General features: G+C 70.1%; 44 protein-coding genes. 32 read left to right on the top strand and 12 right to left on the bottom strand.

Going from position 1 to position 42,656, the window contains the following annotated elements:
* Nucleotides 1–397: 397 nt before the first annotated feature.
* The 3 genes from ACIBHY_RS53850 to ACIBHY_RS53860 all read right to left on the bottom strand — a co-directional run bounded on the left by ACIBHY_RS53850 (nt 398) and on the right by ACIBHY_RS53860 (nt 2,151).
* Nucleotides 398–748 carry a hypothetical protein gene (locus tag ACIBHY_RS53850; protein WP_397310961.1) on the bottom strand — a complete coding sequence of 117 codons (351 nt, stop codon included), beginning with the start codon at nt 746–748 and terminating at the stop codon, nt 398–400.
* A 207-nt stretch (nt 749–955) separates the two neighbouring features.
* Nucleotides 956–1,741 (bottom strand): pentapeptide repeat-containing protein, encoded by a 786-nt coding sequence (locus ACIBHY_RS53855; RefSeq protein ID WP_397310963.1) that lies wholly within the window; start codon nt 1,739–1,741, stop codon nt 956–958.
* Complete coding sequence (locus ACIBHY_RS53860) at nt 1,738–2,151, bottom strand: hypothetical protein (protein ID WP_397310964.1); 414 nt, start codon at nt 2,149–2,151, stop codon at nt 1,738–1,740. The genes ACIBHY_RS53855 and ACIBHY_RS53860 overlap by 4 nt, the downstream gene beginning before the upstream one ends.
* Before the next feature lie 480 nt (nt 2,152–2,631).
* Here ACIBHY_RS53860 and ACIBHY_RS53865 point away from each other — a divergent pair, with 480 nt between their 5' ends.
* The 3 genes from ACIBHY_RS53865 to ACIBHY_RS53875 all read left to right on the top strand — a co-directional run bounded on the left by ACIBHY_RS53865 (nt 2,632) and on the right by ACIBHY_RS53875 (nt 4,266).
* Nucleotides 2,632–2,865 carry a hypothetical protein gene (locus ACIBHY_RS53865; RefSeq protein ID WP_397310965.1) on the top strand — a complete coding sequence of 78 codons (234 nt, stop codon included), beginning with the start codon at nt 2,632–2,634 and terminating at the stop codon, nt 2,863–2,865.
* A gap of 145 nt (nt 2,866–3,010) precedes the next feature.
* Nucleotides 3,011–3,397, top strand: coding sequence for a single-stranded DNA-binding protein (ssb, locus tag ACIBHY_RS53870; protein WP_397310966.1), 387 nt, complete (start codon nt 3,011–3,013; stop codon nt 3,395–3,397).
* Between the two features lie 98 nt (nt 3,398–3,495).
* Entirely contained in the window at nt 3,496–4,266 is a 771-nt protein-coding gene (locus ACIBHY_RS53875; protein WP_397310967.1) for a hypothetical protein, read from the top strand.
* A 44-nt stretch (nt 4,267–4,310) separates the two neighbouring features.
* On the opposite strand, the gene ACIBHY_RS53880 is transcribed toward ACIBHY_RS53875, so the two are convergent.
* Nucleotides 4,311–5,351 carry a hypothetical protein gene (locus tag ACIBHY_RS53880; protein WP_397310968.1) on the bottom strand — a complete coding sequence of 347 codons (1,041 nt, stop codon included), beginning with the start codon at nt 5,349–5,351 and terminating at the stop codon, nt 4,311–4,313.
* A gap of 1,013 nt (nt 5,352–6,364) precedes the next feature.
* On the opposite strand from ACIBHY_RS53880, the gene ACIBHY_RS53885 reads away from it, so the two are divergent.
* The 7 genes from ACIBHY_RS53885 to ACIBHY_RS53915 all read left to right on the top strand — a co-directional run bounded on the left by ACIBHY_RS53885 (nt 6,365) and on the right by ACIBHY_RS53915 (nt 11,691).
* Nucleotides 6,365–6,550 carry a hypothetical protein gene (locus ACIBHY_RS53885; RefSeq protein WP_397310970.1) on the top strand — a complete coding sequence of 62 codons (186 nt, stop codon included), beginning with the start codon at nt 6,365–6,367 and terminating at the stop codon, nt 6,548–6,550.
* A gap of 493 nt (nt 6,551–7,043) precedes the next feature.
* Complete coding sequence (locus ACIBHY_RS53890; RefSeq protein WP_397310971.1) at nt 7,044–9,020, top strand: hypothetical protein; 1,977 nt, start codon at nt 7,044–7,046, stop codon at nt 9,018–9,020.
* Nucleotides 9,021–9,154: 134 nt separating this feature from the next.
* Nucleotides 9,155–9,307, top strand: coding sequence for a hypothetical protein (locus ACIBHY_RS53895; protein WP_397310972.1), 153 nt, complete (start codon nt 9,155–9,157; stop codon nt 9,305–9,307).
* A 63-nt stretch (nt 9,308–9,370) separates the two neighbouring features.
* Nucleotides 9,371–9,652, top strand: a complete 282-nt coding sequence (locus tag ACIBHY_RS53900; protein ID WP_397310973.1) for a hypothetical protein — start codon at nt 9,371–9,373, stop codon at nt 9,650–9,652.
* Nucleotides 9,649–10,803 (top strand): hypothetical protein, encoded by a 1,155-nt coding sequence (locus ACIBHY_RS53905; protein ID WP_397310974.1) that lies wholly within the window; start codon nt 9,649–9,651, stop codon nt 10,801–10,803. The genes ACIBHY_RS53900 and ACIBHY_RS53905 overlap by 4 nt, the downstream gene beginning before the upstream one ends.
* Nucleotides 10,790–11,035 carry a hypothetical protein gene (locus ACIBHY_RS53910; RefSeq protein WP_397310975.1) on the top strand — a complete coding sequence of 82 codons (246 nt, stop codon included), beginning with the start codon at nt 10,790–10,792 and terminating at the stop codon, nt 11,033–11,035. Before ACIBHY_RS53905 ends, ACIBHY_RS53910 begins: the two co-directional genes overlap by 14 nt.
* A 26-nt stretch (nt 11,036–11,061) precedes the next feature.
* On the top strand, nt 11,062–11,691 hold the full coding sequence (locus ACIBHY_RS53915; RefSeq protein WP_397310977.1) for a hypothetical protein: 630 nt from the start codon (nt 11,062–11,064) through the stop codon (nt 11,689–11,691).
* Nucleotides 11,692–11,772: 81 nt separating this feature from the next.
* Here the strand turns inward: ACIBHY_RS53915 and ACIBHY_RS53920 are convergent, their stop codons facing one another.
* A complete protein-coding gene (locus ACIBHY_RS53920; RefSeq protein WP_397310978.1) occupies nt 11,773–12,546 on the bottom strand; it encodes a nuclease-related domain-containing protein in 774 nt (257 codons plus the stop codon).
* A 489-nt stretch (nt 12,547–13,035) separates the two neighbouring features.
* Here ACIBHY_RS53920 and mobF point away from each other — a divergent pair, with 489 nt between their 5' ends.
* Nucleotides 13,036–17,631 (top strand): MobF family relaxase, encoded by a 4,596-nt coding sequence (gene mobF, locus ACIBHY_RS53925; protein ID WP_397310979.1) that lies wholly within the window; start codon nt 13,036–13,038, stop codon nt 17,629–17,631.
* A gap of 613 nt (nt 17,632–18,244) precedes the next feature.
* Here mobF and ACIBHY_RS53930 read toward each other — a convergent pair.
* Genes ACIBHY_RS53930 through ACIBHY_RS53940 form a run of 3 tightly spaced genes read right to left on the bottom strand, consistent with a single transcriptional unit; the run spans nt 18,245 to nt 22,412 of the window.
* A complete protein-coding gene (locus tag ACIBHY_RS53930; protein WP_397310980.1) occupies nt 18,245–19,153 on the bottom strand; it encodes a hypothetical protein in 909 nt (302 codons plus the stop codon).
* Nucleotides 19,150–21,105: a type IV secretory system conjugative DNA transfer family protein gene (locus tag ACIBHY_RS53935; protein WP_397310982.1), complete on the bottom strand. Its 1,956-nt coding sequence runs from the start codon at nt 21,103–21,105 to the stop codon at nt 19,150–19,152. Before ACIBHY_RS53935 ends, ACIBHY_RS53930 begins: the two co-directional genes overlap by 4 nt.
* Nucleotides 21,102–22,412 (bottom strand): DUF2637 domain-containing protein, encoded by a 1,311-nt coding sequence (locus ACIBHY_RS53940; protein ID WP_397310983.1) that lies wholly within the window; start codon nt 22,410–22,412, stop codon nt 21,102–21,104. The genes ACIBHY_RS53935 and ACIBHY_RS53940 overlap by 4 nt, the downstream gene beginning before the upstream one ends.
* A 658-nt stretch (nt 22,413–23,070) precedes the next feature.
* Here ACIBHY_RS53940 and ACIBHY_RS53945 point away from each other — a divergent pair.
* The 12 genes from ACIBHY_RS53945 (at nt 23,071) to ACIBHY_RS54000 (ending at nt 33,259) form a co-directional block, all read left to right on the top strand.
* Complete coding sequence (locus ACIBHY_RS53945; protein WP_397310984.1) at nt 23,071–23,205, top strand: hypothetical protein; 135 nt, start codon at nt 23,071–23,073, stop codon at nt 23,203–23,205.
* A 177-nt stretch (nt 23,206–23,382) separates the two neighbouring features.
* Nucleotides 23,383–23,610, top strand: a complete 228-nt coding sequence (locus ACIBHY_RS53950) for a hypothetical protein (protein WP_397310985.1) — start codon at nt 23,383–23,385, stop codon at nt 23,608–23,610.
* A gap of 361 nt (nt 23,611–23,971) precedes the next feature.
* On the top strand, nt 23,972–24,328 hold the full coding sequence (locus ACIBHY_RS53955; protein WP_397310986.1) for a hypothetical protein: 357 nt from the start codon (nt 23,972–23,974) through the stop codon (nt 24,326–24,328).
* Between the two features lie 73 nt (nt 24,329–24,401).
* Nucleotides 24,402–24,527 carry a hypothetical protein gene (locus ACIBHY_RS53960; RefSeq protein ID WP_397310988.1) on the top strand — a complete coding sequence of 42 codons (126 nt, stop codon included), beginning with the start codon at nt 24,402–24,404 and terminating at the stop codon, nt 24,525–24,527.
* Between the two features lie 320 nt (nt 24,528–24,847).
* Complete coding sequence (locus tag ACIBHY_RS53965; protein WP_397310989.1) at nt 24,848–25,549, top strand: ParA family protein; 702 nt, start codon at nt 24,848–24,850, stop codon at nt 25,547–25,549.
* A 19-nt stretch (nt 25,550–25,568) separates the two neighbouring features.
* The gene (locus ACIBHY_RS53970) at nt 25,569–26,408 is read left to right on the top strand and encodes a hypothetical protein (RefSeq protein WP_397310990.1); all 840 of its coding nucleotides are present in this window, start codon (nt 25,569–25,571) and stop codon (nt 26,406–26,408) included.
* Between the two features lie 117 nt (nt 26,409–26,525).
* Nucleotides 26,526–27,161, top strand: coding sequence for a hypothetical protein (locus tag ACIBHY_RS53975; RefSeq protein ID WP_397310992.1), 636 nt, complete (start codon nt 26,526–26,528; stop codon nt 27,159–27,161).
* Between the two features lie 489 nt (nt 27,162–27,650).
* Entirely contained in the window at nt 27,651–28,316 is a 666-nt protein-coding gene (locus ACIBHY_RS53980) for a hypothetical protein (RefSeq protein WP_397310993.1), read from the top strand.
* Nucleotides 28,317–28,452: 136 nt separating this feature from the next.
* Nucleotides 28,453–30,198, top strand: a complete 1,746-nt coding sequence (locus ACIBHY_RS53985) for a DNA cytosine methyltransferase (protein ID WP_397310994.1) — start codon at nt 28,453–28,455, stop codon at nt 30,196–30,198.
* Nucleotides 30,199–30,677: 479 nt separating this feature from the next.
* Nucleotides 30,678–30,839 (top strand): hypothetical protein, encoded by a 162-nt coding sequence (locus tag ACIBHY_RS53990; RefSeq protein WP_397310995.1) that lies wholly within the window; start codon nt 30,678–30,680, stop codon nt 30,837–30,839.
* A gap of 198 nt (nt 30,840–31,037) precedes the next feature.
* Entirely contained in the window at nt 31,038–31,598 is a 561-nt protein-coding gene (locus ACIBHY_RS53995; RefSeq protein ID WP_397310996.1) for a DUF6349 family protein, read from the top strand.
* 17 nt (nt 31,599–31,615) lie between these two features.
* Nucleotides 31,616–33,259, top strand: a complete 1,644-nt coding sequence (locus ACIBHY_RS54000; protein WP_397310997.1) for a DUF4326 domain-containing protein — start codon at nt 31,616–31,618, stop codon at nt 33,257–33,259.
* Nucleotide 33,260: 1 nt separating this feature from the next.
* Here ACIBHY_RS54000 and ACIBHY_RS54005 read toward each other — a convergent pair whose 3' ends face one another.
* Nucleotides 33,261–34,556 (bottom strand): tetratricopeptide repeat protein, encoded by a 1,296-nt coding sequence (locus tag ACIBHY_RS54005; protein ID WP_397310998.1) that lies wholly within the window; start codon nt 34,554–34,556, stop codon nt 33,261–33,263.
* Nucleotides 34,557–34,810: 254 nt separating this feature from the next.
* Here ACIBHY_RS54005 and ACIBHY_RS54010 point away from each other — a divergent pair, with 254 nt between their 5' ends.
* The 6 genes from ACIBHY_RS54010 (at nt 34,811) to ACIBHY_RS54035 (ending at nt 38,894) form a co-directional block, all read left to right on the top strand.
* A complete protein-coding gene (locus ACIBHY_RS54010) occupies nt 34,811–35,641 on the top strand; it encodes a hypothetical protein (RefSeq protein WP_397310999.1) in 831 nt (276 codons plus the stop codon).
* Nucleotides 35,642–35,794: 153 nt separating this feature from the next.
* On the top strand, nt 35,795–36,379 hold the full coding sequence (locus ACIBHY_RS54015; protein ID WP_397311000.1) for a hypothetical protein: 585 nt from the start codon (nt 35,795–35,797) through the stop codon (nt 36,377–36,379).
* 145 nt (nt 36,380–36,524) lie between these two features.
* Complete coding sequence (locus ACIBHY_RS54020) at nt 36,525–37,715, top strand: hypothetical protein (RefSeq protein WP_397311001.1); 1,191 nt, start codon at nt 36,525–36,527, stop codon at nt 37,713–37,715.
* Entirely contained in the window at nt 37,715–37,987 is a 273-nt protein-coding gene (locus ACIBHY_RS54025; protein WP_397311002.1) for a hypothetical protein, read from the top strand. Before ACIBHY_RS54020 ends, ACIBHY_RS54025 begins: the two co-directional genes overlap by 1 nt.
* A 320-nt stretch (nt 37,988–38,307) precedes the next feature.
* Entirely contained in the window at nt 38,308–38,649 is a 342-nt protein-coding gene (locus tag ACIBHY_RS54030) for a DUF6247 family protein (protein WP_397311003.1), read from the top strand.
* Complete coding sequence (locus ACIBHY_RS54035; RefSeq protein WP_397311004.1) at nt 38,646–38,894, top strand: hypothetical protein; 249 nt, start codon at nt 38,646–38,648, stop codon at nt 38,892–38,894. The genes ACIBHY_RS54030 and ACIBHY_RS54035 overlap by 4 nt, the downstream gene beginning before the upstream one ends.
* Here the strand turns inward: ACIBHY_RS54035 and ACIBHY_RS54040 are convergent.
* Nucleotides 38,891–39,496 (bottom strand): hypothetical protein, encoded by a 606-nt coding sequence (locus ACIBHY_RS54040; protein WP_397311005.1) that lies wholly within the window; start codon nt 39,494–39,496, stop codon nt 38,891–38,893. The genes ACIBHY_RS54035 and ACIBHY_RS54040 overlap by 4 nt on opposite strands.
* 8 nt (nt 39,497–39,504) lie before the next feature.
* Entirely contained in the window at nt 39,505–39,981 is a 477-nt protein-coding gene (locus ACIBHY_RS54045) for a hypothetical protein (RefSeq protein WP_397311006.1), read from the bottom strand.
* Nucleotides 39,982–40,221: 240 nt separating this feature from the next.
* On the opposite strand from ACIBHY_RS54045, the gene ACIBHY_RS54050 reads away from it, so the two are divergent.
* Nucleotides 40,222–41,469, top strand: a complete 1,248-nt coding sequence (locus ACIBHY_RS54050; protein ID WP_397311007.1) for a DNA-binding protein — start codon at nt 40,222–40,224, stop codon at nt 41,467–41,469.
* A 177-nt stretch (nt 41,470–41,646) separates the two neighbouring features.
* On the opposite strand, the gene ACIBHY_RS54055 is transcribed toward ACIBHY_RS54050, so the two are convergent.
* Complete coding sequence (locus tag ACIBHY_RS54055) at nt 41,647–41,799, bottom strand: hypothetical protein (RefSeq protein WP_397311009.1); 153 nt, start codon at nt 41,797–41,799, stop codon at nt 41,647–41,649.
* Between the two features lie 171 nt (nt 41,800–41,970).
* On the opposite strand from ACIBHY_RS54055, the gene ACIBHY_RS54060 reads away from it, so the two are divergent.
* Both ACIBHY_RS54060 and ACIBHY_RS54065 read left to right on the top strand, forming a co-directional pair.
* Nucleotides 41,971–42,258, top strand: coding sequence for a hypothetical protein (locus ACIBHY_RS54060; RefSeq protein ID WP_397311010.1), 288 nt, complete (start codon nt 41,971–41,973; stop codon nt 42,256–42,258).
* Nucleotides 42,236–42,656: hypothetical protein (locus tag ACIBHY_RS54065; protein WP_397311011.1), on the top strand; the 421-nt coding region annotated here is incomplete at its 3' end. The genes ACIBHY_RS54060 and ACIBHY_RS54065, both read left to right, overlap by 23 nt.

Consider the following 42,656-nt stretch of genomic DNA (forward strand, 5'->3'; position numbering starts at 1 on the left):
CGGCGACCCGATGCCCTGGGACATCGCGCTGTCCACGGCCTGCCCGGCCTGCCTGGAGGTTGCCCTCATCGCCGAGCATGGCGAGGCGGCCGCCCGCGCGGGCGGCGCCGGAACGCACCGATAGGCCACGGGACCACGGTGAGTCCGTGGTCCCGTGTGTCAATAGCGGAGCCACCGCTTGCGCTTGTACCTGCGTGAGTCTGACCAGGAGTGACGGGTTACACCACGGCGTACGTGAAGGCCTCGCCGGCGACGTCTTCGGCGCCGGGCCACCTCTGTTGACCTGGGGTTGCGCTTATTGACACGGACAACTGTCCGACAAGATCGCGGCCTTCCTCACGCCACGTGGCCCGCGAGCACGGCGGCGAGAGCCGTACGCCGGGCCGGACGTTGGAGGTCAGCCGCGGAAGCGGTCGAGGGAGTCGGCGTGGCCGAGCATGCGGGTACTCGCGCTGTGCATGGCGTCAGCGTGGTCGGTCAGCGCCGCCGCGTGCGCGGTCAGCGCTCCGGTCTGCGCCGTCATCTGGTCGTGGCCGTGGCGGAGTTCGTGATAGATCGCCTGCAGCAGCGTGAACTGCGCGTCGGCCAGCCGCTCGGCCGGAGTCAGGGCGGCCAGTTCCGCCCCGCTCATGTGGTCGTAGCCGAGCCCACGGTAGGTGGTCTCGGCGAACTGGTAGAGCTCTTCGGCCGCGGCCCGGTCGCTGCGCGGCGTGTCCTCGGGGGCGGGGGTAGCGGAGGAGGTGTCCACGAGCACGACGGTAACCCGGTCGCCGGGAGGGTGAGGAGATCGGTCCGTCGATGCGGGCCGAAGACGCCGACCGGCTACTTGGGGTGGTGCCAAAACTCATCGATACTAGTGAACGGAGATCGCCCTTTAGAGCGTCGCTCTACTGATTGGTAACTTGGGGGAATCTTTCCTTCCCGCAAGCAATCCGCAACCCCCGGAAAACCGCCCTCAGACCAGCACCGGAGCACTCTCCGAGACACCCTCCGCGCGCACCCGCCACCGGCCATCCGGCAGCTGCTCCGACGCCACCCGCAGACGCTCCGCCCACTCAGCATCCGGCCAGGTGGTTCCCTCATCCCACACCGCTTCGGCCAGGACCGCGCCGGTGAGGTCCGCGCCGGTGAGGTCCGCGCCACGCAGGTCCACGTCGATCATGAGCGCGTCGGTCAGATCCGCGTAGGTCAGATACGCGCGAGTTAAGTCCGCGCCGGTGAGGTCCGCGCCCTCCAGGTGCGCGCCCTCCAGGTGCGCGTCGATCAGGTGCGCGTCGGCGAGGTCCGCGCCCTCCAGGTGCGTGCCACGCAGGTCTGCCTCGACCAGGATCGCCTCCATCAGGTGCGCGTCGCTCAGGTCCGCGGCGCGCAGATCCGCGCCGTACAGGTGCGCTTCGTACAGCTCTGCGCCGCGCAGATCCGCGCGCTGCAGGTTCGCGTTGCTTAGGCCCGCGCCGGCAAGCTTCGCGTTGCGTAAGTCCTGGTCGGGGCCTATCTGGAGGCCGCTACGAGCGAAAGCGGGCAGCGTGGTTTCGCTGACATCGACATCGCCCGAATCGCGGCCGGGTGGCACGGGAAAGACAACGGCCATCGTGTCCGGGGCGGCGGGCCGGGCACCAGCGGCGAGAAGGACCTGGGCCCAGAAGGGCGAGAGGGTCACCCGCAGCCACGGCCAGCGCGGCTGAGCCGCGCGGGCCAGCTGGCCCAGCACGCTGTCGGGACGTGCCCGCACTCTGTTCACCCCGTCCCCTTCTCGACTGCTGTGGCATCCTCGGCGACCGCTGGCACTCCGGGGGCCGCAGCTTCTTCCGGTTTGCGAACGCTCACCTCAACCCCGGCCAGAAGGCCGCGCACGCTGGCCTCGGCGCCCACCCCCAGCAGAAAGGCTGGCCAGGGCCCGGTCATCTGTCCGTGGGCGGCGGCGGCCACCCCGGCACCCAGCAGCAGCGACGTGGCCAGCACGAACAGCCGCGCCCAGAAGCGCTCGCGTACCTCCTCGGCGCGAAGCTGTCCGGCACCGCCCCTGCGGCGCCAGGGCCAGCGATAGCCCGCAGCCTTGACCGCCGCCGACAACGACACCAGCGCGGCGGCGCCGCCACCGGCCAGGCCCCACAACGCGGCCTGCCACACCCCGAGGATTTCGGCCTGCATGGCCCTGACCGTAGACCCCCGGACGGCGGATTGCCTGCCTCGTGGAGATAGGCGTGGAAAGTCACCTTTCCGCCCGGGTGTCAGCGCAGGACCAGAAGGCGAAGAGCTGAAGAGCATCAACGGAGCCCGCTTCGCGGGCACGCTTCCCCCATTTCCCCTCCCGGCGACGCCGGACTGTACCCGCCACTCGTCACCCGGCAAGGGGCCGGAAGATCGTTTGCAGAGTGCGCAAACCATCTTCGGCTTGATCCCTTGCCGGCCTCCTCGCTGGCGGGCCCATTCCGTCTTTTGTCGCCGGGAGGGGAAATGGGGGAGGCCCGAAGGGCAAACCCCCAGGTCAACCCTCACTGTGCGGCGTGCCGGACTCAGACCAAACCAGCGAGGCAACCCCTTTGGGGGCGGGAACGCCACCCTGCAGGCCGCCTGCCCACTGATCACGGCACCTGACCCTTTGCCGATCAGGAAGAACGAGGGCGCGAGATGGCTCGACGGCGTACCCGCACCAGCGCAAGCAAGGCCAGGAGCACCGACAACGGGCTCGACTGGTCGGGCGATGACGGCATCAGCCACTGGGGAGGCGGTGAGCGCCGGCCCTGCCGCATCTGCCGGAAGCCCGCCTTCCTGGTCGACGACGACGGCCGCCCGTGCCACAAGGTGTGCGCCGAGACCGAGGCCCGCACCACCGCGGCGGCCGCCGCATCCATCCCCGCCTGACCTGGAGGAACCCTGTCATGGATGCCCTGTGGTGCCCCGAGTGCGCCTCGGCCAACGTCGAGCCCACCATCGAGCCCGGCGTGCTGGTGTGCCTGGACTGCAGCGAGACCATCACCCACTGACCTGCCCTGCGAGGAAACCTGTCATGACCACGATCACCTTCTCCGGCAACCTCACCCGCGACGCCGAGTACACCATCACCCCGTCCGGCACGAGCCGGCTGTGCGTGCGCCTGGCCGATACCCCCCGCCACCATGACCCCGCCTCGGGCGAGTGGAAGGACGGTGCCACGGTCTACCTGAACTGCACCGCCTGGCGTACCGTCGCCGACGACATCGCCGAGGCCGAGCTCAAGCGCGGCGCGCGCGTCATCGTCACCGGCAAGCTCATCTACCGCGAGTGGGAGAGCGCCGGCGGCGAGAAGCGCGAGGGCCACGAACTCGTCATCCAGGAGCTGGCCCGATCGGTGCGCGGCCTGGCCAAGCGCAAGAGCCCCGCCTCGGCTGACACGGCCGACGAGCCGCCCTTCTGACCAGCATCGTTCACCGGGCCCGTTGAGGATCGACAAGATCCCCGGCGGGCCCTAGTCTTGACGTGTACACGACAACTGTTTGCGAAGGAGACCGCGGCATGACCGTCACCGACCACGGCTCCCACATCATCACCGCCCTGGAGAGCGCATGGGCCGACATCCAGCAGCACCACCCCCAGGTGCCAGCCGTGGTGATGATCACCGGGACGAGCGCGCAACGCGGCGGCGAGCGGTGGGGCCACCACTGGCCCGAGCGCTGGCAGCTGGCCGAGACGCGCGGCGGCGGCCGCGCCCCCGAGCTGTTCATCGCCGGGGAGCTGCTGGCCAAGGGCGGGCGAAGGGTGATGGAGACCCTCCTGCACGAGGCCACCCACGCCCTGGCCGCAGTGCAGGGCATCAAAGACACCAGCCGCGGCGGCCGCTACCACAACCGACGCTTCGTCGAGCTCGCCGTCGAGCTCGGCCTCACCGGCCCCGCCGAGCCCTCCGCTGGCCGGGGATGGTCGGATTGCGTTCTGGGCGAGACCAGCGCCGCTGTCTACGCCTCCACCATCTCCGCCCTCGACCAAGCCGCCCTCGCCCACCTGGTCGACCTCTGGACCCTCATCGACGGGCAGGAAGGCGACCCGCTACCCGGCGACCTCAACGACCTCGGTGGCGACGAGCAGCCCGAAGACGGCACTACCACCACCCCGGGCAAGGGCACCTCGACGACGAAGAAACGGCGAGCCGGCCAGCGCCTGGCCATGGACTGCACGTGTGAGCCGCCGCGGCGCATCCAGCTCACCCCCCGCGTCGTCGACGACGGGCCGGTGCTGTGTGGGCTGTGTGGCGAGCCGTTCACTGCAGCGCTGGCCGAGGAAGAGTAATAGGAGGCGAGGCGCCAGACGTGTCAGCGTGGCTACCGGCGACGTCAGTTTTGTGCATATAAGTCCGATAAGTCGCCCGGAGGGCGATCCCTTGCCCGCGGTCGCCGGCGGCCCTGCGCCTCGATTATATACCAGTAGTCCTGAATTTTTGAATGGACCAAAACTGGCGGAAGCATGTCCGGTTTTATTGGATGGTCGATATATGTGGGTGCAAGGAATTGTTGTTCGGTGGGCGGGATGTTTTCATAGTCGATATGTGCAGGCGCATGGAAATCTTTTGGTTCCTCGGTGGCTTCGGCTAACTGAGACGAAACGTCGTCACCGTCGCATGTAGAGGGCGCGGGCGGGTTACCGCGAGTCTTCCAGCAGGCCTTAACAAGGAAGTCAAGTTCGGCACGGGGAAAGTGGACCGACTCACGTTTCCCCGGCGGACCGCCGAATCGCTGCAGCCATGCGAAGTCGGGCGTCCCCTCCCTTGGCACAGGAACGGGGAGAGCTGTGGCCGGTGATGGTTGAGGGAGCCTTGGCGCGGTGGGGGAGGGCGAAGGGGCGGCAAGAGCCGGAGCCGGCACGGTCTCTTCAAGAGAGGGGAGACGCTCAACCAACGTCCGCTTCGCGGCCAACTCCTCGCGGGCATCCAGCAAACCGACTGGCAAGCGGTCTGTAGCGGCATCCTCCAGCTTGTCGGCTGGTTCGGCCTGAGCCAGCTTCCCCTGGGGCGATCTCCAGTACTCATCCATGGCCGCCTTGTGGAGCAGCTCAAGGTGATCAAAGGAGCCCAGGCGCTCTACTGGGTTGTCGACGCCGCTCTCTTCCAGGGCCTCGACCCAGACCGCGTTGACCGCCCAGTAGTGCAACAGCGGGGCCGGGCTGACTCGTTCCTTACCGGTGAGCATCGCGTGGATCTTTGGACGAGACCGGGGAACGGGGTTCTTCTTCCCTTCATTCGAGCGTTTGAGGCCCTCGCTGATGCGCTGGAGAGACAGCTCAGCAACTCTGCGGCGTCTTTGGACCTCTGCGTAAAAGAGCTCGGCTGCGGGGCGCCCGAGACAACCTTGTCTCGGGCTACTTTCGATCTTGTTCATAAAGGGCGTCCTAGGGGGAGGAGCACGCTCCATTGAGTGCAACCGTCAAGCATCGATGGTGTTACTCAAACCATAGTGTTCCCTATCGCCTCACCAGAAACGCCTCAACTCGCCGTGGAGCTGCCAAACGAGGCGAGTTGGACGGTGTGCTCGCGCGCCGGGCGCCCTGGTCTGTTAGATGGCAGCGCTATAGGCACATCAAATGCAAGTGCAAGTCACTGGCGGGCAGGTTCGATGAGAGCGCAGGTCATCCAGGCGTGCGGCACGATCCGGAACAACCCGGAACAAGGCGAAACGGTACAGAACGCCTAGTAAAGATTCTTTCCTGAATGGCCGGTGACTTTCAATTTGAACGCCGCATTTCGCTGGATTTCCGTGATGGTAAGGATGCTTTCCGGCTCGCTTTGCGGCAGGTTTAGACAAGAAGCCTTTCTGGCGTGTACACGTCAAAGAGTGGATGGGACTGTTCCGGAAGTGTCCGTTTCGGTTCGTTTCTTACAGGGTCGATCCGGCCTCTATACATGCGCTGAGCTGCGGTGATGGGATGAGGACGGCTCTCTGCCCTGCGCCTCGCGCGCGGGTGCGTGAGGGGGGATTTCAGTCCTAAATGGAGGCCCGAATGGACACGTCGCTGTGGCTCATGGTGGTGCTGATCATCATTGCTCCGGCCGTCGGCGTGGGCATGATCGCGGTTTGGCTCGCGCTGCGCTCCGGTCGATCGCTGCCGGCGGCTTTTCTCATTGCTATGACCATCGCCGCTCCGACGATGGGTGCCCTGGCCGCCACGGTGGCCGCGTTGGGCGGGTTCACCTCGCTGAGGGAAAGCCGGGTACCAGTACCGGCCGAGGCGGTGCCCACCACGAGTGCGACGAGTAGAGCTGAGGCACGCGCTGGGCAACTTTTCGGCGACACGCCGACTGTGTGCATGCAGAAGCCCTCGCCGATGCGCAATGATCTCCGGCATGCCAACGGTACGAGGACGATCGGTCAGGAGGAACGGGGGCGGTGGCAATGTGCCGCTGCAGACTCGCGTTCCCGAGGAGCTGCGCAAGCGCTTCGACCTGGCCGCCGAGCGGCGTGGGATCTCGCTGTCGCTCTACATGGAGTTGCTGATCAACTTCGACCCCGAGGCGCCTACCCAGGCTGAGGCCGCGCAGGCCTTGGCGGCGGACAAGAGCCGCTCGCTACTGACTGCATAAACACGTAGGCCCCGGCAGCCGGCCGGGGCGTTCTACGGCGTCGGGAGAGGTATCTGCCCTCGGCAGCCAACCGAGGGTGTCTCTCGCGGCATCGGCCTCACGTGGGTGAGGCCCGTAGGACCAGTCCGCTACCAACGGGCTGGAATCAATTTCTGTGAGTACCAAACCCTCCAGGTGGAGGCGGCCTTACCAACCGTCCTCACCTGGAAAGAGAGGAGGTCGCGTATCGAGTAGGCCATTTCCCTGCCGGTCTGGCTGACCGGTCAGTTCATCCCGATTTCTCTGGGCTGAGGTCGGGCGGCTTTGTGCTGCCCGGAGGCCCAGTGTCTCCGAGGACGTCTTGATGGTATCTGATCGTCGCTCGGCTGATCCAGCACGCCCAAAACCGGGCGTGTCGGTGATCCCGCCCACTGAGGGCGATTCCGAGCACCTTTCGCGCGCGTTGTACGGCGCGCTTCGAGCGCTTGCCCCGCGGGGCAGAGCGCGTTTTGACGTGTACACGCCAACAGGGTGGGCGCACTCCTACCGGCGCACCGCCAAGCTGGGCGAGCAGGTACCGGCCGGGCCGTACGCCTGGTATCTGACCAACCGCCGCCTTGAGTACGTCTTCGTCGTCTTCGATCTGGACGCCGGCCGCTTCGGCCGCCAGGCCGTCGAGCGCGACGCCGATGAGTTGCTCGTCGAGCTGGACGCGGCCGACGTGCGGTATCTGGTGTGTGAGAGCGGGCCGGGCGGCGGGGTGCACGTGTGGGTGCCGGTGGTGCCGACCGCCGCGGCGGTGGTGCGCCAGATTGCCTACGCCGCGGCGCGGCGCTGGCCGACGCTGGACAAGAGCCCGCTGACCAACCCGGCCACGGGCTGTGTGCGCCCGCCGGGGGCCCCGCATCGGGCGGGGGGTTACTCGGTGCCGGTGTGGGAGTGGATGCCCGTCACCGCGGCGGCTGCGGCGGCGGCGCTGTCGGTGCCCAACGACGGCGAGGCCGTCGAGCGGCTGGCGGTGGTGCTGGGGGCCGAGGAGGTCGACGCCGGGCAGGTGGAGGCCGAGCGGGTGCGGCCGGTGGAGTCGACGGCCCGCGGGGCGCGTCTGGCCGGGCGGCGGCGGCCGTGCGATGTGGCGGGGCTGCTGGCCGCCACCCCCCCGCCGGAGCGGGGGCACGCGCATCTGGCGCGCATTTTGGTACGGCTGGCGCTGGCGCGCTGGAGCCTGCCGGAGGTGGCCGAGCTGGTGGCCGCCCATCGGGCGGCGCCGGGGCTGGTGCATCTGCGCCGCCAAGACAGCGCCAGTGGGCCACGCGAGCGCAGCCGCGCCGAGCAGGTCGAGGTGTTGGCGCGTCAGTGGGATCGGACGGTGGCCTACGCCTCGACGTTGCGCCGCGAGCAGCCCGCCGGCGACGACGTCCACGCGGAGGAGGAGTGGGTGCGCCGGGTGGCGGCGGTGGTGGAGGTGGTGGCCAGCGTCGAGCAGGCGATCGAGGCCGAGACGGCGAGCGGTCGGTGGGCGCGCCAGTCGGGCCCCTCCGACCGTAAGGCGCTGGAGTATGTGATGGAGGTGGCGCTGGTGGCGGTCAGCGCGCTGGTGGAGGTCGATTGCCGCCGCCTGGCGCTGGAGACGGGCATGGGCAAGAGCACCGCCGCGCGCGCGCTCATGCGGTTGTGTCTGGACGGCTGGCTGAAGCTGGAGCAGGCCGGGGAGGGCCAGCGCGCCCACGGCTACCGCCTGCTGCCTCAGGTCGTCGATGAGCAGCCTGCCCAGCCCGCAGCCCATGGCCGGGTTCCACACCGGCCCGCAGTGCTCGGTGACGCAGCCGGTCACCCTGTGACGCAAGAGATTTCAGGGGGGGATGGGACACAAGCGACCCCGCGCCCCGCCCTAGACCTCCGACCTGCCCTCACCGAGCGTGCGCGGCGTATCCAGGCGCTGCAGCACCGCAGATCGATCTGCGCCCACGACGCGTTCGCCCACCCCAACCAGGCACTTGGGCACGCCGGCCTGGGACGACATGCCGCCGCGACGGCGGCCGCCGTGCACAGCCACGACCTGTACAAAGTAAAGGACCTGGCCGCGCACACCGGCTACAGCCGCGCCGCCACCCGCCGCCACCTGACCGTCCTCACCCGCCACCAGCTCGACCCCCGCCCCGGCACCAGCGCACGCTCGGCGGCCGCCCGCGAGCGGCTACACCGCCGCCTGGACCGAGCCGCACGCCAGATCGGGTCCAGCGGCCGCCGCGAGCGCCGTCACCGCCGCTACGCCATCGAGCGCGAGGCATGGCGCTGGTGGCTGGAGGAGCTGGAGTGGATGAAGACCACCGGCAAACGACGGCCCACCGCGCCCGGACAGCGCCGCCTGGTGCTCGCCGGCGCCCCCCGCTACGCCAACCGCGACGCCTACCCCCGCGACCACCGCGGCCGCGCCGACCACCGCGCCGCGCGCGCCCGCCTGGTCGCCACGCGCGCCGCCGCGGCGTGACCGAGCCGACCGCCAAGATCGACGAGTGAGTTAAATTCGTTTCGTTTCATTTCATTGATTCATTGCGATCAACGAAATGAATGAAATAGAATGAGGGTGTTCGGAGATCGACGCGACAAGGAAGGGACAAGACGATGAGGCCTCGACAGACTGATGTGGACCTGGAAGCGCACCGGGAGGCGTGTGGGGACGAGCAGGACTTCGCCAACGCCCTGGTTGACGCGCTGCGGAAGTACGAGCCCGAGCAGGACTGCTTTGGGGTGGCCTGGCAGCGCAAGGAATCCTGACCTCGACAGTGGGGCCCGGCATCCGGGCCCCTGCCTGGTTTCGACCTCGGAGGGAGAGGCGTGATGCGCGAGGCGGACGACATCGAAGCCGCGGCCGCTGGCCTGGCTGTGGCCTTGCAGGAACTGTGTGAGACCTACCCGACTGACGACGGGCCGGCGGTGGCATCGCTGATCGTGCAGCTCCACGACGGGCCTCGTCACGTGGTTGCCGTGCAACCCGGTCAGCTGTCGTGGCTGTTGAGGCTGGTCATGGACGAGACGGCGACGTGCAGCAATGCGCACGCGGACGGCAACAGGATGTGTGCCCACTGCGAGGGCACCGGGCGAGTGGGATGGGACCGATGATGACCGAGAACGACGTCGAGCGGACGCTGTGCCGTTTCCCCGGGTGTCAGGACGAGCGCGAGGCCAGCACCGGGCCGGGCCGTCCGCCGGAGTACTGCGAGGACCCGGGGCACACCGCGCTGACTGCCTTTCGCGAGCGCAAGCGGCTGGAGCGGGCGGCGCGGGGCGAGGCGGCCGAGCAGGCGCACGAGGACTTCGACCGGCCGGTGAGCATGAGCCAGGCCCGCGGTGCCGAGCTCGCGCGTAACCTCGAAGGGCTGCTCACCCAGTTCAGTGGCACCGTGGAGCGTGCGCTGTCGGAGCTGCGGACCGCCGGCGACCCGGAGGCGGCCGAGGCCGAGGTGACCGCCGCGCATGCCAGCGCGGCCGAGGCCGTGGCGGCCGCCGAGGCCCGCGCGGTCAAGGCCGAGCAGTCCGAGCGGGTGGCGGCCGGGTCGGTACGGCAGGCCGCGGCCGAACGCGCCCAGGCCGACGCCGTCGCGGAGGAGGCCCTACAGCAGGCGGCCGAGGCCGAGGCCCGCGCCGAGCAGGCCGTCGACGAGCTCGCGCGGCTCCGGGTCGAGCTGGAGGCCGAGACACGGACCGTCCAGGAAGCCGCCGCCCGCGAGGTGCAGGTCGCCCGAGAGGAGCGGGACGAGCAGGTGGCCGCCGTCGAGCAGCGCGCGGCCGCCCAGGTGCAGGCCGCTCAGGACGGGGCGGCGGCCGAGGTCGAGCGCGTCACGGCGACGAGCGCGGCCGCGGTGGCGCAGGCCGAGCGGGACCGGGACACCGCGCGCGCCGAACTGGAACGGGTGCGCGCCGAAGCGGCCGAGCAGGTGGCCGACGCCCGGCAGCGCGCGACGCGAGCCGAGCAGCAGGCCGAGGACTCCCGAGGCGAACTGGAGCGGGTGCGGGCCGAGGTGGAACGCGTGCGCACCGACGCCGAGACCCGTCGCCAGGAGCTCGCCGACGCCCACGCCGCGCAGGTCGAGGCGATCACCGGTCGGGCTGTGCGCGCCGAGCAGCAGGTCGACCAGGAGCGCAGCGAGCGCGCGGCGTTGACCGAGCGGGCCGAGCGGGTGCAGAGCGAATTGGACGCTGCCCGAGCCAAGATCGCCGAGATCACGGCCAGCGCCCGCACGCCCGAAGGAGGCAGCAGTGGGCGACGCTGACGAGCTGGAGCCCTACACCGAGGTCGACGAGCACGGGGTGAAGGCCGTCTACTACGGCGACGGCGAGCTCGACATCGAGACCACCTCCCAGAAGGCCGACCAGGACAACGAGGAGGACGAGAGGGCGATGCAAGGCGAGTACAACCCCATCAGATGGTGCGTGGTGTGCGGCTGGAGCACCGAAAACCAGGACGAGCAGGAGTGCGGCTGTGAGGACGGGCCGCGCTGCTGACACCCCCCGAGGAGGAAGCCAAGGCGATGGGCGGCGAGGTGTGGGAGCAGCTGGCGATGGGCGAGGACCCCGCCGTCGATGCCGCCCAGCGGTGGCACCAGCACGAGCTGGGTTTGGGCTTGGTGGCGGCCGCGGGGCGCGTGGCACCGGCCGTGCCGAGCGAGACATGGCAGGTCCTGGTGGAGCACGCCCCCACCAGGCAGCGCTATCGGGCGAAGGTGTGTCGGCGCGGTGATGATGCGTGCTGGCCGTGGTGGGGAGCGATCAGCGACAGCGGACACGGCAAACTACGCGCGGGCAGCAAACCCGAAGGCACCAGCCGAGTGGTGACCGCGCACGTGTACGGCTGGCAGCTGCACCACGGGCTGATCGCCGCGCGGGCCGGGGAGGACCTGGTGGTGGCGCATGCCTGTGATGAGGCGGCGTGTCAGAACCCGCGGCACTGGCGGCTGGTGGAGCGATACATCAACAACGCCGAATACACCGCGCGCCGTGCTCGTGCTGAGGGCCCGCTGGCCGACGTTCGCGGAGCCGGCGGCCGCGCCCGCGCTGTGGCTCACGCCATCGGCGCGGCCCGCCGGGCCGGGAGCGATGTGGAGGCGGCCATCCTCGCCGCCCAAGCGGCCGGAGTGGGCGGCGCGCCGCGCCTGATGTGAGGCCGAGCGAGCGCCGAGCACGTGCGCCGTTTCGCCGAGCAGCTCGACCGGCCGGGCCGGGAGGTGGCGGTCGGCGGCGGGTCAGGGAAGGTACGGCGGGAAGACGGCGGCCAGGGTGTGGGCGGCCGCGACCACCTCGCCGGGAGTGAGCGTGGGCGGCGCCGAGCGGACCGCGCGCGGTACGTGCCGGGCGCGAAGCAGCATCACGTTCTCGACGAGCAGCGGACGAGCAAGGCCGGGAAGGCGCGGGCCGTGCACGGCTACCACCGCGCGCACCGCGTCGGCGGGCACCGTGCGGGCCAGGGCCCGCTCGACGGCCTTTCGCTCGAAGGCCAGCCCGCGAAGCAGACGGGAAGCGGGCCGGCGGCCGATGTAGAGCGTGCGGTTGAGGCCGTGCACGCGGGTGCGGCGGTGCCAGGCTTTCGAGTCGACCACCCACACCCCCGAGGGGCCGATGACGAGGTGGTCGAGGTTGGCGTGCGAGCCGCCGATGGCGCGATCGTGGAGCACCACGTGCCCGCCGTCGACCAGCTCCGCCAGCAGGCGGGCCGTGGCGCGCTCACCACGCGCGCCCTTGCGCCAGGAGGCCGCCTCAGACCAGCGGTGGTAGCGGAGGGCCAGGCCCGCGGCGACCAGCAGCGCCAGACCCACCCCCACCCGCCAGTCCAGCGCCCAGCCCACCAGCGCGCCGGGCGCGGCCGCGAGGGCGGCGCGCACGGCCAGCCGGCGGGGGCGGTCACGCGCCAATTCGGCGCGATATTGCGCGGTGGCGGACGCACCCGCCCGCGCCAGGGAATCCGAGGGCGGCGGCGCCAGGGGAATGGGGGAGAAATTGCCGTGCGGGAGCGTGCTCATGCGCGTCTCCAAGGCCAGGGGGAACGAGCGGGGGACCGTTCTTAGCTCGACGGTACGCCGCGGCGGCGACAGTTTCCCGTCGTTCCGCGTTCGCGCCGCGAGATGAATTCGCGGCGCGAACGGCGTAAAACACCGCCCTGGGGTAACAGTGGCCGCCACTAACCCGCGTGGAAAGCGCACCCAAAAACGCAATCCCGCACCCAGTCCCGGGTAACAGTCGCGCTCACGCGCGAACCTCCCACAGCCCGGAAACGCCTCTTACCGCACACACTGCAAGGCCGTACACACCCAAGACCCAACCCTCACAGCAACCCACCATGATCCACCTCACGACCACACAACCAAGATCCGCACACCACCTCATCTCACCAACCTCACCCACTCATGATCTACAACACACCTAGGCATTATTAATGATCATGGTATGATGAGCCTGTCCGTGATCATCGCCGCCCTGCCGGGGCGGTGCCCCGGAGGGAGGTCGTGAGCATGCTGAGCATCGCGCGCGGCTATGACCCGGGGTATTTGACGAGGTCGGTGGGCCAGGGGGCGGAGAACTACTACCTTTCGGCGGTGGCCGAGCACGGCGAGCCGCCGGGGGTGTGGTGGGGTGAGGGCGCTCGGGTGCTGGGGTTGGAACCTGGGTCGGTCGTTCAGGCTCCGGTGATGGAGAAGCTGTATACGCACTTTCTCGACCCGCGTGACCCGGACTTTTTGAACCAGGACGTGCCCGACGTTGAGAAGGCGTATTTGGGGCGGCGGGCCGGTAACTACAAAAGCGCCGATGACCTCTTTGAAATGAAGCTGGCCGCCGAGCCGGAGGCCACCGAAGAGCGTCGTCAAGAGCTGTGGATTGAGTCGCAAAAGGACGGGCGTGGCGCGGTCCGGTTTTTCGACTTGACGTTTTCTCCCACCAAGTCGGTGTCTCTTCTGCACGCGGGGCTGCAGGCCTCGGCGGTGAGCGCGCGAGCGGCCGGGAACATCGAGCAGGCCGACGCCTACGAGCGGGCGGCCGGTGCGGTGTGGGAGGCGGTGATGGCGGGGGCGAGCGCGAGCCTCAACTACGCGCGCGAGCACGCCGGCGCCGCGCGGGCGGGCTATCACGGGGTGTCGGTCGAGCAGCGGTCGACGGGCCGGTGGGTGGAGGCGGGCCGGTGGGTGGTGGGTCAGTTCCGGCAGCACACCAGCCGGGAGGGTGACCCGCAGTTGCATGTGCATCAGGCGGTGCTCAACAAGCAGGAGTGCGAAGACGGCACCTGGCGCACGCTCGATAGCCGGGCGCTGTTCAAGGTGCGCCCCGCGGCGGCCGCCTTTGGTGAGCGGGTGATGGAGGAACAGCTCACGCGCGTGCTCGGGGTGGAGTGGCGGGCCCGGCCGGACGGCAACGGCCGCGAGGTGGTGGGCGTCGACCAGGAGGTCATCGACGCTTTCAGCTCACGGCGCGTGCAGGTGACCGAGGACCTGCAGCGCCGCATTGAGGACTACGAGGCGGCACACGGGCGTAAGCCGAGCGCGCGGGCGCTGTTCAAGATGGCCCAGGACGCCACCAAGGCCACCAAGGCGGGCAAGCCGAAGCTGGAGGCGGCGCCCACGCGCGCTCAGGAGTTGGCCGAGTGGGAGAGGCGCACCACCGAGCAGGAGATAGGCCAGCTCACGCAGATCCCCGCCCAGGTGCTGGGGCGGCGCGATCCGGTGAAGGCCTTTGGCGATGCCGAGCACCTGGCGGAGATGGACATGGGTCGCGTCATCGCCGCCGCAGTGCAGGAGGCGCAGAACGAGCGGCACACCTTCACCCGCTTTGAGCTGGTGCGCTACCTGTCCCGTCACCTTCCCGACCACCTCGGCGGCTTGCCGGCCGAGCGGGTAGAGGCGCTGCTGGAGGAGTTGGCCGACGACGCTCTCGACCCGGGCCGTAGGGAGGGGGTGCGGTTGGTGACGGCGCCGGAGGTGGTGGAGTTCCCGCCGGAGTTGGTGCGGGAGAACGGGCGCAGTGTGTATGAGGCACCGTGCTCGGAGCGCTACACCACCACCGCGGTGTTGGACACGCAGCAAGTGCTGATCGCCGCGGCGTTGGATCGCACCGCGCCACGCCTGGAGGCTCAAGCGGTGGCTGCTTGGCTGGGCCTCGATCGCGCTTGGCTGGAAGGCGAAACGCTCGGCGGCGCCGCCGAGACTCCCTCCGGGGGCGCGAGCGCGAGTGAGCAGGCTGGCGGGCGACCGCACAGCGAGCAGCAGATCGCCGCTTCAAGCACGACCACGCTTCGCCTCGACCAGGCCGCCGCGGTGTTCGGCATCGCCACAAGCGGGCGGGGAGTGGATGTGCTTTCCGCTCCGGCCGGGGCGGGCAAGAGCTACACGGTTGCTCAGCTGGCGGAGATGTGGCGGCAGCTCGGCGGCGGCCGCGTGGTGGGGCTGACCACCGCGCAGAACGCGGCGAACGTGTTGGTGGAGGAAGGGCTCGACAGCGCATCCAACATCACCCGCTGGCTGATGGAAGTACGGGTTGGCCGGACGCGGGTGGAGCCAGGGCAGCTGATTGTGGTGGACGAGGCGTCCATGGTGACGGTCGACCAGCAAGCGGCCATCCAGCGCCTGGCGGCCGCGCACGGCGCGAAGGTGGTGTGGGCTGGAGACTGCTCGCAGCTGGGCGCGCCGGGGCGCGGGGGCATGATGCGCCAGTTCGCGCAGGCCGCCGGCGCCTACGAGCTGGTGGACGTGGCGCGCATGCGCGAGACATGGGAGCGAGACGCCTCGGTCAGGCTGCGCGAGGGCGACACGCAGGTGCTCGCCGACTACGACCGACACGGCCGCCTGGCCGAGGGCCAGCGCGAGGCCATGCAGGAAGCGGCCTACCAGGCGTACCTAGACGATGTGCTCGCCGGAAAGCACACGATGCTTTTGGTGCCGACCAACGAGCTGGCCAGTGAGCTGTCCGCTCAGGTGCGGCAGCAGCTGGTTGAGTTGAAGCGGGTGACCGAGCATGGGGTGAGGCTGCGTGACGGGAACATCGCGGGGGTGGGTGACATCATCACCGCGCGCGCAAACGAGAGTGGAATCCCCATCGGCGACACAGGGCGAACGATCACCAACCGAGATGTGCTGAAAGTCATTGAGGTGGGCGCGGGGACGGTTCGCGCACGGCTGCTCGACAAGCACGGCAACCTCGGCCCGGCGGTGGAGATCGAGGCCGAATACGTGGCCGAGAACGTGGAGCTTGGCTACGCCGGAACGGTGCATGCGGCGCAGGGGCGCACGGTACAGACCTGTCACGGCCTGGTCGATGAGAGCGTGACGCGGGAGATGTTGTACGTCATGCTCACCCGCGCTACCGATGGCAACTACGCCTACGCCGTGGTGGAGGCTGACCAGCGCGAGGCGGACTTGCGGCCGGGGCCGCAGGAGCCGAAGCAGGTCCCAGACGTCCAGGCCGGGGCAGGGCTTGGCGTGTTGGCGGCCGCGCTTGAGCGCACAGAAGACGATCAGACAGCGATTGAGGCAGTGCGGGCGGAGGCCGAGCGCGTCACCCATATGGGCCACCTGTCGGCGATGTGGCTGAGTGAGCAGCGTGAGCGCGCCCCTGACGCCTACATCGACCAGGCCGAGGCCCGCGGGGTGCTGACTGGGCGCGACGCTGACCGGCTGCGCGCCGATCAGGCGAAGGGCAGCCTTGCGCGGCTGCTGCGGGAGCTGGAGGTGTCGGGCCGGGACGCGGCGCGCATTCTGGATGCGGCCATCACCGAGCGCGAGCTCGACAGCGCCGACTCGATCGCCGAGACCCTCCACTGGCGCATCACCCAGGCCGGGGCGGCGCGCGGGGTGGATATGCGGGCGCTGGAGCCGTCCGAGGACCACATCAAGGCCAGTTGGCGTGAGCGCACTCCGCAGCTGGGCATCCCCGCCATTGATCGCTTCCTTGAGCAGCTGGCCGAGCGCATGGACCAGCGCAGCGCTGAGCTGGCCGAGCGGGCCGCCGAGCGCGCGCCCGCGTGGTTGGTGAAGGAGATAGGGCACGCGCCAGACGAGCCCCAGGAACGAGAGAGCTGGATCAAGCGGGCCGGGCGGGTGCTGGGCTATCGCGAGCAGTACGGCATCGCCGCCAGCGACGCGCTGGGGCCCGCGCCTGGACGCGGCAATCCCGAACAGCGGATGGCTTGGTACGCCGCTTACGACGCGTTGGGCCGCTCGGAGAGCGAGCGCGACGCCGCCAGCGCAACGCTGGGTGAGCTGTGGGTGGCGCGGGCGAGGTATGAACGGGAGGCGCGGTGGGCGCCCCCGTACGTGGCCGAGAAGCTCAAGGCGGTGTCGATCTCGCTGCGCGAACACCTCGCTTCGGCCGTGCGGCTGCGGGCGCGCGCCGAGCGGGAAGCGGACGCGGAGGTGCGCGAGACGCTGGAGGTGCAGGCGCGCGGGTATGACGCGCTGGCCGGCGAGCTGCAGACGCAACGTGAACGGCTGGTGGAGATCGACGACTCGCGCCAGAGCTGGCATCGAGCCACGGAAGACGCGCGCATCGCGGCCATGCGCGCCGACGCCGAACTGCGGCGGCGCCCGGAAGTAGACGCAGCAGCACTGCCGTCCTTGCACGTGGAGGCCAGCGGGGAAGGTCCGCCAACGCGCGATCAGACCGTCGACCACGACCAGCATCACCAGGTCCACGAGGGTCAGCTGGAGCTGGAGTTCGAGGTCGAACACGTCGAGAAGCAGCCGGAGCCGGTCGAGGAGCGCGAGCAGGCCGAGGTGGAGGCCTTCACCCCTGGACAGACGGCGCTGGACTTGTACGGCGAGGCCCAGCACGCCCAGGAGCGCGACGCCGAGGATCGGGGCGTAGTTCGGGCGATCCTCCAGGCTCGTACCGCCCGCGAGATCATCGCCGGGCGAGAGGCTGGCCGGGAGGTCGACGACGGCGAGCGGCTGCGGGCCAGCCGAGACGAGCGGATGCGCGCAGAGAAGGCCGCCGAGCGCGAACCTGAGCGGGTGGCCGGCGAGCGCGAACAGCTGGAGAAGCGCGAGCAACAGCGGGCGGTCGAGTACCGCGCTCGCGCGCGGGCGGCTGAATCGGAGCAGGGCGCGGAGATGGAACTGTGAGAAGCGCAGATGCGCGGGCTACCGTACCTGGTATGAGCTCGCCAGACGATGACAGCTCGTACAGGCCACTGATGCCCCTCTGGGAGGAAGTAGCAGCATCCGCCCCGCCTCCAGACACACGGCCCCCGCTTACGGACGATGAGGCCGAGGAACTGCGCCGCAGCGTCGACGAGGACGGGCCGCGGGGGCTGGATCTGAGAGAACGCCAGGCGCTCGACCGGGTCCGTTTGGTTCGCACTCCTGAGCGGATTGCGCGCGAGGAGGCTGTGGTGCGGGCCGAGCTCGCCGGCGAGCCGTATGGGCATGGCTGCTTGGACGCGATCGCCTGGGCACTGGGGCGGTGTGACCGAGCGCCGTTGACCAACGAAGTACGCCCGGGACTGCCGAGTCGCTTCCTAATGTGGGAAGTCGCTTTGGAAGGGCAGAAGATCGTTGAGGCGGCGACCGGGCAAGAGCACACCCGGCCACGCGAGGAGTACGCCTTAGGGGTTGGAACAGCACTGCTGTGGCTGACTGGCCGCTCCGCTGAAACTCCGTGGAGCCGGTAGCTTCCCGCAGGCATGCATGAGGGCCATGAACCCGACGCGGGTTCATGGCCCTCATGCATGTGTGATCAGCGTCGTGATTGTGATCGGGCGGCGGTCGGTTGGGGCCGGTTGGTGATGGTTGCGGCGTGGGCTTTGCTGGCCGCGAGGGCGTTTTCGTAGGTGGCGTATTCCTCTTGGGTGATGTGGTGGAGCTGGGAGAGGTGGCGGGCGCGGGCCATGACGTCAGCTCGCAGATCCTGGGGGGTTTGCGGGTGGTTGGCCTGCTCCTGTAGCTGGTGGAACTCGGCCAGGATGGCGATGCGTACGGCCTGGTTGAGGTGCGTGCTGTCGTCGCGCGGCGGGATGGGCACCAGGTGAGGACGGCCATCGTTGGGCGGCGGGCATGCGCGGGTGCGTTCGTTGGCGGTGGCCATGACGTCGTCGACGCTGCGGCGGAACTCGACGGCGTGATGGGCCCGGCCGCCGGCGTGGTCGTAGGCGGTTTGGTAGAGGCACCGCAGCATGGCCACGTCGTTGACGAGGTCGAGGTGGCGAGGCCAACAGGCGCGAAGGCGGGTGGCTGTCCAAGGCCAGCCGGTAAACAGCACGTCGCGCACCCACGCGAGGAGTTCCTCCAGCCATTCGCGGCGATCGGCGGCGGGGACGTGTGTCCAGTCTTGGGGCGAGGGGGCTTTGGCCGGGGGGTTGTCGAGCATCTGGCCGACGCTGTCGGCCAGCTTGCTGACTTCCTCGGCCAGCTCCGGCACCCGGTTTGCCTCAGCGCGCAGCTGCTCGACTACGGCAGGAAGGCCCGAAAGGGGGCGCAGTTGGCGGGCCAGGTCGACATGGCCTGTGGTGAGGTGCTCGACGTTGGCGCGCACCCCGCCCACATCCACGCTCAAGGTGGCCAGCGCGGCCAGTACGGCATCCAAACCGGGAGCCCGGCCGGTCTGTCCGGCCGGGCTCGCGATGTCGCCGAGGTACTCCTCGCTCACTGCTGCCTCTCGTCTTCGTCCCATGGCGACCAGCGCTTGGCCTGGGGCATCTCTTCGGTAGCCCCCTGCAGGTCCTCCAGGCGCAGGGGCGGGGGCGGCGTGCCTGCCGCCTGCACCTGGCGGAGCGGCGATGGCGGTGCCGTCTGGCGGCGCTCGCGTCGAGGCGTGAGCTCATCGAAGGCAGGCACGCTGTCGACCTCGTGCAGCAGCTCCGGCCGTGGGATGGGTACGGGGCGTGGCGTGACGCTGGGCAGCTGGATGCCCATGCCCGACTTGGCCCACTTTCTGTACTCGGCCAGCTTCCACACCCGGTCAACCTTGACGATGGTGGGTTTGCGATCCCCCAGCACCACCACCGCATGCCACGGGGGCAGGCGCCGCACGTCTTCGGGAGTGAGAATGTCGACGTCGTCGTAGGTGGGGCGCCGACGCGATCGGGACCGGCCTTGAGAGTCGGTGCCATCAGCGACGCTTTCGCTGCCCACCCGCATGCGGCGACGACCGAGCAGGCTGCAGATCTTCTTGAGGATCTCCTCATCGGTGGTGGCGGTGTAGACGACCTTGCAGGTGGCCAGATTAAAGATGGTGTCCGCGCCGTCGTGGCCGTAGCGCTCTTTGAGTTGTGACCATGCCTGCACCAGTAGATTCATGATCACGCCCGAGCCGGCCGAGTAGCTGGCCCAGGCCTGGACGGGGATGGGGCAGAAGTTGGCCACCTCATCGAGCACCATCGAGAGCGGCGGGTCGAGGGCTTGGGAGGTGCCGCGCGAGCCTTCCTTAACGGCGCGGAAGAAGATCTCGCTGGTCAGGCACAGGAACAGCGGCGCGAGTTCGCGCGAGCCCGGGTCGGCGACCAGGTACAGGGTGTCGCGGGTGGTCAGGAATTGCTCGATGTCGAAGAGGTCGCGCTCGGTGCGTGGTTCGAGCGCGTCGGCGACGCCGGGGTGGGCCATGAACTTGAGGACGTTGCGCACCGTGGTGGCCACGGAGGCTTGGGTGCGCTCGGGCAGGGTGATGTACTCGCCGACCGCCAGCACGGAGGCTTCATAGGCGCCCTCGTGGCGCTCAAGGACGCGGAGGGGGGTCTCTTCGCGCGTGATGATCCACTTCAAGACCGTGCGCAACGTCACCCGCACCAGCGCGCCCGCTTGCAGGTAGCCCGCGAGCGTGAGCACGGCCTGGTCGCTCCAGAAAGAGGAGTCGTCGAGTTTGGCGTTCACGCCGGCGACGAGGTATCCGGCGCGCAGCATCGCTATCTCCGCGTCCTGGCAGCCCGCGACCAGGTTCCACTTGAACGTCGAGCCGTAGTCACCGACCCCGGCGGGGTTGAAGACGTGCAGAGTGCCGTACTGCTGGCGTACCCCGGCGGTGCCGGCGATGAGGTCGCCGCGCACGCTGGTGGCCAGCACCGGCCCGGGGGCGCGGATGATGCGGGCGGCGGCCGCGGCGCTCTTGCCTTGCTGAGGTGGGGCGACGGTGAGCTCAACGTGTTTGAAGCTGGCGTAGGCGCGCCGCCACAGCGGCAGCGCCCTGCCCAGGCCGATGGCGTACTCGCTCGGCTGGCCGAACCAGCGGTGTTTCCAGCCCAGCGACGGGCGCGCGCGCTTGGCGGCCTTGCGGGCCGGGCCGCGGCCGTACCCGCGATACAGCTCCCACAGGCCCGCCCAGCCGGGGCCGGGGTGCCAGCCCATGCGCAGGCGGTAGCGCAATGGCAGCACGGGCTTGGCGGGCGCGAACACGCGGCGGGCCGAGCGGGTGCCCAACGCGAGCACCACAAGCACGACGACCCATCCCCAAAACCCCGGCACGATGTCCCAGGGCATGGGGAGGTTGGCTTCTGCAGCCAGCGCAGCCGGGCTGGCGAGGGCAGCCCGCATGGGGGATGGTGCGATGGCCGGGGCACAGGGAGGCGCAACAGTCTCGACGACCCCGGGAAGGTCCTGATGTGTCATGAGCCACTCCCTGCATCGATCATGTCGTACGGGGCTGACATTTCGTGGCTGTTTCGGGCCTCCACGGTGTCGAAGTGCTCGTAAAGGTAGGCTCGGGCGGTTCCCTCGCTCTGCAGGCCCGCCGCGGCGGCCAGCTCGCCGGCCAGTTCGCCGATGGCGGCGCGCTTGCCATAGCGGTGGTCGCCGTCTTTGCCGAGGTGCTCGTAGAGCACGATGAGCCGCTCGCGGCCAGAGGTGGCCTTGGCCAGTTCCTCCAGGCGGCAGCGTGCGGCGCGCTCACGCTCCCAGGCCTGGAAGGTGGCGGTCAGACGATCGTTGAGGCTGGCCAGTTCCTGCTCGATGTTGCGCCGCTCGGCCCGGCGGGCAAGGACGGTGCTCTGGTTGAGCCGTTCGGCCATCTCGGCGCGCTCGGCGGCGATGGCGTCGGCCTGGGCCTGTAGTTGGGCGGCGGTTTCGGCGCGTACCTGCTCGACGGTCGTCTCCGCCTCGGCGGCCTGCTCAAGTGCGCGGTCAGATGCCAGGCTGGCAGTCGTACGGCCAGGGGCCAGCGGGGCTGTCTCCAGCACCCATGTGCGCACGCCGCGGCAGGTGCCCTTGGGGTCGAGCATCAGGCGGAGGAACCACAGAAGAAGGCGCACCATGGCGCGCAGCACCCGCCAGGCCGACACGAGTACGCCGGTGAGGATGGGAGTCTCGTCCGTGTCGGCACCTCGCTGGGCTGCGACGCGGCGCCGCACTTCCACGATGTAGCTTTCGAGCATCCAAGCCATGGTCACAGGGGCTATGACCGCGACGAGCATGCCTTCGATCGTGTGGGGCGCGTAAAGGATCTGCGCGCCCAGGCTCAGGCCGAAGAAGACCATCACGCCGACGCGGGCGCGGAGGCTGGACTGACCGCGTAGCGCGGCGACCAGGGCGACCAGGGCCATGGCGACCCAGCCGACATCGGGCAGGGCGGCGATGATGACCGCGCGGACCTGGTCGGCCGCGGTTGGGTTGGCACTGGTGTGGTTGTGGAGCAGGGCGAACAGGCGCTGTGCCTCGTAGCCGACGAAGCCCGCACCGACCAGGGCCCCGAAGATGAGGACGCCAGCTGCGCCGAGCAGCCGACCGGAGAGGCGTTCGCCTGGGGCCTCGGTGGTCGACCCCGTGCGGTAGACGCGCGTCTCCTGCACTCCGTCCGGGCCGATCGACAAACGAGCTGAGTCGAGACCATGACCGTTGGCGATGGGGTGGCTATCGGCCGTGCGCATGCGCCGCCGTAGGATTTTCTTCAACATCACAAGGTTCTCCTTGTTGGTGTTCACCCCGGGCGGCGACGACTGATCCGCCAAGATTGAGGCGTCGTCGTCCGGGCTTGATGATCTGTGGTGTTAGGAATCTGCCGCCGTTGCGGCAGGAGGTTGTGGTCTGCCTAGGCGCTCCAGGAGCCCTCTTCGCAGTTCCTCCTCAGTGTCGCCAGTCAGGGAATCGCCGAACGAAAGCACGACAGCCACGCCCACTCTGATCAGGGTGTTTGAGGTGATCCTTTCCCCACCTCGGCGTGACTTGGCGTCCTGTAGTTCTCGGGCGAGCTCGTCCAAGCGTGTCCAGGCGTCGCCGCCGAGCGGCACATATTTCGGCCGCAGGGTGGACCCCTGTCCTTCTGGCGTCATGCAGTTCTCCAAAGGTGCGAGAGCCCCCGAGGCAAGCTCGGGAGTCTTGGGAATCAAGACTTTCGGACTCTCGAAGTGAAGCACGACACCCCATCTCCTTTACACCGGCGCGGTTCAGCGCATCACTGTTGCGTCTCCTGTATGAGATCACAGTGAAGCTATAAGTTCAAGACTCTTGAACTTCAAGACTATGCGTGTAATCGTAAGGCGACAGGTCGCAGGAGCCACAGGGCCCAGCGACACAAAAGCCCCGAGGCGCTCATCCGACCAAGAACGTTCGCCTCGGGGCCCTCTTTCGAGGAGTTCCAGCATGCCAGATCGCAAGGACAAGCTGTGGCCGGCCGGGGCCAACACTGGCCCGAGCAAGCCTCTCTACTCCGGTAACGGCGCCATCCAGACCTCGCAGAAGCCGAACGCCGACAGCCAGACGGGCGACAAGCGGTGAGCGCGAAGAAGGCGCCCGCCAGAACAACTGGGCGACGCGTCGACCCCACCAAGAAGGCACTGCCCGGCGGGTCTGGGCCCGCCAAGTTGCCGCGTTGTGGCATGTGCGGCAGCTACCTGTACGTGAAGACCCTCACCTGTCCGGTCTGTGATCGGTGAGGCGGTCATGAGAGATCGAATGTCGGACAAGCAGCGGCGGCAGGCTGCGGCCGCCGCCCGTGACGCTAACCAATTGCGGGCCCTGGCCATTGCCGCCAACGGCCACGGAGTGAGCCGTCAGGACAGAAATCGAGCCGCCGAAAAGCTGCACCAGGCCGTTGGCGAGCGTAAGGCGCAGCAACTGCAGGAAGACGCTCTGCGCCAAGCCGGCGCGGGCGCCAAGGGCCTTCGCCGGTTCTTCGGATAGAGCTCATGGCCTCCAAGCGCACCACCGGCCGCGAGGCCGCTTGGGCCGTTGGGGTGGTGGTGAGGGGCGCTATCGCCTGCACCCTCATCGCCACCCTCAGTTCCACCGATCAGGCCATCCATCTGCAGACCTGCACCCAATGCTCCAGCGCTGAACGCTCGAAGTGAAGCGCGGTCCGCACCCCCTCCCCCGCCTGCTGATCGAAAGGACACATCCATGCGCCCCACCCTCGGCAACATCGTCGCGTTCTTCGTCATCTTCGCCCTGGCCAACGTCGGCCTCATCGCGCTGGCCCTGGAAGTCATCAAGTAGCAGCCCATCGCCCTACCGAGACGTGATTACGTACAGAAAGGAGCACCAGGTGATCCTTGATCCAAGCGATTGGCGGGTGGTGCCTGTGGACCACGACCACCCGAGCGGCGCGTGGGCGATCGTGGACGGCGAGGCCGCCGACGTGGGCGAGCCGGATCTCTGCATTGAGGTCCGCGCCGACGCGCAATCCCAGCAGGTGGCTGAGTCCATCCTCAGCGCCGTGTGCTTGGCGGCCGGCGCGCGCAGCGCCCACCAGCAGCGCGCCGCAGCGCTGTTGGCGAAGGCTGGAGCTTCTCGCCAGCAAAGGGATCTCGACCTCGCTCGCGTCCTGACAGCAGAGGCGCGAGCCCACATCGAACTCGCCAAACTCGACCAGGCCCGCCTCACGGAGGAATGCAATGGCTAGGAATCGCGACGTCTACTCCACCGGCGTGCAAGACCAGCTCGCCGCCGCAACGCGTACTGGCGATAAGGACTCTGTGATCAAGACACTGAGGACCGTCCTCGCCGAAGACCCCGAGCTCGGCGAAGCACTGGCGAACAAGGTCTTGCGCGACAGCCTCGCCAAGGGCGCTGGCGGCAATCCCGGCTCGACGAAGCCCTGATGAACGGCAAGCTCTTGACGACTGCTGTGTAGCCGACGCCACACGCACCCCAACGGGCCCCGCGCGCTCAGCGTGCGGGGCCCTTGCGCGTTTCGGTGGTTCGCTGCGAAGCCAGGGTTCGCCAACTCGACGTGCCACGCACCACGAGGCCGGTTCATAGCGGCCGTGCTACTGGTCTGGGACACTCACCCCTGACAGGGTGGAATCACCCGTTGTTGATCTTGAGACCAATTGGTCTCAAGATCAACTTTGTTGGTGCTGCCCTTCTCCTCACTCTTGATCGCAGCAGGCGTCAAGATCACAAACGATCGGAAGCTTCCATGAACGCCACCGCCCAGAGCGGCGCGCTCAGAACTGCCGCTCGCGCAGCTCGCAGCTACCTCATCCCCATCATCAACGGCAAGGGCGGGGTCGGAAAGACCATGCTCACGCTCGGCCTGGCCGCCCACACCGCCAAGGCCAACGGCCGGGCCCTGGTCTGGGACACCGACCCCCAAGGGACCGCACACCAGGTCACGAACGTCCTCGCAGACCCCGGGTACGAGGTCCGCCTTGATACCGACCCTGACCACATCGAGGAAATCCGCAGCCTCCAGGACATCGACACCGTTTTCGCCGACTGTCCCGGCAGCCTCGAAGCGGACAAGATCTTGGCTCGCATCGTCAAGAACGCCACGTTCGTGCTCATCCCCTACGACCACGAGTTCGAGTCGGTGCTCCCCACCATCCGCACCGCCAAGCGCGTAGCTGAGATGGGCGTGCCCTACGCCGCAGTCGTCACCAAGGCCGACCCGCAAGTAGGCGCCCAGCACGTTCTAGAGGCATGGGAGACGCTCGAAGCCGAGAACATCCCGCACTTCAGGTCCTTCGTGCGCAAGTACCGCGCGTGGCCTAACAGCCTCAAGGCCGGGATACCCATCACCCGGTACAACGAGCGCTACGCGCCCAAGCTGCGCGAGGACCTGGCCGCCGTGCATACCGAGCTGCTGTTGAACATCGGCCGCGCCGGCGCTCGCCGTTGAGCCGAAGGGAGCCCCGTACGTGAGTAAGACCACCAAAAGCAAGGGCTTCGACGCACTCCTGGCCATGCGCGAGGAGCTGCCCGACCTCTCCCCCAACTGGGGTGAGGACCCAGAGGAAGCGTCGGCCACTCCCCCGGCGGTTGCCGGGTTTGTGGGACCTGGCCACCTCCCCGCGCCCTACGATGCCGCCGCCGTCGACGGCCCTCTCTCAGACGTCGAGCGCGAGCACCTCGCCCTCTGTGAGGCGGCCTTGGAGAACCTCCGGGTTGCCTACTGGGCTGCAGGAAAGGCGCTGCAAGTCGTCCGGGATGGCCGCCTCTACCGCGAGGATTACGCCACCTTTGACGACTACACCGAGAACGGCTGGGAGATGGGCCGAAGGCACGCGGACCGGCTGATCGAGGCGTGGCCGCTGGCCGAGAAGCTCGCCGCCGCCGGAATCAAGGCGAACGAGTCCCAGGTCCGGGAACTCCTTCCCCTGGCCTCCGAACACGGCCAGGACGCCGCCTTGCTGGTCGGCCAGACCGTCGCTGCAGGCGTCGCAGCCGTCGAAGGGGCTCGGATGACTGCGGCGATGCTCAAGGGCGCTGTAGGCGTCATCCCCCCGGGCCCCTTCGACGCTGAACAGGCAATCGAGCAGATCCGCGCCTACCTGCACGGCGAGCAACACGCCACCCCGGCGCGGACCGCCGACCGGTGGGGGAAGGCCACCGCGGCAGTCCTGGCGATCCGGGAACCCGCGCGCATGAGGCAGTTTGTCGATGAGGCCCGTCAGCGCCCCCAGGAGGCACAGGCATTCATCTCGCAGATGCGCCAACTCGCCGACCTTCTGGAGAAGGCCATCGAGCCGGGAACGTAACCCACTCCCCTAGTTGATCTTGAGACCAATTGGTCTCAAGATCAACTAGGGTTCTATGGCCTCGACAGGCCGCCGCCTGTCGAACGCTGGTTCGACTGTGGCGCTACGCTGGTCTCTGTGTCCCACCCCGACCACCCTGACGAGGGCGCGGCCGTCAGCATCCCGCCGCATGACGCGGGGTGGATGTTGCGGCTGCGGATAGGCCCGGACGGCGCCAAGGAGGCGCTCGTGGCCTGGCGGGAGATGATCGAGGAGGGCTTTCAAGGCGGGTTCAGGGATCGCAAGGAGTGGCTACCACTGCTCGGCCTGGCGCCGATTGAGGGTGTGGACTACACCGATGTGCCCTGGGAGCCCGAGGAGCCCTACCCCAGCGCCGAGAATCCCGCCGTCGCCGAGTCTGGGCCTGAGGGCTGGCCCGAGGAGGTCTTGCCCCCGTCTGCCGAGGGATGGCAGAGCACGGCCGCGGCCTGGCTGCTGGACGGTCTGCCGCCGAACTACCGCGCCCACGAGCAGCTGCGCACCTACCCGCTGGCGCTGGCGGTGATGGCCCGCCATCACCTCGACCAGGCGCTGATTGCCGCCCGCCGCGGCTATGGACGCGTGGCCGTCGACCATCGCGGCCAGCTGGAACCCCACATCATCGAGCAGCTACTGGGCGTCTACCGCATGGAAGGCCGGCGCCTGCAGGCCAGGCAGGGCGCGGTGCACCTCATCGAGCAGGCGCTCCGCCAGGAGACGCCGCGCACGTCGTGAGCCAAGCCGCCGGCCGCGAAGGGGAAAGGGCTGCCCGCCCTGCGGGCCGGTGCGGGGGCGTTGCCCCCAGCTCCCCCACCCCTCGCCGGGGAGGCAGGCTCCGAGATGAGCCGGGCCGGGTGCGCCTGTCAAGGCCCGTAGGTGGTGCCGTCCGGGGTCGTGGTCATCTCGTCTCCTGACCCCAAGGGGCTACCACAGAACCCGGAGGGCCCCCAAGCCCTCGGCGCAAGCGCCGACCCTTCGGGCAAGGGGCTTGGCCGCCCTCCGGAACCTGCGGTAGTGCGAGCATCAGGCGACGAGATGACCACGAGGCCCCCGGACTGGGTGAGAGCGAAACCCCGCCGGGCTGGTCAGAGTGCGGAACAGAAGGTAAAACCCCAGCTCAGACGGCCTGTCGAGGGGTTGCGAAACATCATGACCGGGTAGACTATTGAATAGAAAGGGCGGGCCGGACACCCGCCCAACCACCCGCGAACAGGGGAGAACACCATGGAGAACACCGAGCGCGCGACTCGGGCCGCCGACGCCGTGGCCATCTACGCCCGCACCCACTACACCGGAGCGAGCGCCCAGGACGGCACAGACTTCGAGCTGGTGGCACGCGACCTGATGAGCGATCTGTTTCACGCCCTCGATGCGCGTGGCATCGACGCCGGTGAGGCTGTTGCCGGAGCGTACGGCCGCTACGCCGAGGAGGACGACACCGAGCTGATCCGCCAGATCAACAGCTCGGGCCACCGCGCTCGGGGTGTGCGGTACATCCTGGAGCACCTCGCCGCCCAGCTCACCGCCTACGACAAGGCGGGAGAGGCGGCCAACGACCTGACGAAGCCATACGGCCAACGCGAGAACGCCGACATCGAACTGGTGGAGAAGGCCCACGACGCGGTCAGCGCCGCCGACGACCTCGCGGCCGCGCTCACGGCGCTCATCACCGCCCACGACGACCAGGCCGCGCGCGTCGAGACCCGGCAGCTTCGCGCACTCCTGGTCGAGGAAGTCGAGCGGTTCGCGCTGCGCGAGGCGGCGGCCGCCGAAGTCGAGGACCGAGCGGCGTTCATGGAGTTGAAGAACCACGCCGACGACGCCGCCCGCGACGTGGTGAGGACGGCACGCCGCCTGACCGAGCAACTCGCCTCGGCGCTCGACACCTGACCAGAAGGTAAAACCCCTGCTCGACGCGTGATTCCACGGTTTCACCCGCCAATAAATCGGGTAGACTGTTGAGTAGAAGGGGGCGGGCCGGACACCCGCCCCCGGCACCACCCGCGAAAGATCGAAAGGACACGGCGTGATCCACGACAGCAGCACCATCACTCTCTCCGATTGGTTCTGTGGTGCCGGTGGCTCCAGCCAGGGCGCACACAAGGTGCCCGGCGTGGAGATCGTGTTGGCGGCCAATCACTGGAAGCTCGCTATCAGCAGCCACCGCGCAAACTTCCCCAACACCCGGCACGAAGACGGAGACATCCGCGAGGCCCCGGTGTTCAACTGGCCGGTCACGATGATCCACTGGGCCTCCACCGAGTGCACGAAATGGACAATCGCCAACGGCAAGAAGCAGCACTACAAGACCTCCAGGCAGGAAGGGCTGTTCTCCCGCCCGATGACACCGCAGGAGGAAGAAGAGGAGTTCCTCGCCGAGCAGTCCCGCGCGCTCACCAAGCAGGTAGCCGACTACCTCGAAGGCTGCCACGCCCGAGCCCGCACGCCGCACGACATCCCGCTCGTTGGGGTGATGGAGAACGTGCTCGACGAGTACGACTGGGATGGCTTCCCCGACTTCCGCCAGCGGCTCCACCGCCTCGGCTACAAGACGGCCGTGTTCGGCCTCAACTCGATGCACCTGCGGCCGGTGCGCACGCTCGGTGCGCCGCAGTCGAGGGACCGGCTATACCTCGTCTACTGGCACACCAGCCTCGGTCGGACGCCCGACTTCGCAAAGTGGCTGCGGCCGAAGGCGTACTGCGACACCTGTGACAAGGTCGTGTTGGCCATGGCGGTGTACAAGAACCCCAAGCGGGAGGCGGGCAAGTACCGCTCGCAGTACATCTACCGGTGCCCAAGCACCAGGTGCCGCAACCAGATCGTGAATCCCGAGGTGCTGCCCGCGTTGGCGGCCATCGACCTCAGCTTGCCCACGCGCCGAATTGGGGACGGCAAGCCGGGCAAGGAGTTCCGCCCGTACGCCCCCAACACCGTCGCCCGTGTCACAGCCGGGATGCGCAAGCACTGGCTTGAGCCGTTGTTGGTGCCCACCGGCGGCACCTGGCGCACCGAGGCCACCCCGGTCAGCGCGCCCATGCCGACCCGGACCACCACGGAAAACGACGGCCTGGCCATCCCGCCACTGTTGATCCCCGCCGAAGGCCGAGAGGGCAAGCACGCGGCCCCAGCAACCCAGCCCATGCGGACTCAGACCGCACGGCGCGAAACCGCCGTCGCCTTTCCGCCGCCGTTCTTGACGCTGCTGCGTTCGGGGCGGCCGCGCAACACCGATCCGAGTGTCGACCCGCTGGCCACGATCGTGGCGGACGGCTCCAACCATGCGGTTGTCGAGCCGCCGCCGTTGGTCATCCCGATGCGCGGCGGCGGTGACAAGGAGAAAGCGCGCCTTGCCTCCGATCCCCTGCACACGATCACGGCGGGAGGGAACCACCATTACCTCGCTCAGGCACCGGAGCCACTGTTGATCCCGTACACCCGGACCGGGGTCGCCAGGCCCACGAGCTCGCCGTTCGGGACGTTCACGACGCACGACCGGTTCGGGCTCGCGGCGCTGGACTTGGACGAGGCCCGCGAGCAGGTCGCCGCCATCGACGTCAACGACGTCCGCTTTCGGATGCTGGAGCCTGACGAGATCGCCCGGGGGATGGCGTTCGATGACGGGTACATCGTTCTCGGCGACAAGCGGGCCAAGGTCCGCCAGTACGGCAACGCCGTCACCCCGAACGCCGCCGAGGTGCTGATCTCGGCGCTGGTCGAATGCCTGACGGGCGAGGAACTGCCGCGCGAGCTGGGCGACGTCACTGTCTGAGATCGAGCGCTGATCACTCGGAGGTCTGGCCACCAGGCCGGGCCCCGAGTGATGCTCGAAACCCTAGGCACGACGAAGGCGGCCGATGAACCACCGCGCGGCCGAGGCCGGGCAGCAGTCGGACACACCGGCCGCCACTGGTCCACCCGCGAAAGGTAGGACACGCCCTCAGGGTAGCAACACCCCGGCGACACGAAAGAAAACCCAGCTCAAAGGCGTGATCCACGGTTTCAAGACCGCAATATCGGGTAGACTGTTGATTAGAAGAGTTGAGGAGGTCAGGATGAGGAACCCCGGCGAGGTCGACGAGGAGTTCGACGAGATCGAGGACCCGCACGAGCGCTGCAACGGCATCCACTCTCGGGGCGGCGTCTACGTCGACTGCGACGGCCGCGAGATCTAGACCAGCAGCCCCGCCAGGGGAGCGGGCCGGACACCCGCCCCCTGGCACCACCCGCGAAAGACCGGAAGGACAGCACATGATCAGGACAGAGCAGGTCGAGAAGCTGGTCGCTCTCGCCCGCCAGCACGACACCAGCGCGCCAGGCAGCGCCGCCCGCGCCGAACTGCAGGCGACCCTCACCAAGGAGTTCCGCGCCAGCACCCGGCCTGAGATCAACGCAGCGATCGGACGGCTCTAACCGCGACCCGCGCCCCGCGCCGCGCTCGCCCCTCCACCGGGCTGGCGCCGGCGCGGCCCCGCGGCGCCCGCACGCCGTCGCCGGGGCATCGAGCCCCGGCGCCGCCGGGGTCGCGGCCCTCTCCCGCCGCACTCGAGTACCCCCGCCTCGGCCCGGACAGCCGAGACCACCCGCGAAGCACACCGGAAAGGCACGCCCATGAGCACCTCGGGCAGCAGCATCCCGAACCACCAGGACGACCAGGAGCCGCGCGGCACCCGCGCCAGGCTCGCCGCCTACCAGGCCGCCCCCGACACCGCCCGCCGGGGCATGTGGGCGATCAGCTACGGCCATCCCGCCGACCTCACCGCCGCGTGCCGCCCGACCGTGCTCTCCCGCGTGGTCGACGAGCCAGTCTGGCACCAGCTCCACCGCGGCGTCTGCCTCGGATGCGACTGGGAGGGGCCCGAGCGGCGCCGCAACAACGACGCCACCGAGGACGCGCACGATCACGCCTGGCCGACCTGGCGCAGCCTGCCCGTGGTCAACCCGCCGGCCACCGCCGCCGACTACAGCAAGGTCCTGATGGGGCGCTGGAACGCCCAGGTGACCCAGTCCTACCCTGCCGGCTGGTTCGAGCAGGGCGGGCCGATCCTCATCCGCCGCCCGGAGGGCTACAACACCCGCCACCGGCCCGGCGGCGCGCCGGGCGGCGGCTACGAGCTGGTCATCCAGCAGCCCGAAACCCGCGAGCCGGGCGAACAGCCCGCCCTCTTCTGATCGGGTTCGGACACGTCATGATCTGCGAAGAGGAAGAGCTGAACTTCTACCTCGGCACTCACCGGGAGCGGTGGCTGATCACCGCTCCCGTGGATGTCTCCCTGTTCATCTCACACCGCGTGCTGGCGCGGCGGGCCACCCTGCCCCGCGCCCCCCTCGGCCGTCACTACGCGGTCGACTCCGGAGCCTTCACCGAGCTGGCGCTGTACGGCGAGTTCCGGACGAGCCCGGCGGAGTACGTGCGGGCCCTGGCCCGCTACGACGAGGAGATCGGCGATATCGCGTGGGCGGCGCCTCAGGATTGGATGGTAGAGCCCTTCATGCTCGCCAAGACCGGCCTGAGCGTGGCCGAGCACCAGCGGCGCACAGTCGAGAACTTCGTGACGCTGACCGCGTTGTGGGACGAGCAGGGAGCCCCGGGCGACTGCCCCATCATGCCCGTGATCCAGGGCTGGGACCTTGACGACTACCTGCGGTGCGTCGACCTCTACGAGCAGCACGGCGTACGGCTCGCCGAGGACTACCCCGTGGTCGGGGTCGGGTCGGTCTGCCGCCGCCAGGGCACCGCCGAAATCGGCGCGATCTTCCAGACGCTGGCGCGGCTCGATCTGCCCTTGCACGGGTTCGGGGTGAAGATCTCCGGGCTACGGCAGTACGGCCGGTGGCTCACCTCGGCCGACTCCATGGCCTGGAGCTTCCAGGGCCGCCGCACCCCGACCGCGTGCGGGTCGAGCACCCACAAGAACGAAGCCAACTGTCAGTCCTTCGCGCTGGCGTGGCTAAACCGCGTATGGAAGGCGGCCGCGCGGCCACAGTGGGATCAGCGCGAGCTGTTCGAGGCGGCCGCGCCCGTCGAGGACGCCAGGCCAGCCACGCCGCGCCGGGTACGCGTCGAAGGCGACCTCTACCACGGCCGCGTCCCCGCCGGAGCGGCCTACATCGGCCGGGCCTGCCCGGGGCTGAAGGGCAGCCCGTTCCGCAACCCGTTCGCGGTGAAGACCCACGGCCGCGCCGAGGCGCTGCGCCTCTTCCGGTGCCACCTGGCCGAGCACCCCGAGTTGGTCGCGCAGGCCCGGCGCGAGCTCGCCGAGCTCGACCTTGCGTGCTGGTGCCGCCCGGGGGAGGAATGCCACGGGGACATCTGGCTCGACGTGCTCGCCGAGCCCGCGCCGTACGGCGCGGCCGCCGGCTCCGGGACAATGGGGCTCGTGACGCTGGTGACGTTGGGGGAGTGGGCGGCGAAGGTCGGCCGCGCAGAGACGGCGGTCCGCAACCACCTCGCGGGAGCCCCCGGGTTCCCCGCGCCGAAGGGCACCAGGCCCCGGCAAGGGTCCGGCACGCCGTACGAGGAGTACGAGGAAGCCGAGCTCGACGAGTTCCTGACGGCCTGGCAGGCCGCGCACGCGCCCGCCCGCTACCCGGTGCCCGGAGACCCCGACGAGATGCGCACCCTCGGCGCGATCGCCAAGCTGTTGGGCGTCGACGGCAAGAGCGTCACGCAGTACCGCGCGGCGATCGACGAGCGCGCCGCGCACGAGGACCGGGGCGCGCGCCGCTACTACCGCACCGGTGACGTGGTCGAGGTGCTCAACAGCCGCAAGGGGTTCGGGGTCGCGCTCGACCCCGCCCAAGACCGCCGCCGGCGCGACGTCGGCCGATGACTCACGCCGACGCGATAGCGCGGTTGATCGGCACACGGGTCAGAAACGTCTCCGCACTCGGCAGACTCGCCGCTTTGGCCGACACCGTGGCCCGCGCGCGGTCGAGCCAGTGCCGGGACATGCCGTCACCGACGGCACACAGAACCTGGTGGTGCACGTAGTACACCTCTTCGCTGCGCAGCGCGGGCATCGTTCCGGCCGCCTCCAGCCGGGTTACGGCGAGTGTGCTGGAGCCGAGCGCGTCGTCGACCTCGCCGAGCTGGAGTTCGACGAGCGCCCGCAACGAGAGCGCGCCAACTTCGCTGCGCTGGAAGCCGGTCAGGCGGCACTCCTGCACCGTCTCATCGCACAGCAGGCGCGCTCGCTCCAGGTCGCGCTGGCCAGGCATCGTGAGCACCTCGGCAAGATAGGTGCGCAAGATCGGGGCGATGGAGGCGTGCCCAGCACGCGTCACCCGCTCATACCCGGCGTCGATCATCGGCCGGGCCCGGTCAGGTTGTCCCCACTCCAGGTAGAGCTTGCCGATCAAGCCCTGGTTGTAGCCCTGGTGCGCGCTGAGGTCAGCGTCCGCGCGCAGGACCTGCAACGCGTCCTGGAGCAGCTGATCGGCCTCCTCAAACCGGCCGATGGCGGTGAGCACCTGCCCCAGGTAGTTGGAGATCATCGCGACGTGGTCCCGAGCCCTTGCCGCCTGCAGCCCGGCGAGGGAGCGCCGCAGGCTCTCTTCCGCCTCGCCGAACCGGCCGTTGTCGAAGGCGGCGACGCCGAGGTGGCCGTGCAGCAGCGCGGCCTGCACGCGATACAGCGGCCGGTCTGCGGGCGGGAGGTCGGCCTCGCCGTACTGCTCGGCGACCTCGCGCGCCCTCTCCAAAGTGGCGAGGCCGGCCCCCATGTCGAGGCCGACCAGGTGGTGACCGAGAGCCGACAGCGCCTCCAGACGAGCCAGAGGGCTACCGGACTGCTCTGCGTGCTCAGCCGCCTCGCGCAACCAGGCCACGCCCGCCTGCAGCCCTTCGGCCGCCAGCCGGTAGGCGCCCATACTGACCCCGGCCAGGGCCTGGAGCTCGCGATCACCGGTACGGTCGGCCGACGCACTCGCGGCCGCGGCCAAAGCGCGGATGCTGTCGTCAGGGCCAGTGACCCACCACAGCTCCGTGGCAGTCAGCTGCAGGTGGCTGAGCCTGACCATGAGGGCATCGTCCAGCAGCGGGGCAGCCAAGCCTGCCCGGCAATGGTCGGCCACGTGGCGGTAGTCGCCCCGCTCGTAGGCATCCAGGGCGCGCAGCCAGTCAGTCATCCTGGTCGGTCCTCCTGTGGCAGTCGGGGGATCGAGCCATGGTGCACCACGTCACGGCCGGGATGTGGGGGATCTCCACCTCTCGGAATCAGCCCCAGAGCGGACCGCCCCTCGATCACGACCGACCTATCCACATTCCCAGCAAAATGGCCTGTTTCCCCTGGTCACAGATCCGGCTTGCCCCGCGCGTTACCGCCTCGGGTCCGGAGTGGTTCAGCCACGCTGGAATGTCAGCAGCGATGGAGGGAGACGCCATGCACGGTGAGCACGACGACCCCGAAACCCCCGCCAAGGCCCCGCGGGGACGCCAGCCCTACGGCCCGCCAGCCGAGCCAGATTCGAGCCTGGGAAGCGCCTGCGACGAGGGCGAGCCGGTGGAGCGGTTCGTGTGGGACCACGCCTCACCACCGACCACCCAACCCCCCGACCTCGACGACGAGGGCCAGGGCGCCACATTCGGGCCGCACACCACCCGGTCCTACGCCATGCCGGCACCACCAGACGAGCCAGACGACGACCAGGACGGCGGGCGGGCATGGTACGGGCCGGAACTGCGAGTGGACTGGGCCCTCATCGCGCGCGTTGGCGGTGGGGCGGTCGTGTGCGTGGCACTGGCGCTGTGGGCGGCCTGGCCCAGCGATGAGGCCGAGTCGGCCCATCCTCTCCACACGCCCACCCCGCGCGCGGCCTACACCGAACTGCCCGGCGAGGGCCCTGCCTTCACCTCCCTCTCGCCCGCCGATCTCCCCACGGCGACGCCGGCTGTGGCCGACCGCGACGCCCCCCGCACCCCCTCGCGGAAGAGAGGCAAACAGCGCGAGCGTCACGGCGGCGGACGCCAGCTGTCTGTCGAACCTCAGCGGCCCGCAGTCGAGCGCGCTCCAGCGCGACCACCGCGCAGCCAGACCAGTAAGCCCCGCCGCGGCGGTGGCTCCGACCGGTCAGGCAGGACGAGCGCGGGAGGCGGGACGAGCAGCAACGGCGCGAGCTTCATGGACCGCAAGTGCGACGACATGTTCCCGCCGCACAAGCCCGATTTCGCCGTGCGCAACCGCATGTGCCGCCAGATGTACGGCTCAGGCTGACCAAGAGTCCGGGCAGGTCAACACCATGCCAGGACGCCAGACCAGTAAGCCCCGCCCTACAGCGGCCAGCACGGAACTCCCGCTCTCACCGGCGGGGGGCTCCGCCGGCGTTTGAAGTTTGCAAACTTAACTCTTGCCGCTCAGGATAGATCTATGCCCATCGCAGTGACCCCCGTACAAGCCCGCGTTCCCTTCGGCACCCGGGCCCGGCTGACCGAGCGCCTGTCCGCCGAGAAGGACGCGCGGCGCGCGATCTTGGCCGAGCTCTTCCCCGTCGACCCGGAGGCGCCGGCCGCCGAACGCGCCCGGATCAGTGCCCAGGCCCGCGCGCACCTGCGCGCGCTGCGCCAGCGCGGCGAGCTGTGCGATTCGGTCGACGTGCTGATGACGCACGCGGTCAAGGCCGAGCTGGGGGAGCGGGGGTGGGATCACCCGTGGCCGCCGCCCCCGCCGACCGCGCCGCACTCGGGACGCTGGCCGGGCAGCGTCGACCGCGCGTGGCCGGAGGCGATCCCGATGCGCATCCCGCCCGAGCTCGCCGAACGGCTGCAGGCAGGGTGCGTGCACGTCAGCATGCCCGCGATCGTCGAGATTCGCGCCCTGCGCGACGCCAACCCCGGGCCGATCACGCCCAGGGACGGCGCGATCTACGAGCGGTACCAGGAGCTCGCCGCCGAGGTCATCACCCCTGGTGACGTTCTACGGGCCGCCGTCGACCGCGCACTTGACACCGGCTGAGCGCCGGATAATTCAAGTTTGCAAACTTGAAAAGCACCGGTCAGCGGCCTAAAGCCTGGTTGCGAACTGTCGGTGGCACGGCGTACGGTCCAACCATCAGCACCCCCAAGGGGACCGCGATCCCCGAGAGCCGAACGGAGGCCTTATGGCCGAGCACGAGCCGCAGGAGGCGCCCCCGCCGCCGAAGCCCGTCTACTACCGGCGGTGGTCCGAGGTGCCCTGGGGCCTGGCCAGCCGGAGCCAGCTCGCCGGCGCCGACCTGCCGCGCGAGCCCGCCGGGCCGGTGGTCGGCTACGTGGCGGGGGAGGACTGGCGCGGCAAGGACACCGACATCCCGCTGTATCGCGTCACGGACTGCCCGCCGACCGGGGCCAGTGCCGGTCAGCTCGCGGCCGCCGGGCGGCGCGCGAGCACTACCGTGCGGGTGTGCGCCGACTGCGGCGCCCAGTGCCAACAGGGCCTTGCTCAGCGCGGGCTCCGGCCCCGGTGCGTGGCCTGCAACCACATCGCCCGCCTGATCGCCAAGCAGATCGGACTTCGTCAGGGCCGCGCGGCGCTGGCCGAGTGGGCGGCCGCCCTGCTCGCCGACGAGGCCACGGCGGTGGTCTGGGTCGAGCTGCACGAGGCGCCGCGCACGGCGGCCGGACGAGCGCGGCCGCCGCTGGCCGCCCGGGTCCAGGCGGTCGACGGCAGCGGCCGCCGGTTGCTCGACGTCCTGGTACGGCTGGCTGGGCCGCGCACCTCCGGAGCTCCGGCTGACGCGGTGAGCGCGGCCGAGGGCGCGGCCGCCATGCGGGCAGCGCTCGACGGTCGCCGCCTGATCGGCTGGGATGCCCGCCCACTCGGGGCCGTCGTCGACCGGCTCGCCGCCCTCGGCGAGCCCGTGAAGCTCACGGCGCCGACCGGCCGGGGCGGCGTGTCCGACTACTGGCCCGCCACGGTGAGCGAGCGGGTTGCGCAGTGGCGCGGGGAGCTCGACCCGGTCACGGGCTGGTTGCGCCAGCCCTGGCCGCCGGGGACGGCGGACCGGCTGTGGCTGACGCTGCGGCGCATCGCCGACACCTCGGACGCCTCGGACGCGGGCCGCCCCGGGCTGAGCTTGCCGCCGGATCACCAGGTAGAGCCGGGCGTGCGGGACGAGGTACGGCTGACCATCACCGGGTCCGCCGCCGGAACGGCCGAGGTGCTGGAGACGCTGACCCGCGCTGGCCGGTTGCGGCGCACGGCCGCCACGGTGCCCGCGCGCGAGGAGGGCGAGCGCCACGTGACGTACGTGACCGTCGAAGGCGCGGCGCTCGATCACGACCCGACCAACGCGGCGGAGGTGAGCGTCTGATGGTGCAGCTCCGCCTCATGGGCGACGACGCCGACCGGGTGCGCGAGGTCGCCGCCCTGGTCCTGGCCGCGTTGCGTGGACACCCCGCGCTGCAGCTCGGCGACGCCGCCGAGCTGACCAACCGGCGCGGGCCCGGCGTGCGCGTCGTGTTCGACGTCTCCACCGCGAACGCGGCCGGGCCGTACTGGGTGCACGCCGAGCGGGTCGACCCCGCGGCGACTCCCGCGCGGCAGCGGCCAGCCCGCCGCCCGCCCGCGCTCGGGGCAGGCTGACCCCCAGCACCCGCCGAAGGCCCCGGACGAACCCGCCGAATACGACGTCCGCCCAGCTCCGGGGCCAGGCGGCGGTTACGGTCGCACCTCATGACCGACCCCGACCCCTGCCCGCACGAGGTAGCCGTGCCGCTGGTCGACCAGGCCGAGCGCGCCGTGGTGTGCGTGTGCGGCGCCCGCTGGACCTGCCGCGAGCAGGTACCCGCCGCCGTGGTGCTGCGCATGGATGCCCGCCTCGGTGCCGAGGCATGGGCCCTGACGCCGCCGAGGTCGGGCAGTAGGCTGAAAGCGCACAGACCAGACGATCAGGAGGGCGCCCCGTGTCCGCTCAGCCCGCCGAGCCCCACGGCACCGGGTACGACCCTGACGACATCCTGAGCGTGCTGCCCGAGCAGTACCGCGAGCGCTTCCTGTCCGACTACCGAGCCGCCATGGTCGCGGCCGCGCACGAGACATGGCGCTACCGCGAGCTGCAGCAGACCCTCAAGCGCTGGCACCTGCGCGCGATCATGTACGCGCGCCATGGTCACGACCAGCGCGCCGAGGACGCCCGCACCGGCAGCGGGGGCCCGTGGGTCGAGGCCGACCAGATCGAAACCCCGTTCCCGGGCCTGACGCTCGCCGACGCCCTCGCGCAGCGCGCCGGAGGACCCGCCCAGTGAATTACCGCGTGATCTTCCACGCGTCCGGATCAGCCGCCATCGTCGGCCTGCCCGAGGCCGCCTTCATCGCCCTCATCGAGGCCTTGGCCCGGGTCGGTGAAGACCCGTTCAAGAACTCCACCGCTGGCCAGCGCGACGATCCGGACTACCGCGAGGTGGAGTTCGGAGACCTGGGTCTCGCCGCGTTGTACGTCGACCGGCCGCGCCGTACCGTCTCGGTCTACGAGGTGGTCTGGGCGGGTTAGGCGGTCGCGTCTTCGCGCCGCATGTCGTCGAAGGCGACGATGAGTTGCTTGGCGAGCACGTGGTTGAGGGCGCGGTAGCGGTCCAGCTCGACCATCGCGGATCGGGCCGTGGGCCGTACCGAGCCGCCGGCGGTGGCGTGGTAGACGTCGGCGACGACGGCGTACGGCTCGAAGTCGGCGGCGGTGTAGATGGCCGCGCCGCGCTTGAGGCGCGGGCAGTGCCGCAGCGAGACGGGGATGCACTGCTCGCAGGTGGGCGCGATGTGGGAGATGACCCGCCCGAGTTCGGTGCGGGTGGGCTGGTCGGGGTTGGGCATCAGCCACCAGGTGCGGCCGGTGACGGGGTCCTTCGCCGACAGCCCGCACACCTGGCACAGGCCGTGCCGCATGCACCGGCGCTGGCGGGTGGGGTGGGCCGAGCGCCACTCGACGCCACCGGTCTGCGCGAGGCCCTGACGGGCCCACAGCGCCCCGTACAGCCAGTCCTGCGGGAGCGGGTCGAGGTAGCTCAGCCGGGCCCCCCGCGACCCCTCATGCCAGACGAACCGCAGTCCGTGGGTCACGTGCTCATCGGTCCAGGCGTTCACGTACGGGACCGGCACCGTGTGCGTCACCTCGGGTCGCCCGCCAGCCCGGCCGGGTACCCGGCGCCAGCTCCCCGAGCCGTCGGCCCGGGTCGGTTCCGGCCGGGCTGGCGGTGACGGGACGGCCGCGCCTGCATCCCTCGGGAGCCTTGCGGGCAGGCAAGAGCACCGGCCTCGCGGGCATCACCGGGCCGTGCGAGGACCGGGCGGCTCCCACACAGGGCGCGGCCGTCGTCTGGTCTGGCGGGCGGCGCCGGCAACAGCGCGGCCGCCGTGGGGTCGGCCGGGATGCGCCTCGGGGCCTGGGCCGCCCACCAGATGTCGAGGGTGGCTTCGGCCATGCGCGCGCCCAGCGCGGACAGGGTGGGGGCGTGCACGGTGCGGGTGCGGGCCGGGTCGCCCATGTGGAAGGCCTCGTACCGGGCGTGGTAGGGCAGCCACAGCACGAGCCACGTCCCCGGCCTGGGCCAGGCGGTGACGTACGGCACGGGCAGCGCGCTCACTGCGCGGCCGCCGCTCGGACTGGGCAGCGCCGGGACGGGGGACGGGGGCTCCCCCGTCCCGGCCCTGCCCCCTCCTGCGGAAGGAGCAGCCCGATCCGCCGGAGCCGTGCGGGTGGGGAACGCAGGCGATGATCCGGCGGCGTGACTGTCCATGCGCTGACGGTAGAAGCGAGCGGGGAACGTGGGCAGGGGGCAGACTGGCACACAGGCGGATATCCCCAGTCTGGCCTGGAGTGATGGATGAGCGAGGTACCCCGGTGGTCATCGCGGCTGCGCCGTGAGCGGCTGCGGCCGGACAGGATGTGGAGCCTGGCGCAGATGGCGCGGGAGCTGCGGCGGGCGGCGGGAGTGCGGGTTGCGGTGGCGCACCCGGCGAGTCTGCGCCGTCAGATCGGGGGGTGGGAGCGCGGCGAGCACCTGCCGGACGAGCGTTACCGCATCCTGTACGCGCTGGTGTTCGCCATCCCGGAACGGGAACTGTTCGCCGGGGCCGCTGCGCCGGGCACCGCTCCGGGGCCGGGGGCGGCCGACGACGTGCAGGAGCTGGCCGAGCCGGCGCCCCGGAGCCGCAAGGGTGGCGCCACGGCGGGTGAGGCGGCCGCGCAGGTGCGCGCGGCGAGCGCGCAGATTATCGCGCTGGACACCCGGCTGGGCGCCGGGGACATGCTCGACCTGGTGGTGAGGGCGGCCGAGCGGGCCCACCGCACGGCCCACGCCGAGTTTCCGGGCAACCGTGAGGTGCTGGCGGCCGCGGCCGAGGCTCAGCAGGTGGCCGGGTGGGTGTGCTTCGACGCCGAGCGCCAGGACCTGGCCCGCCGGCTGAGTCTGGAAGCGCTCTTGAGCGCTCGCACCTCGGGTGATCGGTCCATGGAGTACTTCGTGCTGGCCCAGCTGGCCATGCAAGACCTTCACGTGCACCGGCCCGGCGAGGCGGCGCAGATCTGTGAGGCCGCGCTGGAGGGGGCGTCGGGCAGCGTCGGCACCTTGTTCACGATGCGGGCGGCGCGGGCGGCCGCGCAGATGGGGGAGCATGCCCGCGCCCGGGACCTGATCGGCCGCACGCGCAGCCGCTACCTGGACGGCCCACGTTCGGGCGATCCCGCGTGGGCGTGGTGGCTGACCGAGGGGGAGATCTCCTGGCACCATGCCATGCTCTGCGCGGACGCGGGGCAGTGGGGCCGCGCCGGCGAGCACTTCGCCGTGGCCGCCGATGCCGAGCTGGCGTCCGGGTATGACCGGGGCGCCTGCGTAAGCCGGGCGAACCTGCTGTGGGCGTTGGCCCAGGCCCGGGACTGGGCTGAGGCCGAGCGGGTCTTGGTCCGCGAGGTGCTGCCCCGGCGGGGACAGGTGGCCTCCGGCCGTGCCGAGCGCACGCTTGGGGCGGCCGCCCGCCTGCTGGACAAGGCCCCAGGGCGGCCGAGCCTGCGTGAAGCAGCTCGCGCGCTCCTGCCCGCCGCGCCGACGAGTCAAGCGTCCGACCTGCGGTAGCGCTCCAGGTGGCGGCCGGTGGTGTCAGCCTTACCACCGGGTCGTCTTGCCAGTACTGGGACTTGGGCCGATCGTGGAGGCTATGGCCTACCAGCGCGGCGATCAGGTGCGGCTGGATCACCCGAGCATCCGGCGGGACGCTCGGGGCGTGGTGGAGTCGACCGGCGTTGACGGCACTTACACGGTGCGGGTCGGTTCGCGCACCCTGCGCGGGGTCCGCCGCGAGCAGCTGGCCGCCGAGCCGGCGCCGTTCTGGGCCGCGCGCGGGCCGACCCCGAGCAGGCCCGGCCCATTCTGGGCGGCGCCCACCCGTTCGCCAAGCACGGTCACGCTGGTGACTGCGCCCCCGCCGACCCCGCCGCGGCGGGGTCGGGCCGCCGAGCCGGACCCGCCCCCGATCTCTGCCGGGGGCGGGTTCGACGCCATGGGCCGCTGGGCGCAGTCGAGGGGGCGCCGGGTGGCCTCGGGCCGGCGCGGCGAACAGGCCCCGCCGCTGTGGGGGTGAACGCGGGCATGGACGAGGCCGCCGGGCTGGTGCTGGCGCAGTTGTGCCGGGACGCGGCCGCGTGGCTGGAGGCGATGCGCAGGGAACGCGACCAGCTCGCGGCGGCCGGTGAGGATACGGCCTGGATCGAGCGGAGGCTGGCGGAGTGCGAGCCGATCGCCAAGCACCTGGCTGCCGTGCAGACCGACCGCGCGCTCTTCCGGGTGGTGCAGTGGCATGGCGGCGGGCCGCGGGCTGTACCTCGGCCGAGGAGCTGGCCGTTTGACCGGCCGCGACCTCGCTGACGTGCGCCGGGTGCTGATCTGCCTGCAGGCGCACGGGCTGGCCACCGGCCCGGACGCCGACTGGCGCCCCCGCGCGAACCTGCTGCGCCCCGGCCCGCCCCGGCGTAGCGTGACAGGGGTGACCATGCAGGACAAGACGGCGATGTGGGTCGGAGTCGACCCGAACGCCCCCCGTACCGAGCGCGATCATCACGGCGTGCTGGCCAGCGACCGCGAGCCGTTGGGCTGGCACGACGCCCTGTGCGGCGTGCGGGTCGCGCTGTTGCTGCAGCGCCGGAGCGCACAGCCGTACGGCCGCACCTCCGGCGACCCGATGCCCTGGGACATCGCGCTGTCCACGGCCTGCCCGGCCTGCCTGGAGGTTGCCCTCATCGCCGAGCATGGCGAGGCGGCCGCCC

Origin of the sequence: Nonomuraea sp. NPDC050547 (assembly GCF_044457345.1) — a bacterium.
Classification (GTDB): Bacteria; Actinomycetota; Actinomycetes; order Streptosporangiales; family Streptosporangiaceae; genus Nonomuraea.

Coding starts and splice junctions, on each gene's coding strand:
- ACIBHY_RS53965 (WP_397310989.1), top strand. CDS start 24,848: ATGAACGCCACCGCCCAGAGCGGCGCGCTCAGAACTGCCGCTCGCGCA.
- ACIBHY_RS53920 (WP_397310978.1), bottom strand. CDS start 12,546: ATGAGCACGCTCCCGCACGGCAATTTCTCCCCCATTCCCCTGGCGCCG.
- mobF (WP_397310979.1), top strand. CDS start 13,036: ATGCTGAGCATCGCGCGCGGCTATGACCCGGGGTATTTGACGAGGTCG.
- ACIBHY_RS54005 (WP_397310998.1), bottom strand. CDS start 34,556: ATGACTGACTGGCTGCGCGCCCTGGATGCCTACGAGCGGGGCGACTAC.
- ACIBHY_RS53995 (WP_397310996.1), top strand. CDS start 31,038: ATGAGCACCTCGGGCAGCAGCATCCCGAACCACCAGGACGACCAGGAG.
- ACIBHY_RS53880 (WP_397310968.1), bottom strand. CDS start 5,351: ATGAACAAGATCGAAAGTAGCCCGAGACAAGGTTGTCTCGGGCGCCCC.
- ACIBHY_RS53875 (WP_397310967.1), top strand. CDS start 3,496: ATGACCGTCACCGACCACGGCTCCCACATCATCACCGCCCTGGAGAGC.
- ACIBHY_RS53895 (WP_397310972.1), top strand. CDS start 9,155: ATGAGGCCTCGACAGACTGATGTGGACCTGGAAGCGCACCGGGAGGCG.
- ACIBHY_RS54050 (WP_397311007.1), top strand. CDS start 40,222: ATGAGCGAGGTACCCCGGTGGTCATCGCGGCTGCGCCGTGAGCGGCTG.
- ACIBHY_RS53915 (WP_397310977.1), top strand. CDS start 11,062: ATGGGCGGCGAGGTGTGGGAGCAGCTGGCGATGGGCGAGGACCCCGCC.
- ACIBHY_RS54015 (WP_397311000.1), top strand. CDS start 35,795: ATGCCCATCGCAGTGACCCCCGTACAAGCCCGCGTTCCCTTCGGCACC.
- ACIBHY_RS53905 (WP_397310974.1), top strand. CDS start 9,649: ATGATGACCGAGAACGACGTCGAGCGGACGCTGTGCCGTTTCCCCGGG.
- ACIBHY_RS54020 (WP_397311001.1), top strand. CDS start 36,525: ATGGCCGAGCACGAGCCGCAGGAGGCGCCCCCGCCGCCGAAGCCCGTC.
- ACIBHY_RS53980 (WP_397310993.1), top strand. CDS start 27,651: ATGGAGAACACCGAGCGCGCGACTCGGGCCGCCGACGCCGTGGCCATC.
- ACIBHY_RS53990 (WP_397310995.1), top strand. CDS start 30,678: ATGATCAGGACAGAGCAGGTCGAGAAGCTGGTCGCTCTCGCCCGCCAG.
- ACIBHY_RS54025 (WP_397311002.1), top strand. CDS start 37,715: ATGGTGCAGCTCCGCCTCATGGGCGACGACGCCGACCGGGTGCGCGAG.
- ACIBHY_RS53950 (WP_397310985.1), top strand. CDS start 23,383: ATGTCGGACAAGCAGCGGCGGCAGGCTGCGGCCGCCGCCCGTGACGCT.
- ACIBHY_RS54000 (WP_397310997.1), top strand. CDS start 31,616: ATGATCTGCGAAGAGGAAGAGCTGAACTTCTACCTCGGCACTCACCGG.
- ACIBHY_RS53945 (WP_397310984.1), top strand. CDS start 23,071: ATGCCAGATCGCAAGGACAAGCTGTGGCCGGCCGGGGCCAACACTGGC.
- ACIBHY_RS53900 (WP_397310973.1), top strand. CDS start 9,371: ATGCGCGAGGCGGACGACATCGAAGCCGCGGCCGCTGGCCTGGCTGTG.
- ACIBHY_RS53935 (WP_397310982.1), bottom strand. CDS start 21,105: ATGACACATCAGGACCTTCCCGGGGTCGTCGAGACTGTTGCGCCTCCC.
- ACIBHY_RS53865 (WP_397310965.1), top strand. CDS start 2,632: ATGGCTCGACGGCGTACCCGCACCAGCGCAAGCAAGGCCAGGAGCACC.
- ACIBHY_RS54010 (WP_397310999.1), top strand. CDS start 34,811: ATGCACGGTGAGCACGACGACCCCGAAACCCCCGCCAAGGCCCCGCGG.
- ACIBHY_RS53860 (WP_397310964.1), bottom strand. CDS start 2,151: ATGCAGGCCGAAATCCTCGGGGTGTGGCAGGCCGCGTTGTGGGGCCTG.
- ssb (WP_397310966.1), top strand. CDS start 3,011: ATGACCACGATCACCTTCTCCGGCAACCTCACCCGCGACGCCGAGTAC.